General features: G+C 50.2%; 47 protein-coding genes and 1 pseudogene (1 of these 48 running past the window's edge). 14 read left to right on the top strand and 34 right to left on the bottom strand.

Annotated features, from left to right (window positions below; translation table 11 throughout):
• Positions 1-967 carry the 5' portion of a prolipoprotein diacylglyceryl transferase gene (locus H7C18_RS24360; protein WP_185131716.1) on the bottom strand. Its footprint begins 74 nt before the window's first position, so only the first 967 of its 1041 coding nucleotides appear in the window; its start codon is at positions 965-967; its stop codon lies beyond the left edge, outside the window.
• 212 nt (positions 968-1179) lie between these two features.
• Positions 1180-1773, bottom strand: a complete 594-nt coding sequence (locus H7C18_RS24355; protein WP_202887418.1) for a TetR/AcrR family transcriptional regulator — start codon at positions 1771-1773, stop codon at positions 1180-1182.
• A 168-nt stretch (positions 1774-1941) separates the two neighbouring features.
• On the opposite strand from H7C18_RS24355, the gene H7C18_RS24350 reads away from it, so the two are divergent.
• Positions 1942-2970: an aldo/keto reductase gene (locus tag H7C18_RS24350; RefSeq protein ID WP_185131715.1), complete on the top strand. Its 1029-nt coding sequence runs from the start codon at positions 1942-1944 to the stop codon at positions 2968-2970.
• A gap of 68 nt (positions 2971-3038) precedes the next feature.
• Here the strand turns inward: H7C18_RS24350 and H7C18_RS24345 are convergent, their stop codons facing one another.
• The 3 genes from H7C18_RS24345 to H7C18_RS24335 form a co-directional block, all read right to left on the bottom strand.
• Complete coding sequence (locus H7C18_RS24345) at positions 3039-4115, bottom strand: dienelactone hydrolase family protein (protein ID WP_185131714.1); 1077 nt, start codon at positions 4113-4115, stop codon at positions 3039-3041.
• 85 nt (positions 4116-4200) lie between these two features.
• A complete protein-coding gene (locus H7C18_RS24340; RefSeq protein WP_185132023.1) occupies positions 4201-4494 on the bottom strand; it encodes a hypothetical protein in 294 nt (97 codons plus the stop codon).
• Positions 4495-4519: 25 nt separating this feature from the next.
• Positions 4520-4708, bottom strand: coding sequence for an aspartyl-phosphate phosphatase Spo0E family protein (locus tag H7C18_RS24335; protein ID WP_337913899.1), 189 nt, complete (start codon positions 4706-4708; stop codon positions 4520-4522).
• A gap of 198 nt (positions 4709-4906) precedes the next feature.
• On the opposite strand from H7C18_RS24335, the gene H7C18_RS24330 reads away from it, so the two are divergent.
• Positions 4907-5236, top strand: coding sequence for a helix-turn-helix domain-containing protein (locus H7C18_RS24330; protein ID WP_202887413.1), 330 nt, complete (start codon positions 4907-4909; stop codon positions 5234-5236).
• 151 nt (positions 5237-5387) lie between these two features.
• On the opposite strand, the gene H7C18_RS24325 is transcribed toward H7C18_RS24330, so the two are convergent.
• Together H7C18_RS24325 and H7C18_RS24320 are read right to left on the bottom strand one after the other, a co-directional pair.
• Positions 5388-7280 (bottom strand): DUF2075 domain-containing protein, encoded by a 1893-nt coding sequence (locus tag H7C18_RS24325; RefSeq protein ID WP_185131713.1) that lies wholly within the window; start codon positions 7278-7280, stop codon positions 5388-5390.
• 267 nt (positions 7281-7547) lie between these two features.
• Positions 7548-8480 (bottom strand): HNH endonuclease, encoded by a 933-nt coding sequence (locus tag H7C18_RS24320; protein WP_185131712.1) that lies wholly within the window; start codon positions 8478-8480, stop codon positions 7548-7550.
• 53 nt (positions 8481-8533) lie between these two features.
• Between H7C18_RS24320 and H7C18_RS24315 the strand changes: the two genes are divergently transcribed.
• Entirely contained in the window at positions 8534-9190 is a 657-nt protein-coding gene (locus tag H7C18_RS24315; RefSeq protein ID WP_420481886.1) for an IS3 family transposase, read from the top strand.
• Between the two features lie 1183 nt (positions 9191-10373).
• On the opposite strand, the gene H7C18_RS24310 is transcribed toward H7C18_RS24315, so the two are convergent.
• The 11 genes and pseudogenes from H7C18_RS24310 to H7C18_RS24260 all read right to left on the bottom strand — a co-directional run bounded on the left by H7C18_RS24310 (position 10374) and on the right by H7C18_RS24260 (position 23453).
• Complete coding sequence (locus tag H7C18_RS24310; RefSeq protein WP_185131710.1) at positions 10374-10841, bottom strand: hypothetical protein; 468 nt, start codon at positions 10839-10841, stop codon at positions 10374-10376.
• 63 nt (positions 10842-10904) lie between these two features.
• Entirely contained in the window at positions 10905-11315 is a 411-nt protein-coding gene (locus H7C18_RS24305; RefSeq protein WP_185131996.1) for a very short patch repair endonuclease, read from the bottom strand.
• Positions 11316-11889: 574 nt separating this feature from the next.
• Positions 11890-13572, bottom strand: coding sequence for a DNA cytosine methyltransferase (locus H7C18_RS24300; protein WP_185131709.1), 1683 nt, complete (start codon positions 13570-13572; stop codon positions 11890-11892).
• On the bottom strand, positions 13569-15656 hold the full coding sequence (locus H7C18_RS24295) for an AIPR family protein (RefSeq protein WP_185131708.1): 2088 nt from the start codon (positions 15654-15656) through the stop codon (positions 13569-13571). Before H7C18_RS24295 ends, H7C18_RS24300 begins: the two co-directional genes overlap by 4 nt.
• Positions 15657-15661: 5 nt before the next feature.
• Positions 15662-16603, bottom strand: coding sequence for a PD-(D/E)XK motif protein (locus H7C18_RS24290; protein ID WP_185131707.1), 942 nt, complete (start codon positions 16601-16603; stop codon positions 15662-15664).
• Complete coding sequence (locus H7C18_RS24285) at positions 16600-19374, bottom strand: Z1 domain-containing protein (RefSeq protein WP_185131706.1); 2775 nt, start codon at positions 19372-19374, stop codon at positions 16600-16602. Before H7C18_RS24285 ends, H7C18_RS24290 begins: the two co-directional genes overlap by 4 nt.
• Positions 19364-20836, bottom strand: a complete 1473-nt coding sequence (locus tag H7C18_RS24280; RefSeq protein ID WP_185131705.1) for an ATP-binding protein — start codon at positions 20834-20836, stop codon at positions 19364-19366. The genes H7C18_RS24285 and H7C18_RS24280 overlap by 11 nt, the downstream gene beginning before the upstream one ends.
• 757 nt (positions 20837-21593) lie before the next feature.
• Positions 21594-22145 (bottom strand): annotated as a pseudogene (rlmD, locus tag H7C18_RS24275) (23S rRNA (uracil(1939)-C(5))-methyltransferase RlmD); the annotation flags it as partial.
• 41 nt (positions 22146-22186) lie between these two features.
• Positions 22187-22420, bottom strand: a complete 234-nt coding sequence (locus H7C18_RS36110; RefSeq protein WP_185131704.1) for an Abi family protein — start codon at positions 22418-22420, stop codon at positions 22187-22189.
• A gap of 34 nt (positions 22421-22454) precedes the next feature.
• Positions 22455-22787 carry a hypothetical protein gene (locus H7C18_RS24265; RefSeq protein WP_185131703.1) on the bottom strand — a complete coding sequence of 111 codons (333 nt, stop codon included), beginning with the start codon at positions 22785-22787 and terminating at the stop codon, positions 22455-22457.
• A 75-nt stretch (positions 22788-22862) separates the two neighbouring features.
• The gene (locus tag H7C18_RS24260; RefSeq protein WP_185131702.1) at positions 22863-23453 is read right to left on the bottom strand and encodes a TetR/AcrR family transcriptional regulator; all 591 of its coding nucleotides are present in this window, start codon (positions 23451-23453) and stop codon (positions 22863-22865) included.
• A gap of 149 nt (positions 23454-23602) precedes the next feature.
• Between H7C18_RS24260 and H7C18_RS24255 the strand changes: the two genes are divergently transcribed.
• Entirely contained in the window at positions 23603-24547 is a 945-nt protein-coding gene (locus H7C18_RS24255; protein ID WP_185131701.1) for a ketopantoate reductase family protein, read from the top strand.
• Here H7C18_RS24255 and H7C18_RS36105 read toward each other — a convergent pair.
• From H7C18_RS36105 to H7C18_RS24215, 8 genes are all read right to left on the bottom strand, one after another.
• On the bottom strand, positions 24542-24727 hold the full coding sequence (locus H7C18_RS36105) for an amidohydrolase family protein (protein ID WP_202887411.1): 186 nt from the start codon (positions 24725-24727) through the stop codon (positions 24542-24544). The two genes, H7C18_RS24255 and H7C18_RS36105, sit on opposite strands and share 6 nt — an antisense overlap.
• A gap of 371 nt (positions 24728-25098) precedes the next feature.
• Positions 25099-26478 carry a GH39 family glycosyl hydrolase gene (locus H7C18_RS24245; RefSeq protein ID WP_185131700.1) on the bottom strand — a complete coding sequence of 460 codons (1380 nt, stop codon included), beginning with the start codon at positions 26476-26478 and terminating at the stop codon, positions 25099-25101.
• A gap of 28 nt (positions 26479-26506) precedes the next feature.
• Positions 26507-27526 (bottom strand): zinc-dependent alcohol dehydrogenase, encoded by a 1020-nt coding sequence (locus H7C18_RS24240; RefSeq protein ID WP_185131699.1) that lies wholly within the window; start codon positions 27524-27526, stop codon positions 26507-26509.
• Positions 27527-27543: 17 nt separating this feature from the next.
• Entirely contained in the window at positions 27544-28692 is a 1149-nt protein-coding gene (locus H7C18_RS24235) for a mandelate racemase/muconate lactonizing enzyme family protein (protein ID WP_185131698.1), read from the bottom strand.
• Positions 28693-28722: 30 nt separating this feature from the next.
• Positions 28723-29475 carry a PIG-L deacetylase family protein gene (locus tag H7C18_RS24230; protein ID WP_185131697.1) on the bottom strand — a complete coding sequence of 251 codons (753 nt, stop codon included), beginning with the start codon at positions 29473-29475 and terminating at the stop codon, positions 28723-28725.
• A gap of 52 nt (positions 29476-29527) precedes the next feature.
• Complete coding sequence (locus H7C18_RS24225) at positions 29528-31372, bottom strand: extracellular solute-binding protein (RefSeq protein WP_185131696.1); 1845 nt, start codon at positions 31370-31372, stop codon at positions 29528-29530.
• Positions 31373-31449: 77 nt separating this feature from the next.
• Positions 31450-32325, bottom strand: a complete 876-nt coding sequence (locus H7C18_RS24220; RefSeq protein WP_185131695.1) for a carbohydrate ABC transporter permease — start codon at positions 32323-32325, stop codon at positions 31450-31452.
• Between the two features lie 20 nt (positions 32326-32345).
• Positions 32346-33209: an ABC transporter permease subunit gene (locus tag H7C18_RS24215; protein ID WP_238357929.1), complete on the bottom strand. Its 864-nt coding sequence runs from the start codon at positions 33207-33209 to the stop codon at positions 32346-32348.
• Positions 33210-33492: 283 nt separating this feature from the next.
• Here H7C18_RS24215 and H7C18_RS24210 point away from each other — a divergent pair, with 283 nt between their 5' ends.
• The 6 genes from H7C18_RS24210 to H7C18_RS24185 all read left to right on the top strand — a co-directional run bounded on the left by H7C18_RS24210 (position 33493) and on the right by H7C18_RS24185 (position 42528).
• Complete coding sequence (locus H7C18_RS24210) at positions 33493-35337, top strand: sensor histidine kinase (protein ID WP_185131693.1); 1845 nt, start codon at positions 33493-33495, stop codon at positions 35335-35337.
• Entirely contained in the window at positions 35312-36865 is a 1554-nt protein-coding gene (locus H7C18_RS24205; protein WP_185131692.1) for a response regulator, read from the top strand. Before H7C18_RS24210 ends, H7C18_RS24205 begins: the two co-directional genes overlap by 26 nt.
• Before the next feature lie 199 nt (positions 36866-37064).
• The gene (locus H7C18_RS24200) at positions 37065-37727 is read left to right on the top strand and encodes an RraA family protein (protein ID WP_185131691.1); all 663 of its coding nucleotides are present in this window, start codon (positions 37065-37067) and stop codon (positions 37725-37727) included.
• A gap of 26 nt (positions 37728-37753) precedes the next feature.
• The gene (locus H7C18_RS24195; RefSeq protein WP_185131690.1) at positions 37754-38593 is read left to right on the top strand and encodes an amidohydrolase family protein; all 840 of its coding nucleotides are present in this window, start codon (positions 37754-37756) and stop codon (positions 38591-38593) included.
• A 269-nt stretch (positions 38594-38862) separates the two neighbouring features.
• Entirely contained in the window at positions 38863-41268 is a 2406-nt protein-coding gene (locus H7C18_RS24190) for a DUF4082 domain-containing protein (protein WP_185131689.1), read from the top strand.
• 504 nt (positions 41269-41772) lie between these two features.
• Positions 41773-42528: an AraC family transcriptional regulator gene (locus tag H7C18_RS24185; protein WP_185131688.1), complete on the top strand. Its 756-nt coding sequence runs from the start codon at positions 41773-41775 to the stop codon at positions 42526-42528.
• Positions 42529-42734: 206 nt separating this feature from the next.
• On the opposite strand, the gene rlmD (H7C18_RS24180) is transcribed toward H7C18_RS24185, so the two are convergent.
• The 4 genes from rlmD (H7C18_RS24180) to H7C18_RS24165 form a co-directional block, all read right to left on the bottom strand.
• On the bottom strand, positions 42735-44357 hold the full coding sequence (gene rlmD, locus H7C18_RS24180) for a 23S rRNA (uracil(1939)-C(5))-methyltransferase RlmD (protein ID WP_185131687.1): 1623 nt from the start codon (positions 44355-44357) through the stop codon (positions 42735-42737).
• A gap of 142 nt (positions 44358-44499) precedes the next feature.
• On the bottom strand, positions 44500-45417 hold the full coding sequence (locus H7C18_RS24175; RefSeq protein WP_185131686.1) for a diacylglycerol kinase: 918 nt from the start codon (positions 45415-45417) through the stop codon (positions 44500-44502).
• On the bottom strand, positions 45404-46219 hold the full coding sequence (locus tag H7C18_RS24170; RefSeq protein WP_185131685.1) for a sirohydrochlorin chelatase: 816 nt from the start codon (positions 46217-46219) through the stop codon (positions 45404-45406). The genes H7C18_RS24175 and H7C18_RS24170 overlap by 14 nt, the downstream gene beginning before the upstream one ends.
• A 217-nt stretch (positions 46220-46436) precedes the next feature.
• Complete coding sequence (locus tag H7C18_RS24165) at positions 46437-46766, bottom strand: YerC/YecD family TrpR-related protein (protein WP_185131684.1); 330 nt, start codon at positions 46764-46766, stop codon at positions 46437-46439.
• A 243-nt stretch (positions 46767-47009) separates the two neighbouring features.
• Here H7C18_RS24165 and H7C18_RS35300 point away from each other — a divergent pair, with 243 nt between their 5' ends.
• The 3 genes from H7C18_RS35300 (at position 47010) to H7C18_RS24150 (ending at position 50977) form a co-directional block, all read left to right on the top strand.
• The gene (locus tag H7C18_RS35300) at positions 47010-47540 is read left to right on the top strand and encodes an aminotransferase (RefSeq protein ID WP_238357928.1); all 531 of its coding nucleotides are present in this window, start codon (positions 47010-47012) and stop codon (positions 47538-47540) included.
• Between the two features lie 396 nt (positions 47541-47936).
• On the top strand, positions 47937-50261 hold the full coding sequence (locus H7C18_RS24155; protein WP_238357927.1) for a helix-turn-helix domain-containing protein: 2325 nt from the start codon (positions 47937-47939) through the stop codon (positions 50259-50261).
• A 128-nt stretch (positions 50262-50389) separates the two neighbouring features.
• Positions 50390-50977, top strand: coding sequence for a dihydrofolate reductase family protein (locus H7C18_RS24150; protein ID WP_185131683.1), 588 nt, complete (start codon positions 50390-50392; stop codon positions 50975-50977).
• 351 nt (positions 50978-51328) lie between these two features.
• Here H7C18_RS24150 and H7C18_RS24145 read toward each other — a convergent pair whose 3' ends face one another.
• The 4 genes from H7C18_RS24145 to H7C18_RS24130 all read right to left on the bottom strand — a co-directional run bounded on the left by H7C18_RS24145 (position 51329) and on the right by H7C18_RS24130 (position 56038).
• Positions 51329-52345: a glycoside hydrolase family 130 protein gene (locus H7C18_RS24145; RefSeq protein ID WP_185131682.1), complete on the bottom strand. Its 1017-nt coding sequence runs from the start codon at positions 52343-52345 to the stop codon at positions 51329-51331.
• 85 nt (positions 52346-52430) lie between these two features.
• The gene (locus tag H7C18_RS24140) at positions 52431-54056 is read right to left on the bottom strand and encodes an extracellular solute-binding protein (protein ID WP_185131681.1); all 1626 of its coding nucleotides are present in this window, start codon (positions 54054-54056) and stop codon (positions 52431-52433) included.
• 98 nt (positions 54057-54154) lie between these two features.
• Complete coding sequence (locus tag H7C18_RS24135) at positions 54155-55066, bottom strand: carbohydrate ABC transporter permease (RefSeq protein WP_185131680.1); 912 nt, start codon at positions 55064-55066, stop codon at positions 54155-54157.
• A 27-nt stretch (positions 55067-55093) separates the two neighbouring features.
• Positions 55094-56038, bottom strand: a complete 945-nt coding sequence (locus H7C18_RS24130) for an ABC transporter permease (RefSeq protein WP_185131679.1) — start codon at positions 56036-56038, stop codon at positions 55094-55096.
• A gap of 232 nt (positions 56039-56270) precedes the next feature.
• Between H7C18_RS24130 and H7C18_RS24125 the strand changes: the two genes are divergently transcribed.
• Positions 56271-57560 (top strand): glycoside hydrolase family 125 protein, encoded by a 1290-nt coding sequence (locus tag H7C18_RS24125; protein ID WP_185131678.1) that lies wholly within the window; start codon positions 56271-56273, stop codon positions 57558-57560.
• The last annotated feature ends 111 nt before the right edge of the window (positions 57561-57671 follow it).

Here is a 57671-nt window from a genome sequence, read left to right as displayed (position 1 = left end):
TTCCTAAAGTTTTGCCGTGAATTCCGTACCCGACGAACATGATGGCCCCGATGAGCAGAATGATCTCTATCAAATACGGAGTATGGAACAAAAGCTGATTCACGGACTTCAGCGAATGAGGCTCGGATAGCGGACTGCGCTGCCCAAATAAGGGATCGGCAGCCTTCCCGAACAACAGCAGCGGAATGGGCGAGAGGATCGCCATCACCGAAAAGTAATAGGTAATCCGGTTTCTCTTTTGATGGAAATAAATGTCCGCGCGAAACCATTCCATCATGATGCGCGTCGCTCCATGGTAGATGAGAAACCCGATGGTAATGAGACCGTTGGGCAGATGTAAGGGAATGAGGCACATCAAGGTCGTAAAAGCGGCGAGATTCAGGCCGGCCTTGTAGAGCTGCACCGGATGAACGCGCACGCCTTGGAGCTCGGGATGAAGCCGTAAAATTTTCGATTTCAAGTTGGTGTAGGCGACGCCCCATCGGGAAGTCGTTGTTTTCCCGTAACAGCACCCGTAATTAAAACAACCGATTCGTCCGAAAAATTGTCCCAGCAGCGTACCGAAGCAAAGACCGTCCCAAACGAAGCTGAGCGGGATGTTCGCAACGGAAGCATATAGAATCGACCATAGAACGGCACCTACGATTCCGCCCTGGAAGTAAAACCCGGTCTCGAACAAATATTTTCTGGGATTCCGGTAAAATTTCTTCCCGAGCGCCATCAGATGCATGAGCCTGGCGCCGGCCCAAACCATCCATCCCCCGACCGGCAGCATGTAGTAAGTGCTTTCCGGGACGGCATATCCGTGAATGAACAAGTAATAATAGAAAGCGGTTAGGATCGACATCGCGTTCAAGGCGCTGAAGATTCCGAAATAGACGATATGAATTTTTTTACCGCTATAAAGAACCGGGTGGTCCTGTACCCTTTTGATCGCTCGGAGCAGCACAGACGGTTTCTTTTGCATACCCGTTTACGCCATGGACTTACCGGCCTCCAGCCGGATGAACTGACGAGTTCCCTCCCCTTCTTCAACTGTTTTCCTTTTCAGTTTAGGGGTTATTTCTAAAGGGGCTCTAACAGGGATCTAAACGAAGTCTAAAAAAAGAATAAACCGCTTGATGAATCGCCATCAGAGCGGTCGTGTGCAGGGTTCCGGACTGCAGTACCTTCCAAACTTCAAACCTTGTGGTCAAGACATGGTGCATGGCGTATATATGCGGTCAACATCCTCGCTATATCTTCAGGAGGCATGGCACGATCCGTCTTAAACCAGTGTTGGATCATTCCAAACTGTGCATTTCCTAAATAAGCAATTGCGTAGTCGGTAAATAGACTTTCATTCTTATCCGCTTGATCTCGTCTCAGATTCTCATACAAGCGTGTGCCTACTAGATACTGGAGCCGTTCTTTTAATTCTGCCGGAGCTTCCGAATGGAATAGCGCTTTAAAAAAGCTGGCATGCTTATGCATGTATTGAAAGGCTTTGGCGATCGGAGGATAAGCTCCTTCATGATCAGGATAGTTCCTCAACTCCTGAATACGGACAGGTTCAAATACACTTAATAATCCTTGAATCAAGGCCGTTTCCTCAATCAGATGAAAAATATCTTTATAATGCAAATAAAAGGTGCCTCGATTTATTCCCGCTACTTGGCAAAGGTTTTTAACTGTCAGCCTTTTAACCCCTTCTTTCTCTAAAATAGACAACAATGCGTTCTCCATTAGGGTACGACTGCGGATCACTCTCGTATCCGTACTATTTTCGATCATTTGTTTTCCTCCTGCTATGAAATGCGTTCGTTATCAACACTTTTCGCGTTGTATCTATTAATCAACACTCGGCCTTTTATGTTCATTGAACCCCTTGTCATGCCTGATTATAATGACTGCTATAGCCTTAATCAACACGAGTTCATTATAAATTCAGGGAGGAAAACCATGGAATACCGATATCTTGGGAAGACGGGTACCAAAGTCAGCGCGTTTGCATTAGGCGGATCAAGCTTTGGATCTAGGGCAAGCGAAGAAGAGAGTATAAAGATGATTGATGAAGCATTGGATTATGGCATCAATCTGATCGATACATCCAACAGATACGGAAATGGGGAATCGGAACGCATTATCGGAAAAGCGATTAAGAACAGGCGGCAGAATGTCCTATTAGCTTCTAAATTTGGTGCGGAGGCTGCTCATGAATTAAATCATAGCGGCGCATCCCGTCGTTGGATCCGAACGGCTGTTGAACAAAGTCTATTACGATTGCAGACCGATTATATTGACCTCTATCAACTCCATCTTCCTTTTGAATTTGTTGCTTATGAGGAGATTCTATTAACGTTGAACGATTTGGCGAGAGAAGGGAAAATTCATCATATCGGCACTTCCAATCACCTGGGCTGGCAAATGGTTCAAGCACAAGCCATTAGCGATCGATATCCTATTCAGCGATTTGTAAGCGAGCAAACCCCCTATTCTCTGATTAATCGGCGAATGGAATTTGAACTTGCTGAGGTCGCTAAACAATATGACCTTTCTCTATTGGTGTACAGTCCCTTATCCGGCGGCTTACTAACTGGAAAATACAAGGCGGGTCAGGCTGCACAAAGCGATTCGCGCGCTGCCACTTTAAAAGGATATGCGGATACGTTAGATCCCGAGTTAGCTGAGAATGAGTATAAGTTTACGATCATTGAAAAGCTGCAAGAGCTTGCAAATGAAGCGGGGATTCTACTCGCGGATATGGCCGTCGCTTTTACCCAAAGTCATCCGTCCGTCACATCGACCCTATGGGGACCGCGCACCTTAGAGCAATTAAAAGCCTATATTTCCGGTGCAGAGTTGAGGCTCGGCACCGATGTGTTGGATGCGATTGATGCCATTGTTCCGCCAGGCAAACGTATCGATGACAAAGAGCAAACCTGGACGCCCGAGTGGATGAGCGCCGAACGGCGCAGGAGATGGCAATAGGATAAGAGCCCAAGCGTTGAATACGCCTGGGCTTATCTTCCACATTCCGGTTATAGAATCCTAGTCCCCTATTGCAGCCACTTGTCAACGAACTCATACGATTGGGCTCCTTGCCATTGATGCCCGCCTTCAAAAATATAATGATTCAGCTTATCCGCCGCCCCCAATAGACTATAGGCCTTGTTTGTTATTTCGAACTGTTCGGTTACGTTGGCGAGCCCCCGTTCCCCGTTTAGCGGATCTTGATCGCCCGTCTCGATCAAGAGCGGCCTCGGAGCGATCAATGCGCCGAGATCTCCCATATCTACATGCTGCCATACATGCGGTACATAGTTGCAGGAGCAATTATTGGATAATTTCAACAGAGAATCTCTGTATCCATAGAAATACCCGCTGATGACGGCGCATCTCACCCTGTCATCCAGGGCAGCAAGCCACAACGTCTGCAGTCCTCCCCCGGACAGGCCGCAGCATGCGATGCGATCGGCTCTGCAGTCTTCCCGGGTTGCTATGTAATCCAACAACCGCATGAGATCCCATACCCACATCCCGGTGACGGACTGTCCCATGCTGATCGCCATGTGATTCAGCTGCGCACAAGTGCTCTTTAACAAATCGCTCTCCTGGTCCGACTGCCCTGTCCACTCCCTGCGTTCGCCAACCCCCCTGGCATCCGGGCAGAAAACGAGATAACCCCGTTTCACGAATTGGACGCCGTAATCGCTATTGTATTTCTCAATCGCATCCTTCACGGCGGGAATATCCGTCCTTCCGGCAACTCCATATTTCCCCGCGATGCCATGGCCATGCGGAGCGATGACGCACGGGCGCCGCTCGCCGGCTTTCAAGTCGTCAGGAACAAGCAGATAGAAGGGCATCCAGACGTCCGGTTCCGTCTGAATCGCCATCTTATCCCTCTGGAATCCGTTCTGTTGCACAGATTCCAGCAGAGCAGGCTGTAAATCGCAGGTTTCCATCTGATCGATCCCCGTAATCTCCGTTAATTTGGATCTCGCCGTTTTTTTCCAATCTTCATATTCGGACAGATCTTCTGCGTCAAACCCCAGCCTTCTCCCGCCGCGGTCATATACGTCTAGCAAATGTCCCATTGAAGGATAGTAGCGGTTGGTAGGAATCGTCCTCATCGATTCTCATCTCCTAAACGTTTTTTACAGCAAATCTTCGCGAACCGGCGTAATTTAGATAAACATCTCACAATTTCAGGATCGTCTACGTTTTCTCACCAGGCAATGTGCCATTCAGTAGAGCAAAAACAAGCTGCGCACCATTCCTCATCCCCTGCAGATAAAGCCGCTCATTCTCCAAAGCCCGATTGAAATGATGCTTGTCCTCCCATTCCATAAATCCCGGCAGTAGCGTTTTATCTACACCGGAAAACATAGCCTCAAAAGCTTTATTTTCTTCGTCGTTAAGTTTGCACTGCTCCGACTGACGTCTGATCATTGCTGTAACGTCTTCCAGTCGACTCTGAATTGCGTTTTGGAACCATGGCGGGAGTTCCATTTGTCAAAACCTCCTTCCCAATAACTTAGGCTTGGCCGGACTGCCGATTGAGTTCCGACTTCCTATGTAATTGGACAATGAGTTCGTCCACTTTTCTGCTTTGAGCTTGAAGTGCATCGTTTTCAGACAACGGAATTCCCTGAGCCAAAGATTCACTTCCAAGCCGATTGAGCTTTTGTTTTTCCATTTCGATCTGCTCCGCCCATTCCTTCACGCCGATCTCTCCGTTCTTGCTCAAATTTGATGTTATTTCCGGTCTTACAATTGTGGTATCAGTGAGGCCAATCCTGGTAACACTGGAGATAATACATTATTAACTACTGAAAATAGTACCTTTTAAACTCATTAAAGTCAATTCTAAACTCCACCATAATAGGAACTGAAAACTCGGTTTGAAGAAGAGGGAATCGACATGTACGATAAAAATGCCGTAGGCGAACGCATACGGGCACGAAGAAAAGCTTTGGATATCTCTCAGGAAGAATTGGCAGAACGAATAGGCCGGGTGCCCAAATTTTGTGCGGATATCGAACGCGGTCAAGCGGGGATGTCCATCGAAACGATGCTGAGTATTTGTTCCCTCTTAAAGCTTTCTCCTGATCAACTTCTTCTTGGGGCTTCGAACCAAGCGGCTAACAGTAATGAAGCGGAACTTATTATCGATGCCCTGAAACAGTGTACAGAGAAGCAACGTAAAGATGCTTACGCCCTTTTGAAGTTATTTCTTACTGCGATTCGCTAAACAGAAACACGCCTAAACGACGATATTGGTCCAATTTAGTACCTTTGATTCCAAACCTTTTAGGACCATGCAATATGGCTCGCTCCCCACCCCCTATACGAAAGGGACCTCAATTCCACGGAAACGTGGAGGAGATCCCTTTTTAAATCAATTATTCCCTTTCTAGTTGAGACACCGCATCCAGCATAAAGATTCGATTTAAATGCGCCCTTAGATAATCCCGGAGCTCCGGGTTACGACAATATAAGAAGCATCCCTTCATGCCCCTGGAGATCAAGACTTTGTATATATTTTTAATCAGTTTTGTTAGCTGTTGGTTATCATTCTTAAGCCCTCTTTTCCCAAGCTTGTCCTTGTATTCTTCATAGTCGGCATAAATCCGCTTCGCTTCCGGATCATATTTGAGATCATTGCCGATGATGACGCCCACATAATCGAATTCCAACCCTTGCGAAGTGTGTACACACCCGATCTGTTCGACTCCTCTTTCGTCTATCGCCCATGTAGGCAGCGCTCGCCCATTCCAGGGCATTTTGAACTGATGCTCCGCAATGATAACATCTTCAACTTCTCCATTTGGGTTGCCCTCCTTCGCATCGGTCCAGTTCCAGGCATATCCGGCCAACATTCGAGCTTTGTAGCCCTCATCGGCTTTCTGCTTAATGTGACTATAAACGGAATTGGGATTATCCAAGAGAACAAACTGAAAAGCCTCTTGATCCCAACCGTCAAAGTTGCCCGTCTCTCGAATCTGAAAAATATGATCGATCCAATTCAGGAATCCCTCCGCCCCCGAACATCTAAATTGCGCGGACAGGGCATACTCCAAGACTACCGAGCCGTTCATATGTGCGATTCGTTTTATCTCCTCGACGGTGCCTATATCGTCTGGTCGAATACGCTGATAGTCATCGATAAAGAATACATTTATCTTGGACGCTTTGATAATATCCTCGATTTGATTCAAACCTTGGTACATATAGGCGCCTTTCCCTTTAAGCCGGTGGGCTTCGTCGACAATCAAGACGTCAAAGAAGTCGGGAGTAGAATCGTAAAATTGACCGGAACCGGCGAAGAGAACCTTCGTTCTCGATTTACTTTTGGGTTGTTGTTTAACCAGGGTCTCGACCATTGCCGACCGGAAGGAAGCATTGGGGGCGACGAACTTAGCATTCAATTTCTTCCTGAGGAGTCCGCCTAATGCGTTCATCGAGATGACCGACTTTCCGGTTCCGGGGCCGCCCTTCACGATGATCGTTTTCTTCTTTGTTATGTCGTTCGCTTCGCTCAGGATGGATTCATAGGCAATCTTCTGTTCATCCAATAGCGTGAATTCAGAGTTCCCTTTAAACAATCCATCGATATGTTCAATAAGCTTCTTGGAAGGGCGGATTTTCCCATTTTCGATAAGGTACAGCAGATTTATCCCATTGCCCTGACCAGTATGCTTATGGATAAACTCCTGAAGCTTCAGCGTATCTTCAGATAGAAATAAGGGCGCTTTTTGAATAATGGGTTGATATTGCTCGCTCTGAAGCGGATCTGGCTGCGGAGTTCTGTAATTATGTAGAAAGGCACAGGAGTAGCTATGAAGTTGATTAGAGTAAACAGCTTCGTTCATATCCTCCAAATGCTGTCTATACGACCATGCTTGATAGGAAGGATGCGTCATTTCTCGTTCCTTACCTCCAACACAAGCCAGGACCACATCCTCCCGATCCGTTGCTTTGGCCGAGTCCCATTGCTTCAGTTCCACGATGATAAAATTATTATTTCCATCCTCATCTTGTCCCGTTACGATAAAATCAACTCTTTTACTAGTTGCCGGGATGTTGTATTCGATCAAGATTCCACAATCGTCCGCAATTTGGGAATTGCGAATGACACGCTCCATAAATTGCATCGAATTATTCCAAGCCCTAATCTCTCCGCGGCTCGGCTGCATTCCCATCTTTTTCACGAAGGCTTCTTCGATTGATACCGTAAGCAGATTGCTATCGACTTTCTCTCTAAATTCACGAGCGCTGCTGCTGTAAATAATCAATGTTCGCACCTCTATATATTCTTTCTGTCAAGATTTTGGCAAAGACATAATTCCTTTCGTTTTTCGACAGCTGGTTCAATGAGACAAAATCACTTGCCAACCTTCATAAATCTTACGAGAGTCTGCCACCTACGCGCCATCAATCACATATTAACAACGTTTTAATACTACTTCTGTTCTCAAACGCGAATCGGTTATAAACTGCGGCAACAATATCTTGTCTGCACGCGTATGCTTTTATTTAATACAAAGAGAAAATCTTTATATTCAGGCCAAGTACACATTTTCATTATGCCATCTAAGATATTGAATCGAAGGTTTTTCATTAATATTGTCAGGGACTTCAGCCAAACTCTTGCCATGGAATGCATAATACTCTCTTCCGTTACCGTAATCCTCTTTAATCCTCTTGCTCACCTCAATGTGTAAATCGGCATTGATCGTGATATACCCTCGATCAAACAAGGTATGAATATCTTTCCTCAACAATAATCCATTGCTTGTCATATGAGGGCCATTCTGAGAATATGGCTTTATATGTGCAGCCTCCAGAACTGGCAATGTTTTCTCGCCTGTTATTGCACAACGGCGGTGATAGGCTTCAGTCACCATTATCTTAAACGTTCCCTGGCCAATTCTTGGATGAATAATTTGCTCCGACCCGTATCTATTTGCTTCATTCTTTTCCATAAGTATTTCAGTATGGTTTAGCGAATATCTATGCAATTTAGTTTGAACTTGTGAGTATAGTAAATGTCCGATTTCAGTATCGGTATCATATGTTTTACCTTGTACAATATTTGGTTTCCAGTCCTCGGGCACAGGAATCCAGTCCTTTTTGTCAAAGAAAAATGGCATCGAGAGGATGATACAACCAATCGTCGGATCGGGTTCCGAACGAAAATCACTCTTACGGTACTTATGAATTGCATTCCGAAAGCTCAGGTAATCGCTTGTTCCGTTCTTATTTCCAAAGGCTTCCCAAGACAACGAGACAGGCAAAAAGGAATGACGGACAAAGAAGCCTCCGCCGACAATAAAATTATTGGGACTATGTAATTTGAATAGAAAGAGATCATCGGCCTGGATAGCTTTAAATGATTGTCTGCCACCCGGCTGCCAAAAATTCAGTTCATCCGGCTGTTCATTAGCCAAATATCGAAACCAGTTATAATCCGTAACACCGATATAGAACTTCATATATCTTCACTCCGAAAAACGCAACTTTAATAGTCCATTAGACTTATTCCACAATTCAACTGAAAATTCCTTTTTCGACATTAATTTTCCGTCATAATACACGTAAAATTGGACAGATCATGAAGAAGCATGGTTTGGTCTCCACGTATACGGTAGCGCAATACAAGCCGCACAAGAGCGATTCCAATAAGTCTGAGGTGAAGAACCAATTAAAGCGTAAGTTCAATCAGGAAGAGCCATACGCCGTTGTGGTGAGCGATTTGACATACGTACGAGTAGCAGGCAAGTGGAACTACGTATGTCTTTTTGTCGACCTGTTTAACCGCGAAATCATCGGATATAGCTGTGGGGCCAGGAAGGACGCTGCACTCGTCTATAAGGCCATTGTGAGCATCTCCGTTCGGTTGGACCGCATTCAAATGTTCCATACCGATCGCGGAAGAGAATTCGACAACAAACTGATTTCGAAAGCGTTAGAGACATTCGGTATTAGCCGCTCCCTCAGTAACAAAGGCTGCCCGTATGATAACGCGGTGGCAGAAGCGACCTACAAAATATTCAAAACGGAATTCGCCAATCAGACTCACTTTCAAAGCCTGAAACAGTTGGCTCTGGAACTCAGCGATAACGTTCATTGGTTCAATCATCATCGAATTCATGGAACGCTAGAGTACCGCACGCCCGTTGAAGCTAGAACCCAGCCCTCATAATCGTTGTCCAGTTTAGTGTTGACAATCCAAGATAGCCTATTTAGTATATCTCCGCTCAAACCATCAATTATTATGGTTAGAAAATTACTGTCCCCTGAAATCTTACAGTCCCCTAAGTTCATTTTGGCGAGCTCGATAAGTGAGTCTGTAAAATACTTTATGTATAAATGAAAGTAATAGAAAGCTTGGAAAATACATTTGGGTTTGTGGTCGAAGGAGCAGCTGAGAGCGATAATAATTAATCTGTCATCGCTCAAGACACACAAAATCTTCGAGAACCCAAGTCATACCTCGCGGCCACTCGAGCATGATACTGTTGTAGTTTAAAAACTTCTGATAGAACATTAAGTCTTGAAGTAGTCTTTAAGTCCGATTTCATAACCATAGAAATATTACTTAAACCTTACAATCTTTTTTTGAAAGATGACCCGGCAAAATGTCCAACACATTACTTGCAATGTCTATTCCATCGAATGCACTTAATATACCATGACTTATGCACTTTGTTGAATTAACTGGAAGCCCGCTGAATCTGGCGACGCCAAAAGAGGCCACCAAGTCATAAGAATTGACGTGGGCAAATAAACCGAAATAAAACTTGTAAAGCGTTGAGCCTCTATGTCAAAATCAACATAGATTCGTTGGATTCCTTTGCGGGTTTTCCGGCTGATCTGACAATGAGTGAAAGAGGAAACGGACCATTGCACCGTGGGTGTAGCCTTCGTGATCACTCGTTTTTCTTTGCCCCATTTGCCATAATGCAAAGGTGAGCAACGTCTCCGTGGCAAACAACACAGTTTCATGTGAGCGAGCTGGTGAGACTACTACGTGGAATGGCAATGCTCATTCAAGCTCTTGTTTGACTGCCCAAAAGAACACTTCTATGCGCCAACGTTTCCCGTCAACCCTCAGCGCCTCAGCGGGTGCATCGTGCCGTTTGCTAATGATTAAATAAGCGCCCTTGTAGGTCGCCGAATCGTCATCCCCGTTAATCCTCTCTCAGTTACGTAGCGACAACGGCAACAACCGCGTTTTCGAAAGCTTTCGCAAGGGGAATTCGCCGGCGCTCCCATCTTGCATACCTTGAGTAGCCGACCTTCCACACCACCGTCGTACCGTACGGTATACGACGGTTCAACCGTTTGAGAGCAATTGACGTAAGTGCTCGTACTGAGCAGAGAAGTCATAATACCCTGCCTGTTCGAGTCTTTCGTTTGTTACAGAGCGATTCAATATTGCGCTTACGGCTATTTGCCAGTAGCCCAGTCGGGTGTTTCCCTATTGGTGCGCCTGCCACTCCGGTATCCCCAGCTTTCACAGGTTTTGCACCTTCGTCCTCGCTCTCTTTAGTCGTATTGATTAAATGAGTTATCTGTTCTTCATAGTCTTTTTCTCTTGAAATCAGAAAGATCAATAAATCTAAATCTTCTTTGATTTTTGTATCTCTATCGATATCAGTATCCATACCGGACAGAATTTTATTAAGTTCACATGGCTGAAATACAAAAATGAAACCTGAATGCAAAAATAGTCTGTGAAAATTAAATCCATCGTTTTTTATGAAATCAACAGCTTCATTCCGAGAGCTTTTTTGAAGCTTGATAATGACGGATTTTAGTTTTTTTACTTCATCGAAATCAATAAATTTCAAAAAATCACCTCACAATCCTCCATTTTATAGTACGCTGCAACTCTCACGTCCCTTATTTGTCGCTTAATTTATAAAAACGATTGAATGAGCCAGTTCATCCAATCGTTTCTCTGAATCCTTCTTCAATTCACATTCCCATATGATCTCCACCCCCCAACCCATGGCTGAGAGAGCACATACTGATTCGTTGTCTCTTTCCACATTTCGCCGAATCTTTGGAATCCAATACTCAGGATTGGTCTTGGGGACGCGGTAATACTTGCATCCTTGATGGCCATGCCAGAAACAACCATGTACAAAAATCACACTCTTATATTTGGGCAACACAATATCTGGCTTCCCAGGCAATTTAGAATCATGCAGACGGAAACGAAAACCTAACCGATGCAAATACTTTCGCACAATTATTTCGCCCTTGGTGTTTTTTGAACGAATTCGAGACATAATTTCACTTCGTTTCTGCGGATCAAACATATCATATGGCAACAGTATCACCCAACCTTAGAAAAAGCATATCATCAAAAGCACATTTATTAATTCCAAATTATCTAGCAATGAACTGTCCGATCTAAGACCTAGCTGTTCTAGCAGACATTCAGTAACGGCTTGTCCAATATGGGGGCACAGCGCTTCCGACATGCTGATATTGAGAGTTCTTTGAACCGTGGAATACAAAACTGGCTAAACAAAAAAGACCTTGTCATGAAACGACAACGTCAAAATTTTCTGTCATTTCGCCTGCACATAAGTATCAATTTCTTATTTGCCATGTTTCTCAAATAGTCCATGTGGGAAAACACCATTATTAAAATACCAAATAAATTCAAAGTTTTCAAGACGATAGTGTTAAATCAAAAAAACTCCTAAATATTACAATGGAATTAAGTCGCCATTCCGGTCGCGAGTGAGCCAGGTCTCCGATAATGGGAAGCCTTGTACTCCGTTGTTAACTCCCATACCCCCGAAGGTAATGCTGGGGCTATCGCATGTATGGATCTTCAAAAAGAAAACACCCAGAAGGGTGCTCTAGTTCATTGTTGGACAGGCATCAGACAAATAACAATGAATTGCTTTGGTTGTCATCAATATATCCATGAACACTATGAACGTGTTGTGGCTGTACGTCTAAATATTCAAGAAAATGTGTTGCAATCGACTTGGCAAGGATTGGCGGCACCGCATTACCCACTTGTTGGTACTGAGCATCTTTAGTTCCGCAGAAAACAAAACTATCAGGAAAAGTCTGCAAACGCGCAGCCTCGCGAATGCTAAGCGCGCGGTCATGGATTGGGTGAATCCACATTGATTTTCTAACATTTACTACTGTTCCCGAAGGCTCATCATAGATCAAGCGCAAATAAATCGTATTCTGTGTTCTTTCGGAATCCGAGTAGGTCGTTTTAAGCTCTGGCTTTAGGCTGTGGAAATTTTGCCCCTGTCTGATTGCCTTAAATCGCTCAAGCGCACGCTCGGTTGTTGCAGTAGATACATGATTATATAATATTGTTGAATCATGCAACGACAACCCCAGCTCAGAAATCCCATCCGGGGCAGTTCCAATTGGAACCCCAATGTTACCTTCCTCTATTCTTGTCGTTGGTTCAACTGCTTCCAAATCCCCAATAGCATCATGAACAGTTTTAAAGTTTTCCTCTTTTATAGTTCCCACAGGCAACTCGATGTGATCTGCGATGTGCTTTTTAATGCCCATAACAACATATCGCATTCGTTTTTGAGGTGCACCGAAGGTTGCTGCCGACAAAACACCCTTGCTGATGGTATATCCGTTACAATCCGCTTCCAATATGGACGTAATGTAGTCCAGGACGGACATAGATTTCACATGGGCAACCAAATCACCCTCATCAGAGAACCTTTCAACAACAATTCTATTATTTTTGATTTCCAGTGCTTTAGAAAGCATACGTTGTAGAAGTATTGAAGGTCTAATTGCTTCACAAAGCCCATCAATTTCATCATAATTGAAATAGCGTTCTAAGGCATCACCAGCTTGCCGTCCTTGTTGTATAATATAGTTTTCGCCTTCAATATCGAGCAGTTCTTTAGCAAGTGCCGTTAGTTTACGCCGATGTTTAATTAACGCAGCCCTGAGTTTATCCATGTTCCCACGATTCTTGAAAACTACATTCAAAGCGAGATAACTTTCATCTTCCCATAAATAACGGGAAATCATATTTGCATCCGAAATAATCTCTGTTATGCCTTTGAATACAAATTCCATTTCAAGAAGATGTATTTGTGAATCTGTCGTAGGAATTCCATATTGCTCGATATCACTCATATCCTCATCAGCAACGAAAAACCGATGAATCTCTGATTGAAGCATACTAACGTTTTCCATTAAAAACGCCTTAGGATCTAAATGAAGAACAGTCTTAACAAACTTCTTTACAAGAGAGTTGTTGAGACTTATTGCATGGTTTTTCTGGCGGTTTGCATTGGAAAAACCTTGGCACGGAGGCCCGCCGATGACAATGTCCACGTGTCCTAGTTTTTTCTTTGTTTCTTCCGATAAAGCATCCTCGACATCACTGTACATACAACTTTCTTCAATTGCATGATTCCGGAGATAAGTCTGCTGAGCAAATCGATTCATTTCAAAAGCAGCTTTCACCATGAACCGACCAGTCTGAAGGAATCCAAAACTAAGCCCACCTGCGCCAGCAAACAAGTCAACGATACTATATTTGATTTTTGTCCGCTCACTCATAGCTTGAATCCCTCCTCTTGAACTCGTTCCAACACTTCAAGAAGTTTCTTGCTTTGTGCTGGTGTGGGTATTTTCAGTGGTATCTGACAAGCGATTCTTAGCGCGGTGCTTTCATCGGGTGTAATCATGCGCTTACTCATCGCAAATTTCATGACCGCATTCCATTGATCCGGGGCTATCTCTGTGCAAACTTTTGTCTGTATTTCGACTCCTGATAGCATTCGCTGATCTGATTTTGCTTCGCGTTCAGCTATTTTCTTTTCCTCTTTATCGATGAGGCAAGTTTTGATCTCGGACGGTAAATCGAAATAAATGATACTTACGCTTTTCCAACATTCTTCACGTTTGCACCATTGGGTTACGTTTTCTACTTTGCGACTCTGGTCAGTTAATTTGTTATAGACTAATTCAGAGAGGGATGTTAGTGCCAAAGCAATAGGAGATGGAACAGATTGTCGCGCCCATATGCTTGCCAAGTCTAAGTTCATATCAGGATACTGCGCCGCTATTAGTTTATGTAATAATGCTATAGTATAAGTTACAATGTTAGCACGATAGCTTTGAGTATACCACGGTTGATGCGAAACCATTCTTTCAGTATATCTAAATAAGAGCATCAAAGCAACGCTCTCTTGCCAGTATCTCTCATTGAAAATCAGCCCATTATCCGTTTCAGCCCAGTCTTTATCGGTAGATTCAGCGAAGGCAGCAAAATTCGTTTGAGCCCCTCTACTCACTATGTGAGGCAAGCATTTCCAAGAGTTTCGGACTTTCGCAAGATCAGTTTTTGTGACAAGTTGACTCTTGGGATTTTGCAATAAGAATTTTTTCTTTTCGCTTGGGGTCAAGCGCATTTGCTTTTGCAAATACTGTCCACGCGCTCTTTCATAAAACCACTTTGTATCGAACTGCGAACCGCCTGTTGCACGTGCAAAGAGCCTTTGCGAGAATTGCTCCATACGAACATGAAACGGGTGCGTGGAGAAGAAGTCGGCATCGCTTACTTTGTTCTGACTATTAGACGAACGCGATATATTCTGCATTAATTCTGTTGCTTCGTCAGCAAGAGATCGTTCAATAACTGTAAGTTTCATTTGGACAAAAATAGAACTGAGGTCTGCCTTGTCTTTATGGCGAGCATTAGAAAGCGATGCTGTTGTTTGACCGCCGTTAATAATTTGAAAATCTGCAGCACCGACAAGGAAGGTGCCTTGTGAAGTGATTTCAGTTTTTATATTCAATGCCGTTGCGGCTATTCCATTATTATATGCAAAGAAACGTTCCGGGCATTGTAGAATAGTCGTTCTAATTTTCTTATTCACAGCAACCTTTGTGGATAAAAAGGAACGAACGTTCCCTTCAAGCAATGAACTGCCATATCGATCATAGATATCAGCGAGAAGAATACCCGGAATAATGCATAGATAGCTTTTGAAGTCATCGGTCGCGGTGTCACTAGCTTCGATGCAAGGGATACCACTTGCGGTATACTCCTTGAAGTCAATTTCAATAATTGAACGCCCAGTATCCGAGCCACAGACTTTGAAAAGCCGCTCTAAATCCCAAATTTGGCACTCAACAGGTACTCCATCGATCTCAGTTATGTCCAAAGCTTTAATTGCAGAACTCATAGTTGAAGTTGTAAATATTAGAAGCTGATATTTTCTTATTATTGCTCTTTTTTCGCGCAACAAGTCCACCAAGTCTGAGCAGGCTCTGCTCATTTCAATTTCACTATGGAGCGAGCTATTTAAGGACTGATCGACGAAATACACGAGACGTTCTTGTAACTGCGTTGCTTGTGTTCGTGTGATAACATTTTCTCTATCTGAAGAATCGAAATCGGCTATTACTAGCGACATCGTTTTATCAAATTCATCAAACGCATATCCATCAACTCGGAGCTTGCGATTACGTTTACCTGTTCCTTCAAAATATGAAGCAGTGAAATCTAATAAGACTTCTGCGCCTTCTAAATATCCAGCGAAACTACTGACAAAAGAGGCACAAGAACCCTCGCCAGTAGCCGCGGCTTCAGCCCTGACATTTTCCATAAAATCTTTTCTGAATTCTTGTGCATCCATCTATATCACTCCTTCTGCCAGTCCTGTAAGGATGGAAGGTTTAACTCGTAATGCAAAGAAATTATCTGAGGCGGGACAGTTTTTTTTGTCATCCGAGGAAATGTTTCATTAACTGAGTAACATTGCGTACCTGAGCAGAAATATTTCTGTTCTGAATAGGCTTGGAGGTCTATATATCCATACGCCGCAAGTTTCGAGCGAAATATATCCAAAGCATCAGAGTCACCAGACAGCTGATCGCAGATTTGTCTAACAATATCATTCAATGAAAATGAGCCATTCTTTTCCGGAGCAGTTTTGTCAATGCGCATAATCACAAGATCGCCATAATCGTTACAGCCCAACTGTTCAAGTGATGAAATAGTAACGCTTGTTGCAGAGGCACCAACACTTTTCACTTCAATCCAGCCATCTGCATATGCAAAATCTTGGTCTGCACCATCCGCACCTATCCACCCATGCACAGTAGTAAGTGCTGAGTCCGAGGTGTCAAGTCTGTTGGATAAAAATATTAATTCGCCTATTAACCCCTTCCGGCTATGCTCATCCATGAGACCACTTTTCTGGGATTCAAGTAGCCGACTCCATTGCTTATATCGACTTATTACAAGTGCTAGAGCTTCTTTCTTATTCGAAGCCGATTGTGAATGAGCAACAATATCACTACATAGGATTGCGAACACACTTTCCTGCTCATCACGAAGCAATTCGAAGGATAGTGTCCACCTATTATCCGATTCTCTGCGGCGGCGACTAACTGCCATGGACTTTGAAGATATAACATCTCCGATTTCAATATCGCTGACTAAGAGCAAGGTCTTCTGACTTATTGACTGAAAACCTATGTGCCATTCCAATGGATGTTTTATATCCACCTGCAGAAAACCACCGTCGCGATATTTAATACTATCCCATTGCCTTTGGAGGGATTCTGGTGTTATTGTCATTCGTCGTTGTCCTCCTCTGTGTCATAGTAGCTACGAAGTTCAACAAGATTCACCATATAGTTTACTATTTTCTCTTCACCATTATCTGGAATTCCGATACCCAAAGCAAAGAGGTAATCTGGCACATTCACCCCTGCATCAATCTGGCTACGAAGATTTCCTTTGTCATCTGTCCCAACTTTGTCGACGGCAACAATGTGTAACACTAAAATCGGCGGGCGATCTATCTCAAGGTATGCCTTATCGGGAATATGCTTCGCACCATTTGAATTCTTGGCAACAAATTTAGCGTGCGCCACCGTACGTTGCTCTTCGGATAGTCCTATTTTAGCAGCTCCTCCAGCACCGACACGGACTTTTGTGCCGCTTATGCTTATTTGTCCACTCGTCGCTTTAACGGCACGTTTCTCTGGATTTATTTGTAACACTTCATCTCCGCAAATCACCCCATCGTATGTTTCTCCTGAGCCTTCAGCAATGAAAACATCCCAATTATTCATATCATCGGAATCCCTGATGAAATCAGCCAGTGCCGCACCTTGAAAGTTTAATTGCCATGGATGTGTTCTGAAGTCGCGAAGAAGTTGCTCAATTTCGTCCTTGCTGATACCAGACCAAAAATAGCGCGCGTCATCTCTTAATACACGTTGTCCAATCGAAGGCAACTTTTTTACAAACTCTTTGAAAACTTCTTCGTTAGATTTTAATATACCAGCATCAGTTCTTAGCCGGGGTGTTTCAAGCAGACGTCCAGAGACGGTAATTGGACGACTCACAAAGGTTGCCGACCGCATCTTGTTTCTTGCGGTTACAATTAAAGACGCGGGATCTTGCCGAACTTTGAGGCCAAAGTCCATTGGTGTTAAATTGTCATGCTTCATTCGAGCAATTTCGAGTTTTAGTTCCTCGGCAGCTGCCGTAATATATCCGTACCAATCTATTGCTTCAACGCTAATCCAAATTTTGAACAAGTCTCCATAATCGGGACGGTAACCAAACCATCGTCCCATTTGCAGAAGCGTATCATACATTAAAGATTTGCGGTAAAAATAGCTAACACACAAACCCTCGAGAGTCAGCCCCCTGGAGAGGCTGTTACCGCCGACGGCAATCACTCGTAGACCATCATCTTTGTGGTTAAAATAATCCAGACTAGTGGCTCCACTTTTTTGGTTAACGGCACGGACATCTATAGGAGCCACAGCTTTAAAAAGATATTTGGTAAGAAACTGATGCCATGTCATCGGATTAGCGGGTTCTCCCGCTTTTCCACTAAGAGAATGTCTCTCCCACACAGCCTTAAGATAAGCGATACCGGGGATCTGGCTGCTTTCGGACTCGGAAAGCGTTGCATAGCTTTGTAGGTCAGAGCGCATTTGGATAACCCATTCGTTTGCTAGGTCGCGGATTTGATTTTGCACATCCGTGAAGCGGCTTACATGAATCATCATAGAACGGTGTTCTTTATGATGTCCACGAACATCACGGATTCCGTTAACAAGCAAAAAATACGCCATCGCCTCTTTCATGCTTGGCGGCAATTCAGTGACGGTCAAATATTTGTTATGGTCGAACGAAAAAAACGCATCCATCTCATCCGGATAGAGTGGTTCAAGGACATTCGAGTAATTTTCGGTTTTCTCTTCATCGTCCCCAAAAATATTTTCTGCTCCAATGTAGTTGGTCGGCGGAGAGAGTAAGTAAATAAAATCTCTCGGAAAGAGGTCTTGGCCTTGCATGTCTGTTTCCGTATCTGGGTTAATAAAGATGTTTGCATATGGTGTAGCCGTAATTCCAAGATAGGATGCTTGATGAAAAAGTTTCAGCAAACGACGTACAGCATCATTGATTGCAGTTGGATCTTTCTCCTCATCATTAGTGTTAACCGAAGCATTATCAGCCTCATCATCAATCACTAACATAGGCAAATTTATAACGCCATTTTCATCGACATTATTTGTTTTCAACCAGCCGATAAGATTGTTTAGGATGCTCTTGTTTTTCTTTATAACAAATACAACTGTTGTATTCACGCTATGAAGCGATAAATTCAAGGCTTTCAGAATATTTTTATCAAAGTCCTTTATTACGGAAGTAAAGGACTCGATACGGTTATCCTGACCATATTTACCAACACCAACAGGTACATTCTCGATTACACGTTTCGGATCGAGAAGATACTCACTTTTTCTACCAGAAAATTCAGCATCAAGCCTTCCTTGAGTTTGTTGACGCAGATTTTCCTGCATACCTGCAAGGACAATAATTACTCGGTAACCTGTGTCGGCAGCCTTGTTGCAAATGGCAGTGTAGTTGGCTGTTTTTCCAGATTGCACATCACCTAAAACTAGACCACGTCGCTGAAAAGCAACATTACTTTCTGGATCGCCAAGCAAATCAACAATTTCATCCGAAACACGATCTAGGTTGCCAGTAACACGAGGATTCCAATGTTTTATCTCCTCAAGATACTTTTTGTATCTTTTCCAAAAAAAGAAGTCCTTCTTGGCACGTCGAGCAGGCAGCCACGATTGATGTGGTTGCTTGTCTTTAATTACAATTCCTATTTCCATTTTAACAACAATGTTTGCTCTGAGTTTACGCTTAATGTTTGAAAAATCTTCATCTGAGACAGGAATCATCGGCTGGAGCAAGTTTCTTATTTCAATTGCCTTTCTTTCGAACTCCTCATCAGTAGGGCGTACCTCTGAAAATTCTGTGTTCATCATAGAAGATATCATGCCTTCTAATTGCTCTACATTAGTTGCCATTTGAGAAACCTCCTGTTTTGTACCGCTCAATTATTTTTGGGTAATCGATAAATGGATCGGATACCGAAAGCCGCTCCAGTAATTCCATTCGCATTACGGCGGTTGGCATCTGACCTAGCAGTAACTTTAGAGTTGCTTCAACATCATGTGCAGTGGTTTCTAAGTCATTTTCGATTGGCTTATCCGAGTTCAAATCTATATAAAGCTGATTTAAAGGGAGTTGCGATTCAATCGCCTTCAACAATGTTTCAAGGTTGCGACGAAACTGTGGTGGTGCGTCTAAGAACATTTCAACCATTGGATGGTCTCGATTGATGTTATAATAAGAACCGCCTTGTTTACCTTTAAATCTTTGCCATACATGGACGACCGAATCACTTGTTTCTTTTTTACCACGGAAAGTCCAAGTTTGCTTGCTTCGTTCAGCTAAACGCTCGACAATCGATTCCAAGTTATTACGCACAATTTCTGGTGGAAATGCCGTCGATTTCTTAATATCTAACGTCCAAAGACCATCAAGTTCATTTGGAATATCCACTTGAATGCGAGCCAGCTTTGAAAGTTCCCCTTGGCGCATCATGCGAAACCAAGTGCCCCCTAAAAGTAGCCGCTTATTACGATATATATAGAAACCTTGGCTTTTACGAAGCCCCTCTTTTCCGCCGAGAGCATCTATTTCATCAGAGGATAGAGCTGATACATGCGGAAGTATGAAAGGGCGAACAACAACCTTTGCGTTCTCAATATATAACACTTCATCTGCCATAACTTGCGTATTTCGCTTTGTAAGAAAAGGATCAGCCGGCTCGACAGGAAGAGCATTCATATTTATGCGTAATTTTTTGAGCCCCGCTTCACCGCTTATGTAGCGGTGAAAAACCAATGACAGATGATCTCGTACATCAGACATTTTTTTGCTCATCGAGCGATCGAAGTTGACTTCGCCTACTTTTAACCTATCAAGATTCTGCCAAACAACGAGTGTACCAGATTGAAGTTTATTTAATTCCTCAATGCATGGAACAGTGGACATTTCTTCTTCAGTTTCAAGCACTAATAACGACCACTCTTCTGTTTCTGTAACATAGTCGATATCCCAACAGCGTGCCTCAACTCGGTTTTCCTGTTTGCTAACCACAGTTAAAGTACGACATTGCGAAAGAGAGGCTGTTTTTAAACCCAGTCCAAACCGTCCCAAGTCATTGGCATCGCGGTTATCATTAGGATTTTGGCTTCCATACCTCATCGCGGTCTCAAGTTGTGTCGAGTTCATGCCATTTCCGTTGTCTAATATTGCTATGTAGGAATCATTTATAGGAAAGAAAAAGAGATCAATACATGATGCCAATGCCGTTATACTATTATCGATAATATCAGCAACTGCTGCTTCTAACGTATACCCAATCGCACGGGTTGACTCTATAAGTGTCGGTGCGTGCGGCGGCAACGAGACTGTTTTCATATACGATTCCTTTCTTCTATGATTAAATGACTAAGTACCCAATGCGAGTATGAGTTTTAAATTCATTCATTCGAATCAATACCCCCGCTAGTTCTTTGAACAATACTAGCAAAAGTAACTTTCGTATAACTTCAGAACCATTAAGGACAATGAACTCTAGACACTTCCTACTAGGGGCATATTTACAATTGGATTCGATAATTCCATGGGTATATCTTCTATACGCTGATCCGAAAGTCCTTTATTTCGTCAACATTCACTGTTTCAGAATCATATTTGTCGTATTTGTTGGCGCTCGTGCCTGAACGAACCGGAATTAGCTAACATGTAAAGGGGATTTCCAGCAAGTCCAAACTTTTGCCGTCCAGAAACCCAATAGTCTCCATTCAAAAAAAGTATCGAACAATAGCTTGCACTACATTCCTTCAAAATACAAACCCATGTAGAATTCTAAAGGCCACCTTCGTTTTTAAATTCCGAAGGTGGCCTTTTCAAGTCGATCTATTGCCAATTCCCATATTTTCCATTCACCTCAAGTAGTTACCGGATTGCTGTAGTTGAGGTGCTCTCTTTAACATTCGTTCCTATTACGCATCAATGGTTAAAGATCGTTACTCATATCTATCCACTTCAAACAAAACAACCGAAACTTTAATCGTATCTCGCAATTCCTTAGTCTTATAATCGCTCTGATCCTTCGCAAAGTAGAAATAATACTTCGCCGAATACTGATAACTATAGACTTCTAGGTATCGACTCAATATATCCCCACTACGCACTCCACATGAACGGTATGCGGAAACATATCCACCACTTGAACCTCCACAGTCCGATATCCCCCATCCTCTAGAACCCTCAAATCCCGAGCCAGCGTGGAAGGATTGCATGACACATACACGATCCGCTTCGGGCGAAGCTGGAGCATCGTATCTAACAGCCGAGGATCGCAGCCTTTGCGAGGTGGATCGACGACTATAACGTCCGGCGAGAGGCTGGCGGCCTGCCAGCGAGGCAGGATGTCCTCGGCGGCGCCGACAGCGAATTCGGCGTTGGAGATGTTGTTGATCGACGCGTTGCGGCGGGCGTCTTCGATGGCTTCGGGGACGATCTCGACGCCGTAGACGCGGCGGGCGTGCTGGGCGAGGAACAGGGTGATCGTTCCGATGCCGCAGTAGGCGTCGAACACAGTCTCGTCGCCGGTGAGAGTGGCGTAATCCAGAGCGGCGCGGTATAGGCGCTCGGTCTGGGTGGGGTTGACCTGAAAGAAGGAGCGGGCGGAGATGGCGAAGCGGAGGCCGCCGATCTCGTCCAGATTCTACGGCCTCAATCAGCTTGTTTATCTTTTCTTCATCAACATAGACTCCCAATCCTCTGGGAATCCAAATATAGCTTGGAGAGCGCTCCGAACGACAGAACCTCAATTGCGGCCCAGACAGGAATCTTTCCTTCGTACTTCTGAACGTGATGCCTAATGAAGATTTCCTGTGAGCGTTTAACTTCCTTATCAAGCTCGACAAGAAAGGTTCCATGATTATCAAAATGCTGCGATTCCAAATGGCCTAAGAAACAGTCATTTTGTTTCACACTGTCGTCGGTCGCTTTAGAAATGGAGTATTATTCAATTCCATAATTTCGTGACGATAAAGTTAGGGAGATTTTTTTCAAGATACTTCATTCTTTCCGAATAATCTTGTTTTGCAAGAGTTTTCGAAAGTATATTGTTCGATACTAATAAGTCATAAAATGATTTCAGCATCTGGGCTGATATAGCGGAAGTAAGACCGTCGATCAGAATAGAAGATATTTTTTCAGGCTGTACAAGTTCAATCTGGCCCGGAATCGAATCATTGATCAGCAGCCATTTTGCAAATTCTTTTGCATCGACTTCATCTGTATCGTATTTTTTCCAAACTGCGCCATTATCTTTGCTTATCTGTACTGTGTTATCCATCCGAAGCTAATGATACCCACCAAATGGCAAGATGAGCCGATATTAAAGTCCATCATTCTCTTTCTCCTCCTCCCCTTACTTTTTATTCGAATCAGGGCGCAGCGGATTGACCTTGCCAAAGATATGATACGGTGTTATCCCATTTGCAAATAGGCTATCTACCAACTTGACCAATTCTTCCGACGATAGATCTTTGCCGTTGCGTATCCAAAGGCGAAACATAGATATTAATGTTGATATGTAAAACTCAATTATGTATGGTGCTAAGACATCATTTGTTGGAAAGTCCACAATCAATCTCTCAAAGGGAATTTCTCTTTTCAGGCGTTCAACAAAATGAACAGAACCATAGTCGCCCAAGAGGGCTTTAAGAATTGAAATTTCCTCTGCATTTTCCAAGCATTGAAGTGCATCTTGGAAAGTATGTGTAGAAAACTCTCTGCTTGCCATTTCCTCGTTAATGGATTTCAAGACACGCTCTTCAACGCAGTCCAACAACTCATAGATATCCGTAAAGTATTGATAAAATGTACTGCGATTATATCCTGATTGGTTAGCAATCTCTTGGATGGATATTTTTTCAATTGGTTTTTGGCTATATAAATCGCAGAATACATTTATAAATGTTTGCCTTGTTTTGTCCGTAATTTCAGGTTGCTTATTCATGATTTGCCTCCATTTTCTGTTCAATCGATAATACGACAGATATTAAAAATCTGATGGTTGATGACCGTATAGTGAATCTATACAATAACATTATACAACACGTTGTTTGATCATCAACAAGGATTAATATATATTTTTAGGAGGCTAATATGAGAATTTTATTCTTCGGTAGAGGTGTAATATCGACCCAATATGCTTGGGCTTTTGAAAAGGCAGGGCATACAGTTGAGTTTTACGTTAGAAAAGGGAGAAAAGAAACCTTCGGAAGCAACATAGAGCTTGAAATGTGGGACGCACGAAGAGGGAAACAGCTAATAAAAGAAAGCTGGAACGTCAAACTGCATGAGGAGATGAACCCAAATTATGATCTCATTATTGTGAGTGTCAACACGGAACAACTTCCGGAAGCAGCACAATTACTATCGACTGCCGCTGGTAACACCCCTGTCCTAATATTCAATAACGTTTGGCAAGATTTGGAATCATCGATTGCACCATTGTCTATGAACAATGTTGTCTTTGGCTTCCCCGGAGCAGGAGGCGGCATCGCGGACAACAGGCTTAGAGGCGGCTTTCTGAAAATGCTATTTTTGGAAAAACCACGGGCAGGCACTGAACATATTAACAACAAGGTCAAAGAACTATTTGAAAGCGCCCATTTTAAAATTAGTTGGAAAAAGGATATGCAAAGCTGGCTATGGAATCACTTTGCCATGAATGCGGCGATGGAGACCGAGGTGTTAAAACGGGGAAGTTTTCCAGCACTTATGAATCATAGTGACTCATTCGCAAATGTCGGTAAGAATATGAGGGGAATTATTCCTGTACTTAAAGCAAGAGGTGCAAAGATTGATACGATTTCTCTACTGTTAACTAAGATTCCACCGGCACTTCTCGGCACGCTTTTTAACAAGGTTATTTTTGCAAAGGGCAGCTTACCACGACTTTTCGTCGAATACAACAATAGTAAAGCAGGTTTTGCGGTACTTGAAGTTGTGAGAGAAGCAAAAAAGTTAGGTATACCTTTACCACGTCTTACCGTGGCATTTGAAAACACTGAACAACACAAAGCTATTGAAAATTCCATATCATAAAAATTTGCAGAATTCTCTGTCGTCATGCGGATAATTTTGGGGGTTGGCGTCCGGAAGGACCAAATCGGCGTTTTTGCCGATCTCCACGGTCCCCATATCATTCATCCGGTCCAGAAATCCAGCCCCGTTCAGGGTTGTCATCTGAAGAACATGAAGCGGCGGGATACCGGCCTTCTCCAACTCGTCTACGATATCTTAATTTAATTGCAGAATCCGATTGTTCTTCTAAAGAGTAAGCCAAAATTTGTGATACATTAGGACTCATTCAGGTAAATGTGGCTCCACATGCCCCGTATGCGGAAACATAGGCTGTTTGGTTCCCATCCGCCGAGGCACGCTAAAGCCTTGATTTATAAGGGGATTCGCGATTTGAGTATTGTTTCATTTGGATGCCGTTTGCTCAAAAATGATGGCTTTCGTCCCCAATTCGTCCCCCTTAACTACCGCTAGTCCCTCAATGTAGAATCTCCAGGGATAAGCCACATTGCCTTAAGTAAGGCTTTAAGCGATCCACCGCTCGCTGCGCTGTATGCTGACGTAAAGGAAAGAGATTACAACTTTACGTCCGAATCTTCTAGAATGGTCAGCAGTACACTGTCGGCGGGACAATATACCTGGCAAAAAAAGTTCGTCAGTACGTCGGTTTCCCGGCTTTCGACCTGGACCAACTCCAGTTCCTGCGGCAGCCAACGCTGGTTCTCGTCGATCCGGTAGACCTTGAGCCGTTTGGGGCCTTCCGCTAGGTCCGAGAACCGCAGAGTCACAATCATATCGCGGGATTCCTCATGATGGTTGACGAAAAACACCGTTTTGCGCCTATCGTCTTCGGACGCCAGCACTTTCAGGTGGGGATGATCCGTACGCGCTTCTATACGCTCCGCACCCATCCGCTGCAGCATCCGATAGACGAAATACTGCGGCCTGACCTCCTCGCCAACGCCAAAAAGACCGAAACGATGAGGGATTTCGTTCCAATGCTTGATCATGATGTACGGATCGTTGAAAAACTTCTCAAATTCCTGTTTATAGTTGGCCTGATCCCAGACATGATAATAGAACGACCAATCGAGTCCGATATCCACAAAATCGATCAGGATTGCGGCGACAATGGAAGAACGCCGAGGATCGAACGCCATGTCCTCCAACGAAACCGGATCGAAGCTTTTGTTGAATTCCGTATAGAGCAGTTCAGGACGCTTGCCGGGATACCGCTTTACAACCTCCTGATACTCTCGGATCTGGTCTTTATGATATTCCAGATCGTCCGTGTAGGCGTGAAAGGAGACAAAATCGAGCTGAAGCCCTGTTCTTCCGCAATAATCGACAAGCGCGGGGATGATAGCCCGATCGCCGTCCGTCACGGCCGGCCCACCGACTTTCGCCTCAGGGAACGCTTCAAGGACTGCCTTTGCCGTCATTTCATAGTATTGAACGTAGTCATCCGGATTTTTGATGTAATAGGGGCTGCCTCCCCACTCCCCGATGTCCGTTTCGTTACCGATTTCCCAGTAAGTCACAATCTGCTTCTCTACCGAATATCTCTTGACTAGCTCGCGGATCACGTTGCGCCACTCGTCAACATCGTTCGGCATCCAGACTGTATGGTCGATGTCCGGATACAGAACTCTCGGTTTGATCGTAATCGCGGCCACCACTTTCGCTCCGGTTGCGGAGAGCGAATTCATGTACGGGTCAAGCTTATGCCAATCGAACTTTCCGTGCTCCGGGTAGATGTTGAAGTAATCCTGGATAAAAGTCCGCAGCAAACGGGGCTTCAGCTTCTTCGATCCCTGCACGACTCGGTCGGGCAGCGGAAGCGAGTTGATTCCGCCATGGCCGATCGAGTGCCGCCACAGCTCCAGCTGGCCTTGCTTAACAGCCGCGTTAATTTGAATTTCCTGGACGGGAAGTTTATCGAATCTATTTCTCATTTGGATCGGCTCTCCTTTAAATCGGCATTTAGGCCTTGTTATGCAAAATTACCGCCTTTGTACCTCGAAACCGGCCCTTCAAGATGTCGTTCAACACGCCCTGTGCATCATCAAAAGGTACCGGATGCGTCACCATATCCTTGACGTTGATCCGGCCGCTCGCCGTTAGGCGGATGCCCTGCTCCCACAAGTGCGGCGCGGAGATGCACGTGACGACGGTCAAATCCTTGCCGACCACCTGATCGGATACGATCGACGGCCGATCCAAGCCGCTCAGCCCGTACAGCACCACGGTTCCGCCGCTGGCCGCCAATGCAAAGCAATCCCTAACGGCGTCAGGGCTTCCCGATGCTTCGATCGCCACGTCGAACCGCATGTCGTCCAGCCGCTTGCGCTCTTCCGGAGAACGGATGTTGACGACTAAGTCCGCGCCAAGACGTTTGCCGAGCTCTAGCCGCTCATTGTCCATGCCGACCATCGTCACGGTGGAAGCGCCGTATACTTTGGCCAACTGGGCGAACAAGAGGCCGGCCGGCCCCGGTCCGAACACGACGGCATGAGCGCCGGCCATGCGGGGCACCCGGTCGACCGCGCCCATCGTACAGTTGAGCGGCTCCATCATCGCGCCCTCGACAAAGCTCATGCCGGCCGGCAACCGGTATAGGTTGGACGGCGGGACGACGACATATTGGCCGTAACCGCCTTGGCCGCAGGTCGTGCCAAGTTCGCCGCCTCTTGAACACAAGTGCTTTTTGCCCTGCTGGCAATAGGTGCAGTTGCCGCACGACACGACCGGATCGACAACAACCGCATCCCCTGCCTTCCAGCCGGCGACCTCTGCGCCGGTACGCTCGACGACACCAGCCATTTCGTGGCCTAGAATCCAGGGAGGCTTGGCGAAATTCAGCTTGCCTTGAATCATATGAATGTCGGTTGTGCAGACGCCTGCTGCACGAACACGAATCAACACTTCCCGATCGTTGTTCGCGGGCGGCTGCAGCGAGCGCTCGGTCTCAACGCCGGTGTCCTTCCAAACGAGTGCTTCCATCCCGTCACCGCCCTTCTTTAACTTGCCGCTGATATCGTATACTTGCGGACGACTTCCTCGTTCAATTCAACGCCGAGACCCGGCGCGGTCGGAACCTGCAGATAGCCGTCGCTAGCGAGTTCGAGCGGATTCAACACCAGATCCCGGCTCAGCGGCGTGTCGTTCGTGCAGAACTCCTGGAACACCGGGTTCGTCTGATACGCATTCAAATGAAGGGAAGCTGCGGTCAGCACGTCCGATGTCCAGGCGTGCGGGATCAGCAGCTTACCCGCCTTCTCCACCGCTTCCGCCAGCCGGCGCGCCTCCGTCAATCCGCCCGCCCTGGAAATATCGGGTTGGATGACATCCACGTTGCCCTGCTCGATCAACTCCCGATACTCGTATAGTCCGCCCAGCTGTTCGCCGCAGGCGATGCGGGCATCAACCGATTCCGCGAGCTTGCGGTAGCCCTTCAGGTTGTCGGAGACGAGCGGCTCCTCCACAAAGAATACGCTATATCTCTCGATCTCCTTCACCAGCTGCACGGCAAGCTTGACGTCAGCGGTCCATATGCCGTCGACCATGATGTCCATTCCGTCGCCGGCCTCCAGCCGGGCCGCTTCGACGAGCTTGACGATTCGGCGGGGCTCCTCCGTCACCGGCCCCCAGCCGAACTTCACGGCGGTGAATCCCATGGAACGGTATTTCTGAACGGCGGTCTTCATCTCTTCCGGCGTGCTGCGGAACAAGGTGCTGGCGTAGGCGCGGATGCGTTCATGCTTCCGCCCGCCAAGCATGACGCTGACCGGCTGGCCGGACGCTTTGCCGATAATGTCCCAAATCGCGATGTCCACCGCGCTCATCGCATGAATCGCCGCGCCTCTTCTGCCGTGGTAAAAGCTGGATTGGTACATTTTGCTCCAGATTTTATCGACTTCGAACGGATTCTCCCCTAACACCGCGCACTGCAGTCCCTCGCAAAAATTCGGCAAATACGAAGGCGCCTCGATCAGCGCCTTTACGATGTGCGGGTGCGAGTCGCAATCGGCTATGCCGGTAATTCCTTCGTCGGTATGCACCTTGATGATGGCGGCATACTTGGGGCCGCGGGAGTCGGAAGCGTCTGCCTGCATGCCGTATGGATAAGGACTTTCGAGAATAATCGTTTCCACTTGAGTGATTTTCATGGCCTGCTCCTTATCTTGATTTGTCAGCCGTTAGCGAGTTTGAATTCGATACTCGAATGCGCTGTCCGCATCGCTCTCAGGCAGCAGCCGTTTGGACAGTCCCCTGTACCAGGCCTCGACTTTGACAAACCCTTCGGCGTACTTGCAGCCGGATTGATAGCCGCGGAATTTGCCTGTCGTCTCCACGACGTCCAACAGGTCCACGTTCAGCAGACGCATGAAAATATCGGTCTGGCTTGCATGCTTGGCAAGCGCCGCCTTCTTGACCTCGATCGTGTCCGTAATATCGACGAGTTCCGTCGGATTGAAGCCGATCCCCCCCAAGTTATCCATATAATACAGGGTTACTTGACGGTCGGCGGCTGGGCGACTTGTCTTCACGTTGGCCACGCCGGCAAGCGGGAGCGCGTCCCATACAAGCTGCGACGTGTATCGGTGATCCGGATGGTAGTCATTAGGTCCATGGGTGATGACCAGGTCCGGATTCACCTGCCGAATCATATCCACGAACGCGAGCCGAATTTCCATCGTGTTCTCGAGCAGCTCATCCGGGTAGCCCATCCAGATGGGTGTGGCGCCGATGACCTCGCAGGATTGTCGGAACTCCTCCTCTCGCGTTCGGGCCAGCTCTTCCGGTTCCACGTCGAAGTTGCCTTTGTCGCCGTTGGTCGCTACGGCCATGAACACTTCATGCCCTTGCTTGACATACATCGCAAGCGTCCCAGCACACTGCAATTCCAGATCGTCCGGGTGGGCGCCGACGGCCAATATCCGCATCCCCATGTGTCTGCCATTCCTTCCCTTATGCGAAAAGTGAAGTGTTAACTACGCTTGATTACTTGAACGGATAGTTCTTCTCGGCCTCGTTAATAATCGGGTCCATAACCGGCTTCGCCTTCGCCATTTCCGTTTTATAATAGTTGTATACTTCGTCCGGTTTGAACTTGGCCACGCCGTCCAGGAACGACTTTTGCGCCTTCGCAAATTGGTCGTCATTTTTAGCGAAGATCACTTTGAATTCATTCTTGTAAGCATACGAATTAATGTTGGCAGCTGCCGTCTTCAATTCATCCGACATTGGCTGGAACAAAGAATCATAGTTGATGAACATGACGGTTTTCGCGCTGTTCAAGTAGATATCGGTCAGATTCTGTACGCCGTAATGCGCCATTGCGTCTATTTCGACGTCGGAATAATTTTTGCTGATATAGCCAGGCTCCATGTTCAAATTAAAGTAGGCTTTGTCGAACGGACTGATGACGTTTCCGCTCCACGGCGACAGGAGGTTATAGAGCGACAATCCGGTTTGCAGATTCGTCGATTCCCAATCTGACGTCGATTGACTCTCTTGAACGTAAGCATCCGTATATGCGGGTTTTCCGTCTTTCATCTCCCACGTTTGTCCCTCCACGCCCGAATTTACGAGGCGCGAACCTTCAGGCGTAGACAGGAAGTTGATCAGTCGCATGGCCGCTTCCGGATTTTTGCAATTTTTCGAAATCACATATTGATAACCGCTCGTTTCATTAACCATCGCCTGGATATTGCCATGACCTTGGAACGCCGGCAGCGCCACGTAGCCTTTGTATTCCTCGCCAACCGACTTGAAATAATTTGCGGGCTCTCCCAGTTGCCAACCGCTGAAGAACATCAGATATTGACCGTTCTTCAACTTCTCGTCGGCTTGGTCATAATGTTGAGTGGCGGAATCGGGATCCAGCAGACCGGCTTGATTCAGTTTGTAAGCGAACCTCAATCCATTCCAATACGGGCTGTCGGTATCGGTAATCGCGTTCTTGGCATATAAATCGCGGTTCACCGCGTCATAGTAGGCAACCAAGTCTGGATAACCGTAATATCCGCGGGACCAAGCGTAGCCGTAACGGAACAGCGCTTCTCCCCAGCCTGAACCTTCCCCGAACCAGCCGCCTACGCCATACACGGGCTTGCCTTCTTTGGTTTTGGGTTCCAGCTTCTTCATGTCGGACAACAGTTTGATCAGGTCGTCGTCGTTATTGATCTGGGGATAGCCTAGCTGCTTATACAAGTCCCACCGGATAAAGATGCCGTCGGAAGGTCTCGTCTCCAGCGTTGTTCCGCCATACGTCGTAATCGACCACAGTTGGCCATCCGGACTTGCGTATTTTTTGTTGAACTCGGTTCGCGCCTTTAGGACGGGGTTATTCATGATATCCGGAGCGTATTTGGCGACCAGATCGTCAAGCGGAATGATTTGGCCCGATTTCGCTGCCGCCGTTACATTCTTCGCAATATCCTGCGAGTAGTCGCCCGCTACATACGTGATGTCGTCCAAGTCGCCGGACGCCAGCATGGTATTAACCTGAGCGGCGACGTCCTTTTGCGGGTTACGCGTGATTTCAATCTGGACGCCTGTTTTTTCTTCGATTATTTTGGCGACGGGATCTGTTTGAATGCCGATCGGAAACTTTGTGTTTGCGCCGTTGCCGAGGAATAGTGAAATCTTCACTTTTTCTTTCGGAGCGTCGCTGGCCGTTGCCGAATTTGTGTCGGCGTTGGAACTGGCACTGGCGCTTGTGTTAGCTGCGCTGTTGCCGGAAGACGACGAATTGTTCGATTGACCGCTGTTGCAACCTGCTACTACAATCAATATTGCAAGAAATAATGCAGACATCGCGACCCTTTTCTTCTTTCCTGCCATTCACGAAACCTCCCTTTATTATTTGTACCTTTATATATGGCTGCCATTAGGCAGCGGCATATAGGACTGGGCTTGCCTTAGCCCTTGACGGCGCCAAGCATGATGCCGTTAATAAAATACTTCTGCATGAAAGGGTACACGACGAAGATCGGGATTATCGTCACCATGGAGATCGTAATCTTGATCGTATTGGCGTTAGGCGGTACCCGATTCAACAATTCGCCGGCATGCTGGATGCTTGTAATTCTGGGAGACGCCATCTGTAAGTATTGGTATAAAGCGTATTGCAACGTTTTCAAATTCGGTTTGAACACCAGCATCATGTTGTCCCACCATGAATTCCACTGATTGACCGCGCTGAACACGGTAACGGCGGCGATAATAGGCAGGCATAAGGGAAAGATAATGCGAACGAGAATGACTAGAATGCCGGCGCCGTCAACAGAGGCAGATTCTTCCAGAGAAGAAGGAATACTCTCGATATAGGTTTTAATCAGAATGATGAAGTAGGCGGATACAGCAGACGGCAGAATGTAAAGCAGGAAATTGTTCTTCAAACCGTATTTCATCATCGTGATATACCAGGGAATGATTCCCGCGCTGAGGTACATGGTCATTACGATCAGCCGGTACATGGTTTTGCGCATCGGGAGTTCTTTCTTGGTTACGAAGTAAGCGACAGATGTGCAGCATATTAAAGTAATAACAGTCCCGATCACTGCTCGCATCGCGGACACGATAAACGCCTTTACGATTTCCGGTGAGTTCAGGATGTCGACATAATTTTGAAAGGTGAATCCGATCGGCACGAAGCTTAAATGCCTCGAAATCATCTGGGAGTCGCTTAGCGAGTAAACGAGCATGTAATAGAATGGGAATAGAAACACGATGATCAGCACGACCGAAACGACATTCATCACGCCGTCGAACAGCGTGAGCTTCTTGTGAATCATGGTTACTCCCTCTCTTCCCTTTAAAATAAGGATGTGCCTCTGACGATCTTTGAAAGAAAATTGGCGGCGAACAGAATGAGAATGCTGACCAGCGATTTGGACATGCCGATCGCCGTGGCAAAAGCATAATTGTTTTGCGTGATGCCGATCGTGTACGAATAGGTGTCAATGACGTCGATCTTGTCCGCTACCAGCGGGTTAGTGAACACATAATATTGGTCGAACCCGCTGGCCGTCAGAACGTTCGCGATGGACAGCACCAGCAGTACAAATAAGGTAGGTACGATTCCCGGCACTGTCACGTGCCAAATGCGCTGGAACCGGCCGGCGCCGTCGACTTCCGCGGCATCATATTGTTCCCTGTCGATGCCGGCGATCGCGGCTATGTAAATGATCGCATTGAACCCGGAAGTCTTGATCAGATGCAGCAGCGTTTGAAATCCCCACGCCCAGGTCGAGCTGGCCATCGGATTCACCGACGGGCTGTCTGGGCGAAACCGATGCAGCAAAGTATTGACCAGGCCGCTGTCATTCGAGAACAGGAAGAACATGACGGCAAATATCAGAACGTACGATAAGAAATAGGGCAGCGTCGAAACCGTCTGCACGATTTTTGACAAAGTCTTGCTTCTCATCTCATTGAGCAGAATGGCGAAGATGGCGGGCACCGGAATGGTGATGACGATCAGGAAGCCCAGAACAAGGGTGTTGCGCAATACCGGAATAAGTTCGCTTCCGCCGGCAAAAATCGTCTTGAAGTAGCTAAGACCGGCAAATTCCATTTGGCTCAGCGGAGCCCCGGGAATGTAATTGAAGAATGCGTAAACCCATCCGAACAGCGGAACATAGTTGAACGCGATCAGAAGCGCCATAAATGGCGTCATCAGCGCAAAAAGCTTCAATTTATGCTTTGTTTTCGGATTGATGCCGCGTCTAGTCCTCTCTGGGACGGATGTCGAAATACCGGTGTCCATACGGCTGCCCTCTCTCTCTATTTCTGTATAGTTTCATTATGCGTAAGGATGTAAGTGCTAACAACGACAATAACTTTTAAATGCTCCCACAAATTATAGGAAAGATCAGGGGGAGCTAAAATAGCGAAGGAGATTGGTTGTTTGCGGAGAATACACTGAAATAGAACACATCTGCACGTTATGGGGGATCGACATGCTCAGGCAGATTATGCAGCGAACCATAACCGGAAGGTTTTTCAACAAACTATTCCTGACTTACTCGCTTATCATTGTGACGACTGTCGTCATTCTGATCTCCTTTATTACAGACAACATTGCGACGACGCTGAAGCGTCAAGCGATCAGCTTCAACCAACAAGTGCTCGTATCGTTGGACAGCTATTATCAGCAGAAAATTACAAATATGAAAGTATTCCTTCGCAATATCATTAATGATGAGGAGTTCTATTCGTCCATCGCTCAGTTTCTCGAAATTTCATCGGACGACGACCAGGCGAAGTATATGTCGCTGTTCACCGCCGTTCAGTCCAAGCTGACGACAAGCATCGTTTCGTTGGACAATGACATTACAAACGTATACCTGTACCGAAATGATCAGAGCCCCGCACTCGTTCCGATCTACAAGCGCATTCAAAACTATCCGTACAATATCGACGAGTCCTATATGAAAGACTTGGTTCAAACCACGATGTTCTTCCCTCCCATACACTCTTCTATGACCAAATATCCTCAATCGACTTATGAATATACCACTTACGACTTTATTCGCGATCCGGACGATGTGTCCCGCATCCTCGGGGTTCTGGTTATCGACTATGACTGCCGCAAGCTGGTCAATTCGTTCAGCCGATTCCGTGAATATATTAAAGGAAACATTCTGATTCTCACCGAAAGCGGCGAAGTCGTGTTCGACGACTCCGAGCGTTATTATAAAAAAAACTATCCGCATACCGACGTCATACTGGGTTCCCAATCCAATACGATCTATTTAAAAAACGAAATCCTGAATATCAACAGAAACAGCCGGTACGGTTTTATCAGCGTAGGAGAAATCCCTTTCCGCGATCTTTACCAGGACATTGGCGTGATCAACCGCAAGATCTATACGATCACGGCAATCAGCCTGCTGATGATTTTGCTGCTGACGTTTATAAGCAACGCCCGGTTCTCCAAACGGGTGAGAGACATCGTTCGCTCCATCCGGAAAATCCGGAACGGCATTTTCGAAATCCCTCCTCCGCCCTCCAATACGAAAGATGAGATTGGGATCATTTCAATGAATGTATTTGAGATGTCCCAGCGAATCAAGTCTCACATCGAGAAGGAGTACGTTTACGATCTTCGCCGCAAGGAAACGGAACTCAAACAGAAAGAAGCCGAACTCTACGCCCTGCAGTCTCAGGTCAATCCCCACTTCCTGTACAACACGCTGGAAGTGATCCGGATGAAAGCGTTGACGTATAAACAGAACGAAGTCAGCACCATGATCCGCATCCTCTCCGACTTGTTCCGCAGCAGCATCAAAGAGCAGATGGTCGTGCGTTTGCGAGACGAGTTGAACTATTGCAAGATTTATCTGGAGCTGTTCACGATCCGTTACGGCGATCGTCTCGAGGCGATCTTCGATATTAGCGAAGCGGTGCTCCCCCTCGGCACAATCAAGCATTTGCTTCAGCCGGTTGTGGAGAATTCGCTGATCCACGGCATTCAGCTGGACTGGGACTCCGATCGGGTGAATCGGATCGGCATTCGCGGATATCTGGAAGATGAGTTCTTGATTCTGGAAGTCGCCGATAATGGTCCGGGGATACCGGAGGATAAGCTGCAAGAAATGCGCAAGGATCTGGATGATCCCTATTTGACCAAACAGCAGATCGGGCTCTTCAACGTTAATCGGAGAATCAAGCTGATCTACGGCAACGACTATTCCCTCCAAATCGCAAGCAAGCCCGGCAATGGGACGACGGTGAAGCTGAAGTTAAAACCGCTTACTCTAGAGGAGCTGGAAGCGCATGTACAGAGTGATGCTCGCGGATGACGAACTTTTTATCCTGGAGGGCCTTCGCGTCATGCTGGATTGGGAGGAGTACGGCCTGGAGATCGCGTATCAGGCATCCAACGGCTTGTCCGCGCTGGAATGGCTGAACGGGAATGAAGCGGACATTCTGATTACGGACATCCGCATGCCCTACATGGACGGCATCGAGCTTATCCGCAAACTGAGAGAATCGGATCGGCAAATCAAAATCATCGTGCTGAGCGGGTACGACGATTTTGCCTATGTCAAAGAAGTTCTCAAATATGGCGTGGAGGATTATTTGCTCAAACCGATTCGCGAGGACGAGCTCGCCAATCTGCTGCAGAATACAACTCGCAAGCTGTATGAGGAAAGTCGACGCAAACACGCTGCCACCGAACATCTGGACATCCTCCGATTCAATTTCTTCCTGCAGTGGTGCGAGGATCAGGCGGACGAAGCGTGGCTGACCGAACGGGCGGATTTTCTTGGGATTAATCTGCAAGCGCCCTATTATCAGGTTGTTAAAATCCGGCTTCCAGGCTCCGAGAAGAGCAGTGCGGCCTTCAAGGAGCGCTTGGGCGAGCTGCTGGCGGGCCAATACGAGGTTTATTCCTTTGAAGCGTGGGACCGGGATCTCGTGACGATCTTCCTGATCGGTTCGATAGAGGATACGCCCCGTATTATGTCTTTGCTGAAGAAGAGTATAGAAGCGGAGAGTGGCTTTATGTCCGCCCCCGCCGACATCTTTATCACCGCAGGCTGCGTGGTGAGCGACTTCCGGCAAGTGTCCGAGAGCTACCGGGATGCCGCCGGGCTGATGGACTTTAGCTTGATCTTACCTCCCGGAAGCGTGATCGACCGCACATCCGTCCATCAAGGTTCATCCGAATGGTCAGCCACGTTAAAGCCCCAATTAGAACGGCTGCATTCGAGTATCGTCGCGTCCGATGCCGAACAGGCCATGCGGATTGTCGACGAGATCTATAAGGAATGGCAGACGGATCAGAAGGCGGGGCCGCAGTTGATCCGCAATATGACCGTCGAAATGCTTTACCAGATTGTGAACGCCGCTACTGTCCCCAACACCGCGATTCAGTCCGAGCTTGCGGACCGGCTGGAGTGGGGATATGCCAAAGTGTTCGAGATGAAATCGTTGACGGCTCTCTCCGCCTATGTAAAAGATACGGTTCGCCGCGTCATCGGTGTCCAGCTTGAACAGCAAGATAAACGGCACCCGCTTGTTAAACGGATGCTGCATGAAATTCATCATCACTACGCGGAAGATCTTGCGCTTAAAACCCTGTCCCGCAAATGGAACGTCAACGCCGCCTATCTCGGCCAGTTGTTCCGGTCGGAGACCGACAACACGTTCACCCAGTACGTCAACAAAATTCGAATGGAAGAGGCCAAGCGCCTGCTATCTACTGCGAAATTATCCGTTCAGGAAGTGTCGGAGCGAGTGGGGATCTACAATACCAAATACTTCTATAGTCTATTTAAGAAAGTAACCGGCATCTATCCGTCCGATTACAAACGGAGCTATTAGGTTTCCTGTAGGCGATGATGGCAAAGCGATGCATCTGGCCACGAGCTTTGCAAACGGCGGCATGCAAAGTAATGCAGCCGCAGTCGAATGGAGTAAAATGTATTTCCTATAATTTGTGGGAAGATATAAAGTTATTGTCGTTGAAGGCCCTCTCCGCCGCGGACATAATGAGAACGTAAGGATAAACGGAGGGATTACTATGACCCAAGATCAAACGTTGTTCGAAACGATGATTCAGACGTTGTACACGGCGGTAATCAGCGACAGTCTAGATGAACTGGGGTATCGGAATCAAGCCATGCGCGAGAATATTCGGCCTTTGATTGTAGACCGGACGAAGGTCGCAGGCAGAGCTAAAACCATCTTAGCGGTCGATTGCTTTTATATCCAAGAGAATCCGTACGAGAAAGAAATTGCAGCGATCGACAGTATCAGGCCGGGTGAAATTATAATCGCTGCCACGAACCAATCCGTACGCAACGGCATGTGGGGCGAGCTGCTGTCGACCGCTTCCAAGATGCGAGGAGCGACCGGAGCGATTGTGGACGGCTTGATTCGCGATACGGACAAGATTCTGGAGCTTGGATTTACCGTATATTGCACCGGGTTCAAGCCGGTTGACTCTAAGGGGCGCGGTTATGTGGTCGATTACGATTGCCCGGTTGAGGCGGGCGGCGTACTCGTCAACCCGGGCGATGTCGTGTTTGCGGATCGAGACGGCGTTGTCGTCATCCCGGAAGACGTCTTAGACGAAGTCGTAAAGCTGGCAACGGCAAAGGTAACGGGCGAGAACAATACCCGCCGCGAGCTGCTCGAAGGCAAGCTGCTGCTCGAGGTCTACGATAAATACGGCGTGCTGTAACGGATGCCGAACGGGAGGTGAACGCAATGAGGTTTGACTGCCATACTCATTTGTTCGGACCGGGCCACGTCGGCGGCACGTTTCTAAGCGACTCCCAGCGGGCTTGGGGCAATCGCTATGAATTGATCGTAACGCCGGAGCAGCATTGGGCGGAATATGAACAAACCGACGGTGCCATCGTGCTCGCCTTCAACTGCCCTGCCACAGGCGTAATCGTTCCCGACGAGTATGTCGCGGAGTACGTCGGCCGACATCAAGGGAAGCTGTTCGGGTTCTCCAGCGTCAATCCCCACGATCCGGACGCGCCGGCGAAGCTAGAGTACGCCGTCAGGGAGCTTGGTCTTGTCGGCCTCAAGTTGGCGCCGATTTATCAAAACTTTTATCCGGAGCGGCAGGCGTACTTCCCGCTTTATGCAAAAGCCAATGAGCTCGGCATTCCGATTCTTTGGCATCAAGGTACATCGTTCGTTTCGCAAGGGTTCCTCGATGCCTCCCGGCCGGCGGCGCTCGATCCGATCGCCCGTACCTTCCCCGATCTCAGGATGATTGTGGCCCACCTTGGCCATCCTTGGCATGGGGAATGCGTCTCATTGATCCGCAAGCATCCGAATGTGTATGCCGATCTCTCTGCATTGGTCACCCGGCCTTGGCAATTCTATAACGCCATGATGAATGTCATCGAATATGGCGTACCGCATAAGGTGCTGTTCGGCACCGACTTCCCCTTCTTCAACATGGCCCAGACGGTAGAGGCGGTCCGCGGAATCAATCGGTTGACGGAAGGCACCGCGCTGCCCCGCGTGCCTGAAGAAGCGATCGAGGCCATCATCGCCCACAGCACGCCGGAACTATTGGGCCTTATCTAAACCGGGAACGCCTCATAGATTGCGTTCTTCGTTCTCCTTCAGCCAGACGCCCTGCGTTGTGCCATAGCCGGAAAGCCCGCCCTAATTCCCCAAAATCCACTCGGCATCTCCCATCATGTTGGCAAAACTTTCTCTTCCTGTTCATATCTCAAACTATTTTTTCCAATCTTGATAATCCAACATGCTTCTTGCATATTTGGTCTACTCTTCCTAACGAACGGTCATTAAGATTTAGGTGTAATCGCATTCAGAATAAGGAGGAAATCAAAATGGACGCAAGGAAACGCAAAGGAAAACGATTGGCGATGATGATGCTGGTTTTGGCGCTGTCCATGATTTACGCGGCGATTCCTGCCGCCGCATCCGGATCTATCTATTATGTATCCACTACGGGCAACGACAGCAATCCGGGTAGCTCCGTCTCGCCGTTCCTGACCGTCGCACACGCCGTCAGCGTTGTCGGTCCCGGCGATACGATTATCGTGAAGAGCGGCACTTATCATGAGAGCGTAAATTTAGGCAGCTTGTCAGGAACCGCAACCGACTACATTACGATCAAGTCCGAAGTGCCGGGAGGAGCATACATCGATACAACATCCCTTGGGTCCGGCTATAACCTCGAACCGTTTCTCGGCGCGCCCAGCTATATTGAAATCAACGGCTTCGAGCTAAGCTCGGGAGCCAATTCCGCTGGCATCCATTTGGACGGCGGACACCATACCAAGGTGTACAACAACATCATTCACAACACAGGGGCGAGCGGGATCCAGCTGGATCACGGCGACTATCGCTTCATCGAGAACAACATCGTGTATAACACCGCCTATTATATGTATTTTGCCGGCAGCGGAATATCGCTTTGGCAGGCCCATGCTTCGGACAGCAACAGCGGTTATCACAATATCATTCGCAACAATATCAGCTATTCCAACAACAACTTGTCAGGAACCGCCGAAACGGACGGTAACGGCATCATCTTCGACGATTCCCGTAACACGCAGAACGGAAGCACGCTGGGCGCTTATACCGGCTCCACCCTTATCGAGGATAATTTGACTTACGACAACGGCGGCCGCGGCATCGAAGTCTATCTCAGCGATAATGTGACGGTAAGGAACAATACGGCCTACAAAAACAGCACGCGGAACGACAGTTCCACATGGCGCGGCGAATTCTATGTCGTGAACTCAAGCAACGTAACGGTGGCAAACAACGTCGCTGTAACCGACTCCTCTACCCACTCGGATAACAGAGCCATCCTGATTGGGCGATATGGCGGCGACGCTATGACGAACGTAATCTGGCGCAACAATTTAACTTATGACACCTACGATCCGGGCGACCCCTCCTACAAACGGGATACCGCCTCCACCGAGGTTCCGACAACCGCCCACGGCAATATTCTCGGCGAAGACCCTCTGTTTGTCGATGCAGCCAACGCCGATTTCCGTCTGACGTCCTGCAGTCCGGCGATTAATGCCGGAACCTCCTCTTATGGTTCTTCAAGCGATGATCTGGACGGCAATTCCCGCACGATCGGTTCTGCCGTCGATATGGGGGCCTACGAGTTCCAATCGGAAGTCACAGGCAGTTGCACTGGCGGAGGCAATACCTACAATGAAAACTTCAATGACGATTTGGCCCAGGGCTGGACGCTGGACGACGGCGGCGCTGTTAGCAATTCTCTGCTGAACGTGCAATACTGGTACGGCGACTACTCCCTCAACACCTATGGCGGGATGTCCTTCTCCTCCTATTCGTATCAAGTCAACGTCCGTCCGTACGCACAATCGGTCTGGAATAAAGCCCAAGTCTACTTCAATTACCAAGACAGCAACAATTACGATTTCGTGGAGATGGATGGAGGGGCGCCGAACGGCATGTATTTGAAGAAAATGGTCGGCGGCACGGAATCGACGATTGCGACCTACTCCGGCGGATACTCGACTTACAATCAATGGACAACGCTGCATATCGCAAGCGATTCGGATGGAAGCATCACCGTGACCGCCACGCAAAGCGGAAACGAAACGACGCTCTTCACCGCTACGGATACGACGTTTACTTCTGGCAAAATCGGCGTCGGAGGGTGGAATGTCGGCGCCGACTTCGACAACATCGTCGTGCAATATGAAGATGGCGAAGAACTGCCGCTGCCGCCTGATCCGACGCCTTCTTCGACGCCGCTCCCCGGCGAGCAAACGATCTTTACCAACCAGGTGCCTGCAGGCGAATATAACGACACTACGTCATATGAGCTGGGGACCTTGTTCCAGGCTAACTTCGACGGCAAGATTACGAAGGTCAGAATCTACACCGGCGCATCCGAAGGAGGCATCCACCAAGTACGCATCTGGAATGCGGAAGGAACGCTGCTTGCCGGACCGTATTCATGGAACATCGCCTCGGGAACGGCCGGTTGGAAGGAGTACGACATCCCCGATCTGGCGATCGGCGCCGATACGGATTATATCGTCGCAGTATCGACCAGTTCGGACTATTATTATTCCAGCATGAGCGGGACGTTCAATTCGCCAATCATCAATGGCAACTTGATTACCTATATCGGAAGCGGACTGTTCGGCACGACGCCTGGCGACATGCCTAGCTCCTCCTATCATAACAGTGGCTATTTCAGAGACATCGTTTTTGAGGCTGACATACCGGAGGAATAAATTCGCCAACCCATTTTTATTATTGGAAACGATTGGCAACAAGCTATTTTTTATCGCAGCTTGTTGCCTTTTTGATATAATAATATCCATCTTGTCTAAAATAAAGGTGATTTTCGTGGAGAGACACATCAGTTTATTCCTGAATCAAATGAGCGCGCAAGCCAAGCAGTTGTCCACCTCTGCGATTACGCACAGCCGGGATCCGGATATTTTGGAATATATGATTTGGCCGAAGACCTTAACGCGTATTCCTCCATTAAAATGCGAACCTCGATTGAGGAAAATTGCAATTGCTAGCCATATCGGGAGTTTGGCAAAGCACGATAACCGTCTATTCACCGCCTGCCAAACAGGCTGTCTCTTCTTTTACCGATAATCAGGACTTTCCAGCGTTCTCGCAAATGGAGGTATGGCGAACCTGGCATTATCAGAGCGACTCCGGGAAATGATTACGTCATCCTCCTCATCCAACGGCGAGACGGGGTTTGGGAACTTGAGAAGGAATTGCAGGAAGCAGACTCCCTGCTGCCGTCGCTGAATTGGGGGACCTTTCCCAACCATATCCCGCAAATGTATCAGCATTCGCTTAAAGCGATTCGCCAGCAATCCAGCCGCGATCGGGAGTTCTTCATCGAGTTGAGGGATTCGCCGGGCCGATGGGACGCGGCGAGAGACAAAGTGGAAAGTATTTTCGAAGAGCTCGAACAGGCTGGGAAAGGTCACAACGAGCTTTTGCTCGAAGTATTTTTGCATATCTCCCATGCTTACTCCTTTATCGCTCATAAACAAGGAAGAATGCTGTCGGAAGTCATCGGACCGGACTATGAACGCTTTGATTCAAGGTTATCCTTCTACTCCGTGCATCAATTGCGCGAATGGTCGCTTAGGCTCTTGGACAAGATCAACGTCGAATTCTCTTCGGAAGCCAAATCATCGCGGCGTTACATCATTGAACAGATGCAGAAATATGTCCACGAGCATTTGTCGGAAGCCATTACCTTGCAGACCTTGGCCGATCATGTTCAGTTGCATCCGGTCTACGTCTCCCGTATTTTCAAGCTGGAAACCGAAGAGAAAATAAGCGACTACATTCTTCGCCTGAAGATGGAAAAGGCGCAGCATCTGCTGTTTAACGGGGATCTTAGAATCTATCAAATTGCTGAGCGCGTTGCTGAGGGGGATTCGTCGCAAAAAATCGTTTTGCGCGAGAATGTGGGCATAGCACAAGTACATTCATCTGATCGTTTACGTTATACATAGTACCATATAATGAAATATCGTTCTTCGTATAGCTGTAATACTCTTCTAGTCACCTATGAAGATGTGTACTGCCTAAATGGTTACGAACCAACAGTCATTTGGATATCCCCCCAGACTAGCTTAAAGCAACCTGCTCCCACTCCCAATAAAAACAAAAAAATACCCTCTCTTTTAAGAAAGGGCATTCACACATTAACTTATCATCGTTATTTTCCGTTCCAAACTAATAGTGAACAGCACTCCACATGCGTCGTATGCGGAAACATATCCACCCCCTGAACCTCCACCGTCCTATACCCTCCATCCTCCAACACCCGCAAATCCCGAGCCAGCGTAGACGGATTACAAGACACATACACAATCCGCTCCGGACGAAGCTGGAGCATGGTGTCCAACAAACGAGGATCGCATCCCTTTCGAGGAGGATCGACGACAATGACGTCCGGCGAGAGACCTTCTGCCTGCCAGCGAGGCAGGATGTCTTCTGCGGCGCCGACGGCGAATTCGGTGTTCGCGATGCCGTTGATCGTCGCGTTGCGGCGGGCGTCTTCGATGGCTTCGGGGACGATCTCGACGCCGTAGACGCGGCGGGCGTGCTGGGCGAGGAACAGGGTGATCGTTCCGATGCCGCAGTAGGCGTCGAATACGGTTTCGTCGCCGGTGAGGGCGGCGTAATCCAGAGCGGCGCGGTAGAGGCGCTCGGTCTGGGTGGGGTTGACCTGGAAAAAGGATCGGGCGGAGATGGCGAAGCGGATGCCGCCGATCTCGTCGTAGATGACGTCGCGGCCCCAGAGGACGCGGGTCTCGTCGCCGAAGACGACGGGGCCGGGAGCGGTGTTAATGTTCTGGCAGATGCTCGCCAAGCCCGGAACGGCTTCGCGGATGAGCGCGACAAGCTCGTCGGCGTGCGGCAGGTCGCGGCCGTTCGTGACGAGTACGACCATGCGCTCGCCGGTCGCTTGGGCATGGCGGACGACGACATGGCGGAGCTGACCGCGGCCGGTGGCTCGGTCGTAGGCGCGATAGCCGAGGGATTGCGCGGCGGCTTTGACGGCCCGCACGGTCTCTTCGTTCGGCTCCTGCTGGATGAGGCAGGCGTCCATGTCGACGATGTCGTGGCTTCCTTGTTCATAGAAGCCGCTGATCAGCCCGCCCTCCACGGAAGAGCCGATCGGAACTTGCGCCTTGTTCCGATAACGCCAAGGATCCTCCATGCCGATGACGGGATGGACGATAACGGGAGGACGCGAATCGGAAGCGGTGCGGGAATCCGATGCCCTAACAGATGAGACGGAATCCGCACCCGCAGCGGACGAACCGCGCTCCGCATCTTCAGCGAACACCACGGGAAGCTTCCCGATGCGCGACAGGTTGTCCGCGATCAGCTGGCGTTTCCAGCGCAGCTGGGCCGCGTAGTCCCAGTGCTGCAACTGGCAGCCGCCGCAGGCGTCGTAGATCGGACACGGCGCCGAGCGCCGGTCCGGATTGTCCGCCAGCAGCTCGGTCAGCCGCGCCCGGCCGAACGACTTGCCGACGCTGACGACTTCCGCCCGCGCCCGGTCGCCCGGCAACGCGCCGCGTACGAAAAGGGTATAGCCCTGAACCCGGCCTACCCCTTCTCCCTCATGCGTCAATCCGACGATGTCGAGATCGACGGATTGCCCCGTTTGCACGGGTAGGCTGTTGCGAGCGGCCTTGCGGTCGCCACTGTGATCGGCTTTGCTGTCGCCGCTGAGAACGGCTTTGATATCGTCTTCGCGCCGCTCTCCCGCCGCCTTCCGCCGCTCGTTCCTTGCCGCACCCGATCTTTTCCCATGCTGACGCTTCACTTGCTTCCTGTCTCCGTTCTCTCGAAGTCCGGCGAGCCTCGCCTTTCTTCTTTATTGGTACCGCCGCTTCCGTCATCCGATGTAAAAAACGGGCAAAAGAGCTTCCGCCCTTCGCGCCCGTCTGTCTTGTCTAATCTTACGCTTATCCCCGGTAGCTCGAAGAACCGTTCTCGTCCACGTAGATGGAGAGGTGGGACGGCAGCACGGAGAACGAACACGGCAAGGTGCCGCCGAACTCGCCGTCCAGGTTGAGCTGGACGCGGTCCTCCGCCTGCACGACCAGCTTGCTCGTCTGGAACGCGATGACGTGCGAATCGTTCAGATGCTCGCCGCGCATGGCGAGCGAAGCGATCCGGATCATCTCCGCCAGGTTGCATTTCTTCAGAATGATGACGTCGAACAAGCCGTCGTCGGTCTTCGCCTGGGGCGCCAGCTTCTCGAAGCCGGCCACGGACTGGCTGTTCGCGATGAGGAACAGCATGTGCTCCCCGTCGAAGTCGCCGATCCCTTCCGCCGAGATGCGCAGCTTGGTCGGGTGGAAGCGGGTGATGCTCTCGAAGCCTTTTATGTAATATGCCAGTTGTCCGATCATCGTCTTCAGCTTGCTCGGGGCCTCGTACGACAGGTCGGTCAAGAAGCCGCCACCGGCAATGTTGATAAAATATTTCCCGTCCGCGAGGCCGATATCGACCGGACGGGCGTGGCGGCGCAGGATCAGATCGACCGCGTCCTGCCACCTGCGCGGAATGCCGTGGGCCCGGGCAAAATCGTTCGTCGTGCCCATCGGGAGCACGCCCAGCGACGGCCGGGTCGCATGTCCCGCCATGCCGTTGATCACTTCGTTCAGCGTGCCGTCTCCGCCCGCCGCGATGATCAGATCGTATCCGCGCTCTACGGCTACCGAGGCGGCTTTGATCGCGTCCCCCTTGCCTTCCGTCGCGTGGCAGGACGTCTCGATTCCTCCGCGCTCCAGTCTCTGAAGGATCATCGGCAGCCTTCTTCTCATTTCCTCCCTGCCGGAGGTCGGATTGTAAATTAACCGGGCTCTAATTTTCTCCAACTTGCTCCCCCTCTTTGCACTCCGCACGCAACTTGGCAAGCCACTCCTTGGCCTGCCGGACGACCCAATCCGCCACTTTGGGATGGGGGATCAGCGCGCCCTCGGCATACCGGCAGCCGAGCCCCGCAAGCCGCTTCGGAATGACCTCCGACGTGAAGTATCCCTCGCTGACGAACACCGGGACCGCCAACACCCGCAGCTCCGTCCCGCTGCCGCTCCTCATGGCGCGAACGCGATCCGCCGCTTCGTCCGGCCGCAGCAGCGCCGCCGTCGCGTCCGCGAATCCGCCCCGCTGCTTCATGCGCGCCGCGAGCCCTTCCAGGCCGCTCCGCCACTTCTCATAGAACCACGCCTCTTCGCTGCCGTGTCCGATCAGCAGCAGCCCTTCGCGGGCCGGCTCTTCCGATAAGCCGCTCGCCGCCAATTTGTCGAGCAGCGCGTCCACGATCTCCGGGTCGTCCCCGATCGGCCTGCCGTACGTCAGACGAGATTCAACCCGGTAACGCTCCAGGTCGGTCGGACGACGCGGCTCCGCGTACGCTCCGAGCGCCCAGCCGATCTCGTCGACGTGGGTGCTTCCCTCGGACACGAACAGCGGAATCGCCAACAGATCCGTCACGCCCTCCGCTTCGAGCCGGTCGATGCCGTCCTGGATGAGCCGGCCGTCCACCAGCTCCAGATACCCGCAGGCGACGGGGACGCCGGGCAGCGACTTCCGAACGCCGCGAACCGTCTCTTCCACCCGTTCGACCCAGCGTTCGTCCCGGGACCCGTGACCGATGACCAGAACCCCGGGTTTCATGACGTTCCTCCTGTTCGGCAACCGATCTTTTACACCTACTTAATCATGCTATCGAAATGAAAACGCAATGTCAACGAGACCGCGGCGCTGAACGTGGATAATTTTGGAATGGGAGCTTCCGGGAACGTTTGCGCATGCCGTCCTATAAAATGACAAAGGCCGACGCTCGCTTGAGCATCGGCCTGATCTCCCGGATCGCGGGAAAATCCCTATTGGGCTACGCCTGGTTCGGTTCCGCCGCATCCGACGGGTTGCCGAACCGGCCGAGCCGCTCCAGCGCCAGCTTGTAGCCGTCGTTGCCGTAGTTCAGGCAGCGCTTCACCCTGGAGATCGTAGCCGTGCTCGCGCCGGTCTCCGATTCGATCTGGTTGTACGTATTGCCCTTGCCGAGCATGCGGGCGACCTCCAGCCGCTGCGACAGCGACTGAATCTCGTTGACCGTGCACAAATCGTCAAAAAAAACGTAGCATTCCTCGACATCCTTCAACGTAAGGATCGCTTCGAAGAGCTGGTCGATGCTGCGATCGTTCAATTTCTTCAATTGCATGGAGAGTCACCTCATCTGCGATCGAGACGCTTTCATTAACGTTATTTTACTGTGAATCGTAAAATTCTTCAAGCGTCACCGTATTCACGCTTCACAGAAGTAAAATCCGCTTCCATAACCGGGCCATCGTCCATACGCATTCGCCCCTCCGCACATACCCTATACCAAGCGCACCGCTCCGCTCTGTTTCCGCAATGCGAAATAGGGCGGAGATACCCGAACGAAGGATGTGAATCGAACGCGATGTCGATGAACAATATGGAGCAGATGCAGCTTCAGGCATGGAACCCGGCGCAAGGAGGCGGTCCCGTTCAAGGGCCGTTTCAGGGAGCGCCGTTCCAAGGCTTCGGCGGCGGCTTGGGCGGCCCGTCGCAGCCTATTTTCAGCCCCGTGCAGGTGATGCCGCCCGCTCAGCAAGTGGCGGCTCCGGCCGCCGGCGGCGGCGGCAAAGGGCTGGCCGGCATGCTCAACCCGGAGCAGATCAAAGGCTTTATCGACCGCATGGGAGGCATCGAGGGCCTCGTCAGCAACATCGGCAAGTTCCAGAAGATCATGTCGACGGTCCAGCAGGTCGCCCCGCTGCTTAAGCTGTTTACCGGAAAAGGAAAAGGCGGGAGCACAGGCGATACTTCGAGCGGATCCTACCGCCGTCGCCGCAGAGGCCGCCGCGGGCGCAGAACCAACGGCGGCGCACGCCGCCAGGCAGGACGCAACGGTCCCCGCACCGGCTCCGGCTCGGGGCGCCGGCGCGCCTCGGGCAAGCGGCGCAGATAAGCGCCCGCGCCGCAGAGCGGGGGCTTCCGGCGCCGGAAGCTCCCGTGCGGATCGGCTCGGCTAACGACGAACCTGGAACTCACCGAATCGGCGTCAACCCCGAATCGAGCAGAAGCCTGAGAGATCTTCTGCGCCTGAACAATGAGAGTCTTGAGAGCCCGGCTCCGACGCAGGCTTTGCCTGCGCCTGCGTATGCCGGGCTTTCGAGCGCTTTTCCCTCCCCGCAGACGGTTGGCTCCCTGCGCCCCTCTCCTTCTTTTCGGAACCTTCGCACGGCTCCCTCCTGCAACCCGCCAGCCTCTCTCCCCCTATTCTATAGAAAGAAACTTTCATAGCGATCTATTCAACATAATGTTATAATGTTTACAAATCCTTTACAAAGTGGGGAGGAGTTCGATGGAGACCGCTCCGCCCGTTTCGGCTATGAGGGCAACGAAGCGCAGCGTCCGGAGCTATTTTCAATCCCGGTTGCTGCTTAAGTATGCGCTGTCCTATATTCTCATGTTCCTGATTCCTCTGAGCGGCGTCACGTTTTTTGTTTACGATAACGCTGTCAAGAATCTGCGCTACGAGATCGAGCAGTCCAACCTCAACCAATTGAATCAGGTTCGGCTGACGATCGACGACCGCATGACGGAGCTGCAGGACATCTCCTTCAAAATCGCCTACGATGCGAGGCTGACGCCGTTTATGGTCCGTCATCCGTATTACAGCCGGGATGCGATTCTCGCACTCTCCAGCTACAAAGCGAACAGCCAGCTTCTGGAGAATCTGTTCCTTTACTATCACGGAGATTCCGTCATTTATTCCTCCAACGGTCTCGCGGATTTGAACGTCGTTTTCGGCAAGCTGTACCGGTTCGAGAACTGGAAGCGGGAAGACGCGGTCCGCGATCTCAACGAAGTGAAAAAGACGGTGATCCGCCCGGCCGAGAATGTAAGCGTCTACTCCCGCTCGGAGCCTATGCTGACCCTGTTGGTGCCGATCAAGCCGAACGATCCTTATCCGTACGGAACGCTGGTCTATCTGCTCAAGGAATCGAAGCTGACCGGCGTCATGGACACCATCCTGAGCGATTTCACCGGAAGCAGCTACATATTCGATCAAGACGGCAAGGTGCTGACTTCAAGCAGCCATGGCGAGGCGCTGGCTCAGGAGGACCTTGACGTGCTGTCTTCCTTGTCCCCCGGCACGCATCGCCTCGTGCTGGAAGGAGAGCAGCAGTCGATCGTGTCGGTTCAGTCGCAGCTTAACGGCTGGACTTACGTGACGACGATGCCGAGCTACCAGTTTTTCAGCCGGGTCGCCCATATTCAGACATTGATTGCGCTCATCTTCGGCATTGCCGTCGCAGCCGGCATCGTCGCCGCCATGGTTCTGGCCAGACGCCAGTACCATCCGATCAAGGACTTGATGGAGTTCGCCAAGCAAAGAAGCAACGGCTCGGAGCCCGCGAAAACGCGGAACGAGTGGGAATGGATCCGCCAGACGATTCATGATTACAGCGCCCGGATCGATATGCAGGAGCCGTTCGTCCGCAATCAGTGCATGCTTCTGCTGCTGAAGCACGGGAAGCCCGACGATCCCGAGATCGAACGGATGATTGCGGAGACGGGCCTGGAGTTCCCGAACGGGGAAGGATTTTACTTCTCGGCGATCATCGCGTGGGGAGACAGTCGGAATGAGGAAAAATCGTGGCGGGAACGGCACCTGCTGCAGGAGATGCTCAGCTATTTCGAGCTCCCGGACATGGAGGCCCGCGTGTACGGCATCGAATTTTCCCACGAGGACCGGTTTGCGCTCATGGTCTCGCTTCCCGCCGGTGACCGCGCCGCGGTACAAGAAAAGATGGAACGGCTGATCGACCTCATCCGGGTGATGGTGCTGGAGAATTCCCGACTCGTTCCGACGATCGGCGTCGGTTCCGTCTACGACGATCTCGGCCGGCTGAACCAGAGCTTCATCGAGGCGTCCACCGCCCTGGAGCACCGGAACGTCGGCTCGGGCGGCAGCGTCACCTACTTCGAGCACTTGGGCGAATTCGCGTCGTCCGCATCCGGCAGCTTCTGGATCCCCAAAAAATCGATGCTGAAGCTGGAGCAGAGCTTGAAGCAGGGCAACGAGACGGTCGCCGTGGAGATGATCGCGGACATGATGGCGTCGATCCGGGACGAATCGCCGCAGGCCTATCTGCTGCGCTGCCTCCAATTCGAGATGCTGAACACTCTGCTGCGCACCGCTTCGGAGCTCGGCATGGACGAAGCGTTCCGGCGCCTTCCGGGCCTGACCTCTTTCGAGACCGGGGAGGACCTGGAAGCGAAGCTGGTCGCGCTCGCGGCCGGCATCTGCCGGCAGGTGGTGCGGAATACCGAGACGGGACAAGCCTCCCTGATCGACGACATTGTGGCCTATGTCGACGAGCAGTTCACGGACTATACGATGAGCCTGGAGCATGTGGCCCTGAAATATTCCATCTCCACCTCGTACCTGAGCCGCGCGTTCAAGGAGAAAACCGGCGCCAACTTCTCGCAATATGTCTGGCACTGCCGGATGGAAAAGGCCATTCGCCTGCTCGTGAGCAGCAGCGCGCCCCTGCAGGAGATCGTCGAGCAGGTCGGTTACTTTGACGCTCCGAATTTTATCCGCAAGTTCAAAAAGGAAGTCGGCTGCACGCCTGGACAATACCGCAAGCTCCATGCCTCCGGCCAGACGGGGGCATAGCCGGGAGCTGCGGCAAAGACGAATAAGGACCATGTCCAAAATTACACCGATGAATATCGTAATCTCATTTCGTCTAAATAAAGGAGAAACAATATGACGACTATCAAAGATTGAAAGGACGATCGTTCATGCGTAAAATCATTCTATTCATTCACAGTACGATGAATGGGGTTGTCACCGGCGACCCAAGCGAGGACAAGACCGACTGGTCGGTCTGGAGAAATAGCGCCGGCATTGAGGAAGGTTCCCAGTATCTATTGAATATTTTCGAGACGGCCGATACCATTTTGCTTGGCCGCGGAACCTACGAAGACCTCTCCAGAAAGTGGCCGAATACTCGAGGTTCAAGCCTGGGCGATAAGATAAACAACGCCCACAAGCTAGTTGTCACAAGCGCCCGCCCGCCGGGCAAGCTTAAATGGGGAGAATTCGAAGCTCCAAAACCATTGACCGGCAGTAATATAGAAGAGCAAATTAAGGACCTAAAAAACGGCGACGGTGGCGACATTGTTATTTTCGGCAGTCCAACGCTCGTGCGATCGCTTGCAGACGCAAATCTCATTGACGAATATCAGATCGTCATGCACCCGGTTGTGGTCAACGTAGGCGAGCATTTGTTTGACGATCTTAAGGAGCAGAAGGAATTCCATCTCGCGGACGTCAAAGCACTTAAGGTGGGGTCCCTCTTGGTAACCTACAGACCCGCTAAAGCTTAGCTCAGCCGGGCAGGTCGGCAGGCAGCTCGCCTTGACTGCCTGCGAACGAAGTTTGTGGGACATGCACGCCCAATTCACAGGGCTTACCTGCCAGCCGGTGCGCTAACGATGCAAATCATCGCATCAAGAGCCCATTCGTCAGACTTCGGCGGTGAGCCGGTGCGCTTGCGATGCAAAACATCGTTAGCAGCGCTTTCCGAAGCCTGGCTCGGTGCGCTAACGATGCAAATCATCGGATCAAGAGCTAAAGAGCGGGCATCTTTTCGATAACCCGCTCTTTTTCTTGATTTTTTGGCCCTTTGCCTATGATTTGGACCATCCCCTGATTTTTTTGCTCCCTTCCCTCCCCCATTATTGCGGCTCGTTCAGAATATGCTCCACCAGTTCGTCGAGCGGAACCGTCGCCAGCGCGATGGCGGTGTCGGTCACGCCGTAATAGATGTACAGAAGCCCGTCCTTGACCACGTTCCCCGTCGGAAAGATGACGTTCGGAATTTGATAGCCGAACTTCTCGTAGTACGTCTCCGGCTCCATGATGAAATTTTTCGTCCGGGCGATGACCTTCTCCGGGTTGTCCAGGTCGAGCAGAATGGCGCCGACGCGATAGACGACCTGATCGTCCACCCCGTGATACAGCACGAGCCAGCCCTTGTCCGTCCGCACCGGCGGCGTCGAGCCTCCGATCTTGCGCGATTCCCAGGCGGAGTTCTCCGCCTTGGCCAGCAGCTTCGGCTCCTCCCAATGAATCAGGTCCTCGGAATAGGTGATCCACATCGCCGCGCTGTCGGTGCCGTACGCTTCTCCGATATATTCCTCCGGTCTGCGAAGCAGCGCGAACTTGCCGTTGATCTTCTCCGGGAACAGGATGTTGTCGCGGTCGTTGATGTGAAGCGGCGTCGTGTCCGATACGAATTCCCAGTCGATCAGGTTCGTCGACTTCACGATCGACGAGCGGGTCAGCCAGTGGCCCTCCTCTTGGCCCCAACCTTCCGGGTAGTCGGGAAAAGAACGGTTCGGCACGCCCGCTCCCGTCGGATAATAGTTCATGGCGCACGGCCGCAGGGCGTAATTCAGATAGAAGACGCCGTCGATCTTGACGATCCGCGGGTCCTGGACGCTGCCGTAAGGAAAGCCCAGCATGTCCGGCGTCACGATCGGCTCGTCCTTGACATGGGTGAAGACGACGCCGTCGTCGCTCTCCAGCAGGCCCAGGAAGTTCTTGCAGGGCGTCAGCGAGCCCGCCGTCCGCTCGATCATATAGAACTTGCCGTCGTCGATAATGACCGCCGGATTGAAGACGGTCACTTTCCGCCACTCGTACAGGCCCGGAACGACGATCGGATTGCTCGCGTGTCTGGTGATTTTCATCGGGTGTGTCTCCTCCTGCTCCTTCGGTTGCAGCGTGCCGACAACCGATCAATCGGCCTTCGGCCGACGATAACGGTTGCAGCGGTCAGCTCTTTTTCCAGCGGTCGTAAGCCGTTTGATAGATTTCCGCCATGCGGTCGCCGCCCATCTTCTTGACGGTGTCCAGGTACTTGTCCCAGTTCGCCAGCGGCTCGTTGCCGGTAATGAACTTCGCTTCCATCTGACGCACGTACGTGTTCAGGTCGGCGCTCATCGTCGTGACCTCCGTCTGCTCGTCGGGGGTCAGGAACAAGGTCGGGAACGGAATCCGCGCCCCGTTGTCGATCAGCTTGGTCTGCGTCTCGTTGGCGACCCACTCGTCGAAATCGCCGAGCAGCCCTTTCTGGATTTCCGGCAGGGAGATGGTCGGCGCCGGGATGCCGTAGTTCGGCGTGATCGTCGCCCGGTACTCCTCGCGGTCGCCGCCTCCCGGAACCGGAAGATACTCTTTGGTCAGCGTGCTTTTGTCCGTATATTTCCAGAGCACGCCCTCCGGCCCCTTGTTGAACAGCATGGCGCCTTCATAGGAATAAATATAGTCCACCCAGCGCATCGAAGCTTCCGGGGAGGGGTTCGTCTTCGAGATGGCGAAGGCGCCCGGCGTAATGCCTTTGTTCATGGCGATGGCCGGCTTGTCCACTTTGTCGCTTTTCACGGGAAGGAACATCGGGTCGTCCATGCTCGGCTCGCCGCCCTTGGTCATGTAGGCGTTCCAGTCCGAGAAAAGGGCCACCTGGTTGTTCTGCGCCTTGGCCTTCTTCTGCTCGGCCGTCTGCGAGAAGCTCTCGTGGTCCAGCAGATCATCGTTCCAGAGGCGGTTCATGTACGTCAGATAATCCTTGTAGCCTTCCTCCATCGGCGTGTAATGGACCTTGTCGTTGTCGTCGACATAGATCTCCTCCTCGTAGATGCCGAAGGCGCCGAGCAGCCAGGTGCGAATATCCCGCAGGCTGTTGCCGTTGGAAGGGGAAGAGGAGAGCGGAATCTCATCCTTCTTGCCGTTCCCGTTCGGATCTTCGTCCTTGACCCGCTTGAGGTACGTATACAGCTCCTCCGTCGTCTCCGGCAGCTTGGTAACATGAAGCGCCTTCAGAAAATCGCCGTTGTACCACATCGGGTTACGGTACCAGGGCTGGTTGAATTCAATGACCGGCAGCGCGTAGATATGGCCGTCCGGCGCGGTGATCGACTTGCGGATATCGGGATTCTCGTCCAGAATCTTTTTGAAGTTCGGCGCGTAGCTGTCGATCAGGTTTTCGAGCGGGACCAGGATGCCCTGTCCCCCGTAGTTCATTTGCTCGGCGGTCGTCAATCCGGCCGCATAGAAAATGTCCGGGTAGTTGCCCGAAGCGAAGATCAGGTTCTTCTTCGTCTCGAAGCTCTCCTTCGGCGCGTTCTGAATCTTCAGATGAATGCCGGTCAGCTTCTCCATCTCTTGCAATACCTTCATGTTGTCCCAGTTCTGAATGCCGACGTCGGGCGCGGTCAGGGTCAGCGTGAGCGGCTCCTTGACGATCGGGAAGCCTTCCTTCGCTACGTTATCGGCCGTGCCGGAGCCGGAGCCGTTCGCTCCCTTCGCCTCGTCGTTGCCCGACGAACCGCAGCCGGCCAGCAGCGCCACGGACATGGCGGCGGACAGCAGCAGAGCCCCGCTTTTCTTCATCTTGTTCATACTCGTCCTCCTTGGATATCTTCCTATAATAATCGAAGAAGAGAGATCAGGCTCTCCGATCTTCGTTATTACCGCATTCTACCTGCCGATCGTGCCGCTCAGCCTTTTACCGAACCGATCATGACCCCTTGAACGAAATACCGCTGCAGAAAAGGGTACACGGCGATAACCGGCAGGGTGGAAACGATAATGACGGCATACTTGACGAGCGAAGCGATCTCCGCTTTCGAATTCATCGCTTGGGCGATGTCCCCGCTGATGGCGGCGCCGGTCGTCTCGGCCGTCATCTCCTGAAGGACGAGAATTTGCCGGAGCACCATCTGCAGCGGATATTTGACCTCGTCGTTCAGATAGATCAAAGCAGGGAAGTAGCTGTTCCAGTGAGCGACGCCGTAGAACAGTGCCATGACCGCGATGATCGGCTTCGACAAGGGCAGAATGATGCCAAGGAACAGGCGGAAATTGTTGCAGCCGTCCATATAGGCCGCTTCCGTCAGCTCGCCCGGAATCGTGGAGCTGAAGAAGGTTCTGGCCACGATGATGTTGTACACCGAAGCCGCGACGGGCAGGATCAGCGCGCCCATCGTGTTGATCAGATGCAGGTCTTTGACCACCAGATAGGTGGGAACCAGACCGCCGCTGAAAAACATCGTGACCAGAAACATGCCCATCACGAACTTGCGGCCGGCCAGATCCCTTCGGCTCAGAGCGTACGCCGCGGGGAGCGTCACGAACAGGTTCAGCAGCGTTCCGACGAAGGTGTACAGGATCGTATTCGCGTAGCCTCGCCAGATCTTCGCGTTCTCGAACACCAGCGAATAGCCGTCGAAGGTGAGACTCCTGGGATACAGCCACATTCGGCCCGAGCTGACCTCGACGGGATCGCTGACCGACGCGCTGATGATGTAAAGGACGGGATAGGCGACGACGATCAGCGCCACGGTGACGAACAGGTAGTTCAGGAACAGAAACAGCCGGTCTCTATTGGATTCCTTGATGGCGGGCACCATGACTCGCACTCTCCTTTCCGAATGGATTTACCATAGACTGTTGTTGGACGTGCGTTTGGCGATGAGGTTGACCACGACGAGCATAAACGCGTTGATTACCGAGTTGAACAGCCCGACGGCCGTCGAGAAGCTGTACTGTCCGTTGACCAGAGCCGACCGGTAGACGAAGGTGGAGATCACGTCGGAGGACTCCATGTTCAGCGGATTTTGCAGCAGCAAAATCTTCTCGTAGCCCACCCCGAGAATATTCCCCATGTTCAGGATCAGCAGAATGACGATGGTCGGCACGATGGCGGGCAGGTTGATATGCCACATTCGCTTGAACCGGCCGGCCCCGTCGACAATGGCCGCTTCGTGCAGTTGAGGATCCACGCCCGAGAGCGCGGCGAGGTAGATGATGGCGCCCCAGCCCGTGCTCTGCCAGACCTCGGACAGGACGTAAACGGTTTTGAACCAGTGCGGGTCGGTCAGGAACGCCGCCGGCTCCATGCCGAGAAGCTCGATGATCCTCACGATCATCCCGCTGGACGGGGACAGGAACGTCATGATCATTCCGCACATGACGACCATGGAAATAAAGTGCGGCGCGTAGGTGACGGTTTGGACCGTCTTCTTGAAGGCGCCGTTGCGCACCTCGTTGAAGGCCAGCGCCAGGATGATGGGAAGCGGGAATCCGACGGCCAGCGCGTAGAAGCTGATGCTGAGCGTATTCCACAACAGATCCCAGAAGTAATAGGAATGGAAAAAGCGTTCGAAATGCTCGAACCCCACCCAGGGGCTTCCGAGAAATCCTTTGGAAGGAACATAGTTTTTGAATGCGATTTGGATCCCGTACATCGGCCAGTAATAAAAGACGAGGAAATAGGCAATCGCCGGTACGAGAAAAAGATACAGTTCCCAATTGCGCAGCATCCGGCGGCCCCGCGACTGGCGGCCGATCGGTTTGCTTGCGATTCGCGACGCTTCGATCATCTCTGGTGGGTCCTCTCCCTTCGAGTCGTTTTTGCAAACCCTTACAGGTGATTCTAGGGAGAGATCCGGACACGGTAAATATGTAGGATGTGCATTGTCAGGCCTGTGCCGCGGGTTCGAACGCCGAATGTGTCATCTTTGACCTACGTATCGCCGTGCAAAACCTACCTATTGCCGCGCGCATGCCGCTGTGCAATCTTGAAGGGAATCGTGCATACAGGAGGAATTGACGATGAAGTTGCCCGCTTCCATCATTCGCGCGCTAGAGGAGTCCGATGCGCGGCTCGCGCACCGTCCCAAGCTCCGCCAGTTGTTCCGCAACTGCTTCCCCAATACGCTGGAGACGACGACCAAGCTGCTGGAGGACGGCACCACCTTTGTTTTTACCGGCGATATTCCCGCGATGTGGCTGCGCGATTCCGTCGAACAGGTGCGGCACTATCTCCCGTTCGCCAAGGAGGACGAAGACCTTCAGCGCATCATCGGCGGCCTGATCGCCAGGCAAATGATGTACATCAACCTCGATCCGTACACGAACGCCTTCAATGAGACGGCGAGCGGCAAGCATTACCGCGACACCGACGACTGCGACCTGAGCCCCTGGATGTGGGAACGCAAGTACGAGCTGGATTCGCTGTGCTTCCCCGTTCAGCTTCTCTACGAGTATTGGAAGACGACCGGGCGGACCGGGCGGACCGACCGGTTCGACCCTGCCTGCTATCAGGCGCTGACCCGCATTGTCGAGGTGATTCGGACCGAACAGCGCCACGGGGAAAAGTCTCCGTATCACTTCATCCGGCAGACGGACAAGGATACGGAGACGCTGTACAACGACGGCCGGGGAATGCCCGTCAACTATACCGGCATGAGCTGGTCCGGCTTCCGTTCGAGCGACGACGCCTGCGAATTCGGCTACAACATTCCGGCGAACATGTTCGCCGCGGTCATCCTGGGGCACATTCGCGAAATCGCCGCCGACATCTTCGGCGACGCCAATCTGGCCGAGAGGGCCGCGAAGCTGCGCAAGGAGATCGACTTCGGCATCCGGACCTACGGCATCGTCCACCACCCGGTTCACGGCCGAATCTACGCCTACGAGACCGACGGCTTCGGCAACTATTCGCTGATGGACGACGCCGGCACGCCCGGACTTCTGTCCATTCCGTATCTCGGCTACGTGCCCGCGGACGATCCGATCTACCGGAACACGCGGCGGTTCGCGCTCAGCTTCGACAACCCGTTCTATTTCGATGGCAAATTCGCCAAGGGCATCGGCAGCCCGCACACGCCGGGCGGCTACGTGTGGCACCTCGCCCTGTCCATGCAGGCGCTGACGTCGACGGACGAAGGTGAGGTCAAAGCGCTCATCGAGACGCTCGTTCAGACCGATGCCGGCACCGGCTACATGCACGAAGGCTTCCACCCGGACGACCCGTCCGACTTCTCCCGTCCCTGGTTCGCCTGGTCCAACAGCTTGTTCGCGGCCTTGATCCTGAAGGCCATGGAGAAAGGTTGGGTGTGAGGCGGCGGCGATGGCGGAGGGCGATGGCGGGGCGATGGCGGCACCGCGGGCGGCTATGTCCCGCGGGCAGGCGGGCGCCGGCGGAATTAGCGGCACCGTGTGCCCTGGGGG

This window comes from Cohnella zeiphila, from assembly GCF_014212055.1.
Lineage (GTDB): Bacteria > Bacillota > Bacilli > Paenibacillales > Paenibacillaceae > Cohnella > Cohnella zeiphila.
Note: the sequence above shows the minus strand (reverse complement) of the source record. Positions and strands in the feature narration are given on the sequence as shown.

Coding starts and splice junctions, on each gene's coding strand:
- H7C18_RS24355 (WP_202887418.1), bottom strand. CDS start 1,773: ATGATCGAAAATAGTACGGATACGAGAGTGATCCGCAGTCGTACCCTA.
- H7C18_RS24350 (WP_185131715.1), top strand. CDS start 1,942: ATGGAATACCGATATCTTGGGAAGACGGGTACCAAAGTCAGCGCGTTT.
- H7C18_RS24345 (WP_185131714.1), bottom strand. CDS start 4,115: ATGAGGACGATTCCTACCAACCGCTACTATCCTTCAATGGGACATTTG.
- H7C18_RS24340 (WP_185132023.1), bottom strand. CDS start 4,494: ATGGAACTCCCGCCATGGTTCCAAAACGCAATTCAGAGTCGACTGGAA.
- H7C18_RS24330 (WP_202887413.1), top strand. CDS start 4,907: ATGTACGATAAAAATGCCGTAGGCGAACGCATACGGGCACGAAGAAAA.
- H7C18_RS24320 (WP_185131712.1), bottom strand. CDS start 8,480: ATGAAGTTCTATATCGGTGTTACGGATTATAACTGGTTTCGATATTTG.
- H7C18_RS24305 (WP_185131996.1), bottom strand. CDS start 11,315: ATGTTTGATCCGCAGAAACGAAGTGAAATTATGTCTCGAATTCGTTCA.
- H7C18_RS24300 (WP_185131709.1), bottom strand. CDS start 13,572: ATGAGTGAGCGGACAAAAATCAAATATAGTATCGTTGACTTGTTTGCT.
- H7C18_RS24295 (WP_185131708.1), bottom strand. CDS start 15,656: ATGGATGCACAAGAATTCAGAAAAGATTTTATGGAAAATGTCAGGGCT.
- H7C18_RS24290 (WP_185131707.1), bottom strand. CDS start 16,603: ATGACAATAACACCAGAATCCCTCCAAAGGCAATGGGATAGTATTAAA.
- H7C18_RS24285 (WP_185131706.1), bottom strand. CDS start 19,374: ATGGCAACTAATGTAGAGCAATTAGAAGGCATGATATCTTCTATGATG.
- H7C18_RS24280 (WP_185131705.1), bottom strand. CDS start 20,836: ATGAAAACAGTCTCGTTGCCGCCGCACGCACCGACACTTATAGAGTCA.
- H7C18_RS24265 (WP_185131703.1), bottom strand. CDS start 22,787: ATGGATAACACAGTACAGATAAGCAAAGATAATGGCGCAGTTTGGAAA.
- H7C18_RS24260 (WP_185131702.1), bottom strand. CDS start 23,453: ATGAATAAGCAACCTGAAATTACGGACAAAACAAGGCAAACATTTATA.
- H7C18_RS24255 (WP_185131701.1), top strand. CDS start 23,603: ATGAGAATTTTATTCTTCGGTAGAGGTGTAATATCGACCCAATATGCT.
- H7C18_RS24245 (WP_185131700.1), bottom strand. CDS start 26,478: ATGAGAAATAGATTCGATAAACTTCCCGTCCAGGAAATTCAAATTAAC.
- H7C18_RS24240 (WP_185131699.1), bottom strand. CDS start 27,526: ATGGAAGCACTCGTTTGGAAGGACACCGGCGTTGAGACCGAGCGCTCG.
- H7C18_RS24235 (WP_185131698.1), bottom strand. CDS start 28,692: ATGAAAATCACTCAAGTGGAAACGATTATTCTCGAAAGTCCTTATCCA.
- H7C18_RS24230 (WP_185131697.1), bottom strand. CDS start 29,475: ATGGGGATGCGGATATTGGCCGTCGGCGCCCACCCGGACGATCTGGAA.
- H7C18_RS24225 (WP_185131696.1), bottom strand. CDS start 31,372: ATGGCAGGAAAGAAGAAAAGGGTCGCGATGTCTGCATTATTTCTTGCA.
- H7C18_RS24220 (WP_185131695.1), bottom strand. CDS start 32,325: ATGATTCACAAGAAGCTCACGCTGTTCGACGGCGTGATGAATGTCGTT.
- H7C18_RS24215 (WP_238357929.1), bottom strand. CDS start 33,209: ATGACGCCATTTATGGCGCTTCTGATCGCGTTCAACTATGTTCCGCTG.
- H7C18_RS24210 (WP_185131693.1), top strand. CDS start 33,493: ATGCTCAGGCAGATTATGCAGCGAACCATAACCGGAAGGTTTTTCAAC.
- H7C18_RS24205 (WP_185131692.1), top strand. CDS start 35,312: ATGTACAGAGTGATGCTCGCGGATGACGAACTTTTTATCCTGGAGGGC.
- H7C18_RS24200 (WP_185131691.1), top strand. CDS start 37,065: ATGACCCAAGATCAAACGTTGTTCGAAACGATGATTCAGACGTTGTAC.
- H7C18_RS24195 (WP_185131690.1), top strand. CDS start 37,754: ATGAGGTTTGACTGCCATACTCATTTGTTCGGACCGGGCCACGTCGGC.
- H7C18_RS24190 (WP_185131689.1), top strand. CDS start 38,863: ATGGACGCAAGGAAACGCAAAGGAAAACGATTGGCGATGATGATGCTG.
- H7C18_RS24170 (WP_185131685.1), bottom strand. CDS start 46,219: ATGAAACCCGGGGTTCTGGTCATCGGTCACGGGTCCCGGGACGAACGC.
- H7C18_RS24165 (WP_185131684.1), bottom strand. CDS start 46,766: ATGCAATTGAAGAAATTGAACGATCGCAGCATCGACCAGCTCTTCGAA.
- H7C18_RS35300 (WP_238357928.1), top strand. CDS start 47,010: ATGTCGATGAACAATATGGAGCAGATGCAGCTTCAGGCATGGAACCCG.
- H7C18_RS24155 (WP_238357927.1), top strand. CDS start 47,937: ATGGAGACCGCTCCGCCCGTTTCGGCTATGAGGGCAACGAAGCGCAGC.
- H7C18_RS24150 (WP_185131683.1), top strand. CDS start 50,390: ATGCGTAAAATCATTCTATTCATTCACAGTACGATGAATGGGGTTGTC.
- H7C18_RS24145 (WP_185131682.1), bottom strand. CDS start 52,345: ATGAAAATCACCAGACACGCGAGCAATCCGATCGTCGTTCCGGGCCTG.
- H7C18_RS24140 (WP_185131681.1), bottom strand. CDS start 54,056: ATGAACAAGATGAAGAAAAGCGGGGCTCTGCTGCTGTCCGCCGCCATG.
- H7C18_RS24135 (WP_185131680.1), bottom strand. CDS start 55,066: ATGGTGCCCGCCATCAAGGAATCCAATAGAGACCGGCTGTTTCTGTTC.
- H7C18_RS24130 (WP_185131679.1), bottom strand. CDS start 56,038: ATGATCGAAGCGTCGCGAATCGCAAGCAAACCGATCGGCCGCCAGTCG.
- H7C18_RS24125 (WP_185131678.1), top strand. CDS start 56,271: ATGAAGTTGCCCGCTTCCATCATTCGCGCGCTAGAGGAGTCCGATGCG.